General features: G+C 40.7%; 54 protein-coding genes (1 of these 54 running past the window's edge). 14 read left to right on the top strand and 40 right to left on the bottom strand.

Translation table 11 applies throughout. From position 1 onward, the window contains the following. The 13 genes from BM102_RS10700 to BM102_RS10640 all read right to left on the bottom strand — a co-directional run. Positions 1 to 1,471: the 5' portion of a hypothetical protein gene (locus tag BM102_RS10700; RefSeq protein WP_090481889.1), read on the bottom strand. It extends 497 nt beyond the left edge of the window; only the first 1,471 of its 1,968 coding nucleotides appear in the window; its start codon is at positions 1,469 to 1,471; its stop codon lies beyond the left edge, outside the window. After that, positions 1,446 to 2,345 (bottom strand): ABC transporter ATP-binding protein, encoded by a 900-nt coding sequence (locus BM102_RS10695; protein ID WP_074789530.1) that lies wholly within the window; start codon positions 2,343 to 2,345, stop codon positions 1,446 to 1,448. The genes BM102_RS10700 and BM102_RS10695 overlap by 26 nt, the downstream gene beginning before the upstream one ends. Then, positions 2,329 to 2,715, bottom strand: a complete 387-nt coding sequence (locus BM102_RS10690) for a GntR family transcriptional regulator (RefSeq protein WP_033152230.1) — start codon at positions 2,713 to 2,715, stop codon at positions 2,329 to 2,331. The genes BM102_RS10695 and BM102_RS10690 overlap by 17 nt, the downstream gene beginning before the upstream one ends. A 201-nt stretch (positions 2,716 to 2,916) precedes the next feature. Next, entirely contained in the window at positions 2,917 to 4,281 is a 1,365-nt protein-coding gene (locus BM102_RS10685; protein ID WP_090481885.1) for an AAA family ATPase, read from the bottom strand. A gap of 230 nt (positions 4,282 to 4,511) precedes the next feature. After that, on the bottom strand, positions 4,512 to 5,441 hold the full coding sequence (locus BM102_RS10680; protein ID WP_090481884.1) for a hypothetical protein: 930 nt from the start codon (positions 5,439 to 5,441) through the stop codon (positions 4,512 to 4,514). Between the two features lie 120 nt (positions 5,442 to 5,561). Further along, complete coding sequence (locus tag BM102_RS10675; protein ID WP_090481882.1) at positions 5,562 to 7,424, bottom strand: DUF4163 domain-containing protein; 1,863 nt, start codon at positions 7,422 to 7,424, stop codon at positions 5,562 to 5,564. A gap of 84 nt (positions 7,425 to 7,508) precedes the next feature. Continuing rightward, entirely contained in the window at positions 7,509 to 8,528 is a 1,020-nt protein-coding gene (locus tag BM102_RS10670; RefSeq protein WP_090481879.1) for an SPFH domain-containing protein, read from the bottom strand. Between the two features lie 90 nt (positions 8,529 to 8,618). Next, positions 8,619 to 9,071 carry a hypothetical protein gene (locus tag BM102_RS10665; RefSeq protein WP_090481876.1) on the bottom strand — a complete coding sequence of 151 codons (453 nt, stop codon included), beginning with the start codon at positions 9,069 to 9,071 and terminating at the stop codon, positions 8,619 to 8,621. A 30-nt stretch (positions 9,072 to 9,101) separates the two neighbouring features. After that, complete coding sequence (locus tag BM102_RS10660; RefSeq protein WP_090481873.1) at positions 9,102 to 9,803, bottom strand: SGNH/GDSL hydrolase family protein; 702 nt, start codon at positions 9,801 to 9,803, stop codon at positions 9,102 to 9,104. Between the two features lie 543 nt (positions 9,804 to 10,346). Then, entirely contained in the window at positions 10,347 to 10,964 is a 618-nt protein-coding gene (locus BM102_RS10655; protein WP_090481870.1) for a class I SAM-dependent methyltransferase, read from the bottom strand. Positions 10,965 to 11,075: 111 nt separating this feature from the next. Further along, positions 11,076 to 12,266 carry a bifunctional phosphopantothenoylcysteine decarboxylase/phosphopantothenate--cysteine ligase CoaBC gene (coaBC, locus tag BM102_RS10650; protein WP_090481867.1) on the bottom strand — a complete coding sequence of 397 codons (1,191 nt, stop codon included), beginning with the start codon at positions 12,264 to 12,266 and terminating at the stop codon, positions 11,076 to 11,078. Between the two features lie 72 nt (positions 12,267 to 12,338). After that, positions 12,339 to 13,265, bottom strand: a complete 927-nt coding sequence (locus tag BM102_RS10645; RefSeq protein WP_090481865.1) for an ECF transporter S component — start codon at positions 13,263 to 13,265, stop codon at positions 12,339 to 12,341. 173 nt (positions 13,266 to 13,438) lie between these two features. Next, complete coding sequence (locus BM102_RS10640; RefSeq protein ID WP_177194957.1) at positions 13,439 to 14,929, bottom strand: methyl-accepting chemotaxis protein; 1,491 nt, start codon at positions 14,927 to 14,929, stop codon at positions 13,439 to 13,441. Positions 14,930 to 15,095: 166 nt separating this feature from the next. On the opposite strand from BM102_RS10640, the gene ybaK reads away from it, so the two are divergent. After that, complete coding sequence (gene ybaK / locus BM102_RS10635; protein WP_090481859.1) at positions 15,096 to 15,575, top strand: Cys-tRNA(Pro) deacylase; 480 nt, start codon at positions 15,096 to 15,098, stop codon at positions 15,573 to 15,575. Positions 15,576 to 15,631: 56 nt separating this feature from the next. Here the strand turns inward: ybaK and BM102_RS10630 are convergent, their stop codons facing one another. Together BM102_RS10630 and BM102_RS10625 are read right to left on the bottom strand one after the other, a co-directional pair. Beyond that, positions 15,632 to 17,683 carry a methyl-accepting chemotaxis protein gene (locus BM102_RS10630; protein WP_090481856.1) on the bottom strand — a complete coding sequence of 684 codons (2,052 nt, stop codon included), beginning with the start codon at positions 17,681 to 17,683 and terminating at the stop codon, positions 15,632 to 15,634. A gap of 106 nt (positions 17,684 to 17,789) precedes the next feature. Further along, the gene (locus tag BM102_RS10625; protein WP_090481852.1) at positions 17,790 to 18,029 is read right to left on the bottom strand and encodes a cysteine-rich small domain-containing protein; all 240 of its coding nucleotides are present in this window, start codon (positions 18,027 to 18,029) and stop codon (positions 17,790 to 17,792) included. A 154-nt stretch (positions 18,030 to 18,183) separates the two neighbouring features. On the opposite strand from BM102_RS10625, the gene BM102_RS14355 reads away from it, so the two are divergent. Together BM102_RS14355 and BM102_RS10620 are read left to right on the top strand one after the other, a co-directional pair. Then, positions 18,184 to 18,345, top strand: a complete 162-nt coding sequence (locus BM102_RS14355) for a hypothetical protein (RefSeq protein ID WP_177175671.1) — start codon at positions 18,184 to 18,186, stop codon at positions 18,343 to 18,345. An 8-nt stretch (positions 18,346 to 18,353) separates the two neighbouring features. Continuing rightward, positions 18,354 to 19,082, top strand: coding sequence for an ion transporter (locus tag BM102_RS10620; RefSeq protein ID WP_044938967.1), 729 nt, complete (start codon positions 18,354 to 18,356; stop codon positions 19,080 to 19,082). A gap of 46 nt (positions 19,083 to 19,128) precedes the next feature. Here the strand turns inward: BM102_RS10620 and BM102_RS10615 are convergent, their stop codons facing one another. The 4 genes from BM102_RS10615 to BM102_RS10600 are packed head-to-tail and all read right to left on the bottom strand — an operon-like array spanning position 19,129 to position 25,096. Further along, positions 19,129 to 20,424: a UDP-N-acetylglucosamine 1-carboxyvinyltransferase gene (locus tag BM102_RS10615; RefSeq protein ID WP_044938972.1), complete on the bottom strand. Its 1,296-nt coding sequence runs from the start codon at positions 20,422 to 20,424 to the stop codon at positions 19,129 to 19,131. Positions 20,425 to 20,432: 8 nt separating this feature from the next. Continuing rightward, the gene (locus tag BM102_RS10610; protein WP_090481849.1) at positions 20,433 to 22,175 is read right to left on the bottom strand and encodes an ABC transporter ATP-binding protein; all 1,743 of its coding nucleotides are present in this window, start codon (positions 22,173 to 22,175) and stop codon (positions 20,433 to 20,435) included. Then, positions 22,168 to 23,907 carry an ABC transporter ATP-binding protein gene (locus BM102_RS10605; RefSeq protein WP_090481845.1) on the bottom strand — a complete coding sequence of 580 codons (1,740 nt, stop codon included), beginning with the start codon at positions 23,905 to 23,907 and terminating at the stop codon, positions 22,168 to 22,170. The genes BM102_RS10610 and BM102_RS10605 overlap by 8 nt, the downstream gene beginning before the upstream one ends. Position 23,908: 1 nt before the next feature. Then, positions 23,909 to 25,096: a peptidylprolyl isomerase gene (locus BM102_RS10600; RefSeq protein ID WP_090481843.1), complete on the bottom strand. Its 1,188-nt coding sequence runs from the start codon at positions 25,094 to 25,096 to the stop codon at positions 23,909 to 23,911. A 588-nt stretch (positions 25,097 to 25,684) separates the two neighbouring features. On the opposite strand from BM102_RS10600, the gene BM102_RS10595 reads away from it, so the two are divergent. Next, the gene (locus tag BM102_RS10595; protein WP_090481840.1) at positions 25,685 to 26,272 is read left to right on the top strand and encodes an ECF transporter S component; all 588 of its coding nucleotides are present in this window, start codon (positions 25,685 to 25,687) and stop codon (positions 26,270 to 26,272) included. Between the two features lie 7 nt (positions 26,273 to 26,279). Here BM102_RS10595 and BM102_RS10590 read toward each other — a convergent pair whose 3' ends face one another. The 16 genes from BM102_RS10590 to BM102_RS10515 all read right to left on the bottom strand — a co-directional run bounded on the left by BM102_RS10590 (position 26,280) and on the right by BM102_RS10515 (position 42,239). Continuing rightward, a complete protein-coding gene (locus BM102_RS10590; RefSeq protein ID WP_090481837.1) occupies positions 26,280 to 26,699 on the bottom strand; it encodes an acyl-CoA thioesterase in 420 nt (139 codons plus the stop codon). A 573-nt stretch (positions 26,700 to 27,272) separates the two neighbouring features. Beyond that, positions 27,273 to 30,800, bottom strand: a complete 3,528-nt coding sequence (mfd, locus tag BM102_RS10585; RefSeq protein WP_090481834.1) for a transcription-repair coupling factor — start codon at positions 30,798 to 30,800, stop codon at positions 27,273 to 27,275. A gap of 2 nt (positions 30,801 to 30,802) precedes the next feature. Continuing rightward, positions 30,803 to 32,449 carry a SulP family inorganic anion transporter gene (locus BM102_RS10580; protein WP_074789467.1) on the bottom strand — a complete coding sequence of 549 codons (1,647 nt, stop codon included), beginning with the start codon at positions 32,447 to 32,449 and terminating at the stop codon, positions 30,803 to 30,805. Between the two features lie 6 nt (positions 32,450 to 32,455). After that, the gene (locus tag BM102_RS10575; protein ID WP_044938996.1) at positions 32,456 to 33,562 is read right to left on the bottom strand and encodes a type IV pilus twitching motility protein PilT; all 1,107 of its coding nucleotides are present in this window, start codon (positions 33,560 to 33,562) and stop codon (positions 32,456 to 32,458) included. Between the two features lie 10 nt (positions 33,563 to 33,572). After that, positions 33,573 to 33,935 (bottom strand): hypothetical protein, encoded by a 363-nt coding sequence (locus BM102_RS10570; RefSeq protein WP_044939000.1) that lies wholly within the window; start codon positions 33,933 to 33,935, stop codon positions 33,573 to 33,575. Between the two features lie 8 nt (positions 33,936 to 33,943). After that, the gene (locus BM102_RS10565; protein WP_044939002.1) at positions 33,944 to 34,327 is read right to left on the bottom strand and encodes a hypothetical protein; all 384 of its coding nucleotides are present in this window, start codon (positions 34,325 to 34,327) and stop codon (positions 33,944 to 33,946) included. Beyond that, entirely contained in the window at positions 34,317 to 34,811 is a 495-nt protein-coding gene (locus tag BM102_RS10560; protein ID WP_049960434.1) for a DUF4860 domain-containing protein, read from the bottom strand. Before BM102_RS10560 ends, BM102_RS10565 begins: the two co-directional genes overlap by 11 nt. 2 nt (positions 34,812 to 34,813) lie before the next feature. Further along, a complete protein-coding gene (locus tag BM102_RS10555) occupies positions 34,814 to 35,167 on the bottom strand; it encodes a hypothetical protein (protein ID WP_081828540.1) in 354 nt (117 codons plus the stop codon). Position 35,168: 1 nt separating this feature from the next. After that, entirely contained in the window at positions 35,169 to 36,221 is a 1,053-nt protein-coding gene (locus tag BM102_RS10550) for a type II secretion system F family protein (protein ID WP_033152285.1), read from the bottom strand. Positions 36,222 to 36,231: 10 nt separating this feature from the next. Then, complete coding sequence (locus BM102_RS10545; protein WP_090481831.1) at positions 36,232 to 37,194, bottom strand: transglutaminase-like domain-containing protein; 963 nt, start codon at positions 37,192 to 37,194, stop codon at positions 36,232 to 36,234. A gap of 19 nt (positions 37,195 to 37,213) precedes the next feature. Then, complete coding sequence (locus tag BM102_RS10540; protein WP_090481826.1) at positions 37,214 to 37,636, bottom strand: hypothetical protein; 423 nt, start codon at positions 37,634 to 37,636, stop codon at positions 37,214 to 37,216. A 2-nt stretch (positions 37,637 to 37,638) separates the two neighbouring features. Then, complete coding sequence (locus BM102_RS10535) at positions 37,639 to 38,883, bottom strand: BTAD domain-containing putative transcriptional regulator (protein WP_044939011.1); 1,245 nt, start codon at positions 38,881 to 38,883, stop codon at positions 37,639 to 37,641. 107 nt (positions 38,884 to 38,990) lie between these two features. Next, positions 38,991 to 39,566, bottom strand: a complete 576-nt coding sequence (pth, locus tag BM102_RS10530; protein ID WP_090481823.1) for an aminoacyl-tRNA hydrolase — start codon at positions 39,564 to 39,566, stop codon at positions 38,991 to 38,993. Between the two features lie 5 nt (positions 39,567 to 39,571). Continuing rightward, positions 39,572 to 39,832, bottom strand: a complete 261-nt coding sequence (gene spoVG / locus BM102_RS10525; protein ID WP_028235339.1) for a septation regulator SpoVG — start codon at positions 39,830 to 39,832, stop codon at positions 39,572 to 39,574. A gap of 2 nt (positions 39,833 to 39,834) precedes the next feature. Further along, a complete protein-coding gene (gene glgD / locus BM102_RS10520) occupies positions 39,835 to 40,968 on the bottom strand; it encodes a glucose-1-phosphate adenylyltransferase subunit GlgD (protein ID WP_044939015.1) in 1,134 nt (377 codons plus the stop codon). Then, entirely contained in the window at positions 40,965 to 42,239 is a 1,275-nt protein-coding gene (locus BM102_RS10515; protein WP_044939391.1) for a glucose-1-phosphate adenylyltransferase, read from the bottom strand. The genes glgD and BM102_RS10515 overlap by 4 nt, the downstream gene beginning before the upstream one ends. A 269-nt stretch (positions 42,240 to 42,508) precedes the next feature. Here BM102_RS10515 and murC point away from each other — a divergent pair, with 269 nt between their 5' ends. The 4 genes from murC (at position 42,509) to BM102_RS10495 (ending at position 47,438) form a co-directional block, all read left to right on the top strand. After that, complete coding sequence (gene murC / locus BM102_RS10510) at positions 42,509 to 43,888, top strand: UDP-N-acetylmuramate--L-alanine ligase (RefSeq protein ID WP_090481820.1); 1,380 nt, start codon at positions 42,509 to 42,511, stop codon at positions 43,886 to 43,888. Positions 43,889 to 44,099: 211 nt separating this feature from the next. Then, on the top strand, positions 44,100 to 45,227 hold the full coding sequence (locus BM102_RS10505) for a DnaD domain protein (protein WP_090481817.1): 1,128 nt from the start codon (positions 44,100 to 44,102) through the stop codon (positions 45,225 to 45,227). A gap of 14 nt (positions 45,228 to 45,241) precedes the next feature. Next, positions 45,242 to 46,231, top strand: a complete 990-nt coding sequence (locus tag BM102_RS10500; protein ID WP_090481813.1) for an ATP-binding protein — start codon at positions 45,242 to 45,244, stop codon at positions 46,229 to 46,231. 28 nt (positions 46,232 to 46,259) lie between these two features. Next, the gene (locus BM102_RS10495) at positions 46,260 to 47,438 is read left to right on the top strand and encodes a ribose-phosphate pyrophosphokinase (protein ID WP_044939028.1); all 1,179 of its coding nucleotides are present in this window, start codon (positions 46,260 to 46,262) and stop codon (positions 47,436 to 47,438) included. A gap of 791 nt (positions 47,439 to 48,229) precedes the next feature. Here the strand turns inward: BM102_RS10495 and nagB are convergent. Further along, entirely contained in the window at positions 48,230 to 48,955 is a 726-nt protein-coding gene (nagB, locus tag BM102_RS10490; protein WP_090481809.1) for a glucosamine-6-phosphate deaminase, read from the bottom strand. Between the two features lie 249 nt (positions 48,956 to 49,204). Between nagB and BM102_RS10485 the strand changes: the two genes are divergently transcribed. The 3 genes from BM102_RS10485 to BM102_RS10475 are packed head-to-tail and all read left to right on the top strand — an operon-like array spanning position 49,205 to position 51,888. Continuing rightward, a complete protein-coding gene (locus BM102_RS10485) occupies positions 49,205 to 49,915 on the top strand; it encodes an N-acetylmannosamine-6-phosphate 2-epimerase (RefSeq protein WP_090481806.1) in 711 nt (236 codons plus the stop codon). Then, the gene (gene nagA, locus BM102_RS10480; RefSeq protein ID WP_090481803.1) at positions 49,902 to 51,056 is read left to right on the top strand and encodes an N-acetylglucosamine-6-phosphate deacetylase; all 1,155 of its coding nucleotides are present in this window, start codon (positions 49,902 to 49,904) and stop codon (positions 51,054 to 51,056) included. The genes BM102_RS10485 and nagA overlap by 14 nt, the downstream gene beginning before the upstream one ends. Then, a complete protein-coding gene (locus BM102_RS10475; protein ID WP_090481800.1) occupies positions 51,043 to 51,888 on the top strand; it encodes a MurR/RpiR family transcriptional regulator in 846 nt (281 codons plus the stop codon). Before nagA ends, BM102_RS10475 begins: the two co-directional genes overlap by 14 nt. Here the strand turns inward: BM102_RS10475 and BM102_RS10470 are convergent. The 4 genes from BM102_RS10470 to BM102_RS14195 form a co-directional block, all read right to left on the bottom strand. Continuing rightward, on the bottom strand, positions 51,883 to 52,929 hold the full coding sequence (locus tag BM102_RS10470) for a sensor histidine kinase (protein ID WP_177194956.1): 1,047 nt from the start codon (positions 52,927 to 52,929) through the stop codon (positions 51,883 to 51,885). The two genes, BM102_RS10475 and BM102_RS10470, sit on opposite strands and share 6 nt — an antisense overlap. A 188-nt stretch (positions 52,930 to 53,117) precedes the next feature. Further along, positions 53,118 to 53,855, bottom strand: coding sequence for a LytR/AlgR family response regulator transcription factor (locus BM102_RS10465; RefSeq protein ID WP_090395263.1), 738 nt, complete (start codon positions 53,853 to 53,855; stop codon positions 53,118 to 53,120). A 145-nt stretch (positions 53,856 to 54,000) separates the two neighbouring features. After that, on the bottom strand, positions 54,001 to 54,486 hold the full coding sequence (locus BM102_RS10460) for a hypothetical protein (protein WP_143085486.1): 486 nt from the start codon (positions 54,484 to 54,486) through the stop codon (positions 54,001 to 54,003). Positions 54,487 to 54,800: 314 nt separating this feature from the next. After that, positions 54,801 to 54,917: a Clo7bot family Cys-rich peptide gene (locus BM102_RS14195; protein ID WP_177175661.1), complete on the bottom strand. Its 117-nt coding sequence runs from the start codon at positions 54,915 to 54,917 to the stop codon at positions 54,801 to 54,803. A 222-nt stretch (positions 54,918 to 55,139) separates the two neighbouring features. Here BM102_RS14195 and tnpA point away from each other — a divergent pair, with 222 nt between their 5' ends. From tnpA to tnpC, 3 genes are all read left to right on the top strand, one after another. Next, on the top strand, positions 55,140 to 55,523 hold the full coding sequence (gene tnpA / locus BM102_RS10455) for an IS66 family insertion sequence element accessory protein TnpA (RefSeq protein WP_242942880.1): 384 nt from the start codon (positions 55,140 to 55,142) through the stop codon (positions 55,521 to 55,523). Next, positions 55,520 to 55,867, top strand: coding sequence for an IS66 family insertion sequence element accessory protein TnpB (gene tnpB / locus BM102_RS10450; RefSeq protein ID WP_015550389.1), 348 nt, complete (start codon positions 55,520 to 55,522; stop codon positions 55,865 to 55,867). Before tnpA ends, tnpB begins: the two co-directional genes overlap by 4 nt. 77 nt (positions 55,868 to 55,944) lie before the next feature. Further along, positions 55,945 to 57,582, top strand: a complete 1,638-nt coding sequence (gene tnpC, locus BM102_RS10445; RefSeq protein WP_090477637.1) for an IS66 family transposase — start codon at positions 55,945 to 55,947, stop codon at positions 57,580 to 57,582. Positions 57,583 to 57,671: the final 89 nt, after the last annotated feature.

Here is a 57,671-nt window from a genome sequence, read left to right as displayed (position 1 = left end):
TTGGTGAATTTACAAAATCAAGGATTGGCTCTGTAGCTGCAACATACTGTGCGCTAACCTCTTCTGATTCTGTGTCTACAACCGAGTAGTCACGGACAATGGTCTTGCCATTCTTGAGCTTGTATTTGATTGTAAATGAGTTGCCAGGTACATCTGAGTAAAGCACGTTTACATCACGAAGCTCCTTTTTGTCTTCAAGGAAGTTCTTGTGAAGCTCAATCATTGTGCCTATTTCGTCTTCATCAGTAAATACCATAGCGTAATCACAGTTGAAACCTACCCATTCAACGTCGTTTGCATTTGGCACTTTGTTTTCGATTTTGAAAACATCAAGTCTAAGGCAAAGAAGAACTACCAAAGCTGCTGCAGAATAACCTGCACAGTATAAAAACTTCTTTGCTGAGAATACTCGTACAGTCTTCTCTATCATCATCTGTGTCGCGTAGAAAAGTATACATCCGATGATAATGGCCGATACGATAGCGATAGCAAACTTTGTGCTGTATGTAAGTGTTTTTGCCGCATTGATCATTTCTGCAACAAATCCACCTGCAACCATTGAAATGAAGAATGACATTCCAACAGTAAATACTGGCTTGAGGAATGGTACGGCAATGAAATCGTGTACTGTTTCAAGCTTCTTGTATTTGTAGAGCATGTAAGCGATGAATGTAATCACTACTGCTGCTACTGCGTAAATAGCAAGATATTTGGCTCCAGTCAATTCATATGAGAAGCCTATAAGTTTGCCATAATCATCTGTATCGACAACTGCGTTTACTCCACAATTTGCGCTAATAAAGAAAGCTGGAGTAAGCATTGTTGAGTCTAAATCAGACAATGCTGATGACATACCAAACATCAGGAATGATGCTGTGATTCTAAATGCAACCTCCATCAGTGTGTATAAATAACAGAAGATGAAGTAGAATACAACGCTTGTAATAATCTGGCCTGATGTCATCATTGAGAAAACTGCTATGGAAATAAACAGCTCAGTTGTAACTGCAACTATCAATGTCCAGTACCAAATAGCATCTATAGCTGGTGCCTTTTCAACAAAGGCAACGATTGTCATGATGATGCTGTTTACTACAAGTGGCACAAGGCTCACAAGGGATGCTGTTGTAAATCCTGTAAAGAACAAGCTCTTTCTACTAACAGGAAATGCGTGCATCATGTAGTTGTCGCGCTTATTAAATAAGAACCAGAATGTAATGCCTGTGACTACTATAGCAACAGTAAGCGCAATTCCTGACTTTGGCACATACTGCATATGCTGATAAAGCATGATTTCACGTGTGTATCCTGATTCGACATACCATGAATTATCAAAATCAGCCATGGTAAGCACAAATGATATAGGATTCATGAGTAATAAGGCGATGAAGTATAACAGTCCTACTATCCAAGTCCTACTAAGATTTTTCTTAAACAAAGCCATGTTAAAAAATGATGTCTTTGACTGCATAGTTCTCACCTCCCAACTCATAAATAAAGATTTCTTCCAATGTAAGTGGAAGCACATCCATCAAAAGTGGATTGAGTGCACCGATTGCTCGCTCTGCTGCTCTAGGCTCGCCCTTAACAATAAGTGTGTGTACTCGTCCATTTGTAATCTTCTTAAGCACTTCTATTTCTGGTGGGAGGGCAGGCATATCACCGTCAAATGCGATTTGAATCTTTGTGATAGATGTCTGCAACTCATCAAGTGAACGCTCGATGAGAATCTTTCCATTATTCATGATTCCCACATGGTCACATACATCCTCCAACTCTCTAAGGTTGTGTGAGCTGACCAAAACTGTAAGGCCGTTCTCAGAAACATCAGACATGATAAGGCTCCAAATCTGACGTCTCATAACTGGATCAAGACCATCAACAGGCTCATCCAAAATCATAAGCTCTGGACGGGCTGCAATGGAAAGCATGAATGCAACCTGCTTTTGCATACCCTTTGAAAGTGTACGAACCATTTTCTTTGGGTTGATGGCTGGGAAGCAATCCATGATTTTCTTGAATAGTACTTCGTCAAACTTTGGATACATGTCCTTGTAAAATTTCATCATATCCATTGTGTTGGCCTGAGTGAAATAGAAAATGTCATCTGGAATTACAGTGAAAATCTTTTTCAACTCAGTGTTTTCATATACTGGCTTGCCATCGATTGTGATTTCACCAGCATCCTGTTTATATACACCGCAAAGATGGCGAATGATTGTTGATTTACCAGCACCATTTGGACCTACAAGACCATAGATGGCGCCGCGCTCAACATGCATGTTTAACCCATCAAGGGCTGCAAAATCGCCAAACTTTTTAGTTACGTTATTTACCTGTATCATGCTCAGTCCCTCCCTTCGCAAGCTCTTCAATACGTTTGATAAGAATGTCCTTATCCTCGCACAGATACAGAAGTTCTTTTACAATCTCATCGAATTCTTTCATCAATTCTTCATTCCTCCCTGATGCAACGTCAGCTCGCTGTGCAGCGAAGCTTCCCTTGCCCGCAATCGTGTAGATGTAACCTTCTTGCTCTAGCTCTCGATACGCCTTCTGAATAGTATTTGGATTTATTGACAGGTTAGTGGCTAGCTCCCTCACACTAGGCAACTTTTCATCCTGCTTTACCGCACCAGATACTACTAGGCGCCGAAGCCCGTCCTTTATCTGCTCGTATATAGGCTTCGAATCTCGGTAGTTTAACTGAATCATCTAATACCTCCCCTACTAGGTATGTGTGTATGACACTGTATTACGTGTTCTAATACACTTATAGCACGATTGGATTTTTTCGTCAAGGGTTAAGTGGATTTTTACTGTAAAAAAGGAAGAGAGAAGCCTTCAAAACTTCTCTCTTCCTTTTGTTATTGTTAATTATAACTATCTAATATATTTTCTACTAAAAGCTCAGAATTAGGTAAATAACAACATTTCACCATCAATCAGACTGTATTTATTACTTTCAAATTCGAAGCCGTTGAGATTTACAAACCCCAATTCTATAACACCTAGATTTCCGATGTTTTTTACTTGCTTCTCCTCATCTTCGCACTCCTCTAACGTCATCTTACGGTTAAAAAACTTGCATTCATAAATAAGATACTCGTCTTCTTTCTGTAGAACCACATCAAATTGTCCGTTCTTTTTTTCTTTAGGGTCGTCATACCAGTACGAACCAATATTTAGGACTCCTTTTATTGAACGAGATCTAACTTTTCTTTTAAAATATTGAACAACAATCCCTTCAAAACGCCTCTGTATAAATTCATCTATACTTTTCTCTATATATGTTTCATAAAATACTTCTTCACCAAGCATCTTAATAACCATGTCATTTCCAAAAATATATGTAAAATAGAATCTCATAAGATTATCAGAAATAACATAAAACTGCTTTTTCTTGTCATCAAGTTTGTTTATTGGGGCAATTTTTTCTATGGCTTCCATATTAATTAAATTCTTTAATTGCTTATCAAGAAGCCCATTGCCACCCCCTCCTAATCCTGATGTTAAATCTGAATACTTCTTGCTACCATTACCAATAATCTGGAATATCCTAATATCATACACCTTTTGAATTTCCTTCAAGATTACATTTTCGATGTATGTTCTTAAAATACTCGTTTCTGGAAGCAGCAGCTTTATTATATTTTCTTTTATCGATTTTTTTGAATCTATTGCAGATAGCACATATGGACTTCCACCAAATATGGCATAATTTTCGAATTTACGTCTTAATTCAGCCTCCGGATATAATAGGGAAGCGTCGTAATAGTCGAACTCTTCTATGTGCATTATCTCTGTAAATCTTCCAAATAATGGATTGCCTTCTTCCATTAATTCTTTCATTATTGTGATATATGAACCACACATAATAAGTTTCACGTTACTAGGAAGCATATCTATTATTATCTGCATGTAAGAATCAATTTCATTTTTCTTTCCAGCCTGCTTTAAATATTGATATTCATCAATTACAAATAGGAATGATCCATTCTGACTTCCCAAGTAATCGAATATATCCTTCAATGTTTGAAATCTAATTTCAGGAATTCCAAGAGCAATAGAAATACTTCTAGACATTAATGTTAAATTGCCCTCAAGCGTGGATTGAACACACATATAATTGATGACTTTACCATTAAATGTTTTTGATGCTTCTGCGATAAGCGTAGATTTTCCTACTCGACGTTTACCATATATCAGTATGGCAGCCTTATCTTTACTATTTAATTGTTCTTTTAGTTTAGATAATTCTTCAACTCTACCTACAAACATTCTTCCTACCTCTATTGTGCTATACTGAATTAATTTTCACTGAATAAATTTTCACTGAATATATTTTCACTAACTTTTAATTCATTATAAAATATTTAATTCTTAATCGCAAGCTCGCATTTCCATTTCCAAAACAGTGCAAATGTATTAATCCCCAAAATAAAAACAACCCCTTTTTTTCTTTTGAAAATAAGGGGTTGTCTCCTTTTTAAGATGCATAGATTTAGTTTTTATCCAATCTGATAAGAAGTGAATGCTTGCTTTCTAGCCTTGATAACATTCAAGATTGTTGGAACTGCGCCACCTGCTGTGAAGAGGTATACAAGAGCAAGATCACCGATGAATGATGATGTTGCATCTGCGTATTCCAAAATATCCCAGAAATAGAAGGAAGCTTCTGATAATGAGAAGTCTGCCTCTGTCATCATGGTGATCATCCAATCAAGCTTCTCTCCGAAGTATGTCATGATAATCATGACGATTGAACAAATGATGATGCCCTTTGTACTCATCTTTTTACCTAACATTTCGTATCCCTTTACAGTACATACACCCATAACGAGACCAGAAATAACTGCTACATAACCCAGCTGACCAAGAATAATGATTGTTATCACGCCGATAACTGAACCAAGGAAAGCTCCTACAACTCCCGCAACAACACTTTCTTTAGTGTTGCTCATTTCTACTTCACTCTGCTGCAATGACTGTGTCACCTGTGTGTAACACTCATCGCAGAGGAATGACACGCTGCCTGAAACGCAATAGCTGCCTAAGTTTGTGTGAGGCTTGCCGCAAGATTCGCAAACATCCTCAAAACCGTACATGTTGAAAGCTTCTGTCAAAGCCTTGATTGCATTGATAAGGTAAGCGATGACCTTTTTAGTGGTCATACCTCTGACTGTTGCAATTACATAATTGCCTTGAACTCCAAGAGACATCATGCCCTTATTTGCTTTGCAAATGCTCTTTAACAATTCCTTGTCTGGAAGCTGACCGTTCTTGCGAACTGAAGCGTAGACCATGTAATTATTATTTGTCATATCCACCTTGAGATGGAAACCGCCGGCCTCTCCCATTAATGTATCTGTTTGTTCGTTTATGCGTAAACCTGTTGCCTGACCTACTTCGTCGTAAATCTTTCTAAGTCCTTTGTTCATATTTTTCTCTCCTTATCTAAGAACTGTATTCATCATAATAATTATTATATCGCTTGTCAATAGGTAGTAACATAATACTCTCAATGTATTTGAATAAGTACAATTTTACTACTCAACTGATTATCTAACCATTGTAGCTGTTCCAAATAACTCCTGGTACGAGAACTCATAGAACTTGAAGCCATCTGCGTATGAACCTAAATCATAAGGATAAAAATATACAAGGACCTTATCATCCTGGAATGCAACATTCCCTGAATTAATAGATGCATATTCGTACGCAGTGTCATAGGCGTCTTGGTCTGTGGCTGCAAAATATCCGCCATTATCGCCGTCTGTACTGTTTTCCAAGTAATCCTGGCGAACCTTCTCAGCGACCAAGGTCTTGAACTCTTCCTCAGTGCCTTTATAGAAATCTGCAAATGTCAGCTCCTCGCCTGTCTGCAAATCAAAGATGTATTCGTACATGCTAGGCATGCCGTGGGCGCCGCCACCATACCAATATCCGTTGAAGTCCACAATGAGATATCTGTCATTTATGATATTCACACCTGAAACATTATATGTATCTGTCTCATGGTATGTGTCTGGATATTCCTTATGGTCCTCGCAGTCAGTTTCTGCTGCTTCCGCAACTGACACTGGCTCATAAGAAACCTCTCCATCCATATGCTCTTTCAGCTTTGCATTAATCTGATCTGCTACTGGTGAGTACTTGCCATCAAGCACAAATGCTTCTGCATAGCATGAATATAAAGGTGTGCCGCAATATGGGCAGACAAAATTGCTTGTTCCGTAGATTATGGTGCCGTATTCGTATGCTTGGATTGTATCACTTAATATGTCGATATCTGTAAGCTTGTCAACTCCATCTACTCTGTACCATTTTACATCGGCCCCTTCCAACTTCATTACATATGGTTTTCCTGCTTTAAAGATTACATTATCAACATATGAAGCTCCTGGCGCAAACTCACTTTCGTACATCTCACTATAGGTATCTGCTACCGCATCGTATTCTGTAATCTTTTTTGTAGTTACATTGTACTGGTCAGTTTCGATTGTGGTAGCGTAATATACCTTGTCATCTGTCACGCCAATTACTATTACAGGCTCAGCATCGCCAAACTGCTTTGCTTCGCCAGTTTCAATATTGTAGACATATGACGTACTTTTGTAATCGTCACCATCGTCGATGTCATAAATAATAACTTTGTCATTGTAGGCCATCACATATGAGGCATTGTTACTAAGGGCATCCAGCTCAGTGATATTTCCTTCGGCATCCATTGTGGCAAACCGCTTATTTTCATAATCATATGAGGACAACTCGACATAGCCGAACATATCTATTTCTCTGGCAATGCAGTCTCCTCTACCGTTATCATTTGTATCCACTGAATATCCGTCAATCTCTGTCTCAGAATCCTTATCCTCAGTCATCTTGCCATCGTCAGATGGAACAAAGCAGAACTCCTTGAACTTTTCATCATCATTGTTTATGCCAGCAATGTACAATTTTCCATCATAAAAATCTGAGTAATTAGACCAATAGCTTGAGTCCATTTCAAAGAACACATCAGCCTTTTCTGTGCTTAAATCCAAAGCAATGAATTCATATGTGCTGTCCCAATTATCATCAGTGGCATACTGTCTTAAGTACATCTTTCCATCATGGATTGCTTCAATCGTTGCATCTTCATCACAGCCATTGTCTTTTAAAATCTTCTTAATAACGCTTCTGTCATAGGTGTTCATCTTATTTCCATCGGCGTCGACAGTATAGAAAATATCAGTGTCATAATCTGATTCAAAATAATACTCATCATCAAGCTGTTTGTCTTCTTCAGTTGTGGTTTCAGTCTTTTCCTCTGTCTGTTTCTCCTGAACGGAAACCTCTGATTTAGCCTCATCCTTCTTACAGCCCGTGATAGCAAATGCCATTGATGTAGCAATCATTAGGCATATAAAACTCTTTTTCATATATTTCTCCATTTAAACATTTGTAAAGCCGCACAACATAGCGGTGCTGTGCGGCTTTTTGCATTCTATTTATGATTTATAGGATTAGTTCTGTCCTTCAAAATCTGTATGTGTTGTTGCAAAGTGCTGTGTTGTGGCACTCTTCTCACCGTCATTGCAGCAAGGATCAGCCTTCTTTTCAACTGGCTTTGATGCTGGAGCCTTGTCTACTGGAGTGTTGTTGCCAAAACCGAGCATCTCTGTCTTGAATGTAAGATCTGATGCAGCGCCTGCAAGATCTGTAGGAACTACAATCTTTGTAGCACGGCCATCGCCAAGCTTTGAAAGAGCCTCAAGCTTCTTGATAAGAAGAACTCTCTCGTCCATGTTTGCTTCCTTGAGCATTTCAATACCGCGAGCCTCTGCCTCGTATACAAGACGGATTGACTCAGCCTGACCTGTTGCTCTTGCGATAGCAGCATCTCTTTCAGCCTCTGCCTTAAGAACGAGGGCCTGCTTATCACCTTCTGCACGAGTGATTGATGCCTGCTTGTGACCTTCTGCCTCAAGAAGAGTCTCTCGACGATCACGCTCAGCCTTCATCTGCTTCTCCATTGAACGCTGAATCTCTTCTGGTGGGATGATGTTCTTGAGCTCAACACGGCCTACCTTGATACCCCAAGGATCAGTAGCCTCATCAAGGATAACACGCATCTTTGAGTTGATGTTGTCACGAGATGTAAGTGTCTGGTCAAGCTCCAACTCACCAACTAAGTTACGAAGAGTAGTAGCTGTAAGGTTTTCAAGAGCAAGGATTGGGCGCTCAGCACCATAAGCATAAAGCTTTGGATCCTGTACCTTGAAGTAAACTACAGTATCAATTTTCATGATAACGTTATCCTTTGTGATAACATCCTGTGGTGGAAAATCTGCAACCTGTTCCTTTAATGAAACACGCTTTGCAACACGATCAATGAATGGAATGATTACGTGGAAACCTGGTACCAATGTGTTGTGATACTTACCAAGTCTTTCAATGACAAATACGTATCCCTGTGGTACAATACGGATTCCAAATCCAACTGCAATCAAAACTATGACTAATACAACAATTAAAAATCCCATAAAATGTCCTCCCTTTTGTAAAACATCTATTGTCATTATTGTAGTCCATTAGAATTAGAAATGCATCAAGTTTTTTAACTTAACTTTCACTTAACCTGGCAGCTGAACACAATTCACCGCAACTATCGCCAGCATTATAATTCCTGCCCCCATAAAGGAAATCATAAAAATATTTCCTACCAACTTCAAATCTTTATCCTGCGAGCTGTTTTTGCTTACTGAAAAAACCCTTCCCAAAGCAAATCCCAGAACTGTAAAGAAAATCCCCATAAGCAACAGGAATAGATCACCCTCCTCAAATTCAAAAAATAGAGAGTGTGAGTTCATAAAATAAATGACAATTGCTGCAACCACTACAGCCCATACTGCTCCCATTATTCTCACAATGCGCAGTGACTTTTTGGCAGCATCTTCTGTGTTTCTATCTGCGCAGGCTATATCATCCCTCAATATGCTTTTGCTATTGCTTCCCACATTTACCAATATGAATAGCCACACTCCCGCCACTATAACGACGGGCACTATGAAAAATAAATCAAACATTTTCTCCCCCTTTGCTTATGGAATCTACTTCTATGAAAATGCCTTCTCAATATTATCTCTGATGATTGATGCTATGTTTTCTGGAATAGTAATTCCTTCATCTTCTACAGATAATTTTACATGATTCCAAGCGTAATCTGATAGTGTAAAATCAAATGACTCTCTGAAGCTTGCATCTGGAAGCTTTCCTGTGATTGTCTTTGTGAGAGTCATTGCCACTAGATAATCGCCTATGCCTGATGCGTGGGCTCCATCTATGTAATACAAATCTACTCCAGATTCGTTTTCCAATTTCTTCAGAACATTGCTCCAGATTTCTCCAATAGGAGCTAGCTTCGCACCTTCATCCTCTGCAATCTTTCTATATCTGCGATTCATCTCCGACTGATTTTCCGGTTTATCCTTCTCCGCCCATGTTTCAAAAATGATTGGAGTTGTATTCACTTTCTTACATAACTCTATAATCTCATGAGTATACTCGATTGTATCCTCAAAATCTGTCATTGGATGCGCATACTCCTGAATTATGCAGTAATCATATCGACCATGCAGGATATTAAATCTTTCTGAGAAATACTCCTCATCCATGTGCCACTTCAAGCTTCTTCCAGAGTATGCCAGCATAAACACCTGACATTCTTCACCTATAGCATTTTCTACCATACGCCTTACCAGCTCCGGCATGTCATTCATGTATGTATGACTATTGCCAATAAACAAAATCTTCTTCATTTCTTTCCTTCCGACACGCGAATTTCAAGATTCTTCAATTCTGCGTGTCCACTTTTTGCCTTCCAGACACGCACTTTTGCCATTTCCCTGATTCTGCGTGTCTTCTTGCTCTATTTCAGACACGCACTTTTGCTGTTTCTCTGATTCTGCGTGTCTTCTTGCTCTATTTCAGACACGCACTTTTGCTGTTTCCCGGATTCTGCGTGTCTTCTTGCTCTATTTCAGACACGCACTTTTGCTGTTTCCCTGATTCTGCGTGTCTTTCGCTTTAAAACCCGACACGAAAAACAACTCATTCTCTGTTATTTCGTGTCGAGTCCACTCCTGGCACTGGTGGCTTTGCCACAGTCCCAGTTTCAAACCTGCTTGGCTACCCCATATCTGCATGCTGGCGCAGTGTCAAGAGGCGAAGCGCCGCAAGGCCTTGCTCTTGACGCAAGACAGCTGCTGATATGCTGTAGCTAGCAGGTTGAAACAGCACTGAATGCTATCTCAACCTACCCCACCAAAGAATCAACTAGCCTACAAGCTTCTCCACTACCTCTACTGCTCAATCACCACTACCCCAGAGCAGTAGCTCTTTGACACATACTTAATTCCAGGAAAATGCTGCTGCAATTCATCCAACACAAAGTAGATTTCATCGTCGTCCCAGCGTTGGCCTTCTTCTACCTTGCACTGCTCAAGCTTTTCACGAGTATCAAAAGCAACATCTCCAAATAGGATTTTTCCGCCATCATTTAACAAGCCAAGAAGCTCCTTGATGAACTCCACCTTCTGCTCATCATTAAGATGGTGAATTGAATAAGTACCGACGATAAAATCAAATTTCTTCTCATATAACTCTGGCACTAATCCCTTAGTGATATCTCCTTGATAAAGCTTTGCATCTGGCATCTTCTCCTGAGCAAGCTCAATCATACGGGCCGAGAAATCCTGACCATATACTTCACAGCCATGCTCATAAAGCTTAGAAGTAAGTGTGGCTGTTCCAAAGCCGATATCTAGAACTGCTGCACCGGGCTTTTCCATAATCACTTCATAGATATACCCTAGCACTTTTTTATAGCCAGCAAATGGATAAACATTGCTCTCCTCTGATAATCCAACTGCCTCGTCATATCCATCTGCCCATAAATCAAAACCTTTGTTGTCTAACATATACTGCCTCCTCTATGTATGTCATTTTCTTACCTGTTCACTTTATCAATTTAACCCACAAAAGTAAACAACCTAAAAAATGAGCAACCCACTTAAGGGTTGCCCATTTTATTATCTCCCTACTATTTCATCGAAAATGGCATGTGCCACTTCTTCTTTTGTCATGATTGGAAGCTCTTTGGCACCATCAGCCGTGATAAGAGTTACCACATTGGTGTCTGTGCCGAAGCCTGCCCCCGATGTACGTAGATTGTTGGCGACGATCATGTCCACATTCTTTTTCTTCAGCTTAGCGCTGGAATTCTCAAGCATGTTTTCCGTCTCCATTGAGAATCCGCAAATAAACTGTCCTTCTTTTCTGTGGGCACCAAGGTATGCCAAAATATCTTCCGTTCTCTCAAGCTCTATACAGCTAGCTTCACCATCTTTTTTCTTTATCTTCTCCGTTGCAACATTGATAGGTCTGTAATCTGCAACTGCTGCACTCTTTATAATAATGTCGCACTCCCCGGCCGCGTTTTTAACTACCTCAGCCATTTCAGCAGCGCTTCGTACGGGAACAACATTTACAAACATTGGTGGCTCAATTGCAACTGGACCAGACACAAGTGTGACATCGGCACCGCGCTCCATGGCAGCCTTGGCGATGGCGTATCCCATCTTGCCAGTGCTGTGATTTGTGATGTAGCGAACTGGGTCGATTGCCTCCTCTGTAGGGCCTGCCGTAACAAGCACCTTTTTGCCAACCATATCGTGTTCATGGGCAAGTTCTCGAAGAATGTACTGAAGGAGCACTTCTGGTTCAGGCATCTTGCCTGCCCCTGTGTCTCCACATGCTAAATATCCATTAGCTGGATCGATTATTTCGAATCCGTATTTACGAAGTGTTTCAAGGTTGTCCTGAACGATCTGATTTTCAAACATGTTTGTGTTCATAGCTGGACTGACAAGCTTCTTACATTTTGCTGCGAGAATTGTTGTAGTAAGCATGTCGTCTGCTATGCCATGAGCCATCTTGCCAATTACGTTGGCGCTAGCGGGTGCCACCATAAAAATATCGGCTCTCTTGGCAAGTGCCACATGTTCAACGTTGAACTGAAAATTCCTATCAAATGTGTCAACTAAACATTTATTTGAAGTAAGAGTCTCGAAGGTAATTGGATTGATGAAATTGGTGGCGTTCTTTGTCATGATGACATTTACATCCGCTCCCAATTTTACAAGTGCCGAAGCAAGACTTGCAATTTTGTATGCTGCGATGGAGCCTGTTACTCCAAGGACTACACATTTACCTTTTAACATAATCCTTTTGATACCTCCGAAAACTACTAACTAGATTGCTACTTTACGCTTATTTCTCCCTAGTTGTTTATATTAAAGTGCTGCCTGCTTTGCTGAATCATCAGAAGCTACAGCTTTGATTTTCATTGCCTTATCTGAATATACACCTGCTGGCTGAATCTTATCAAGTACGATGCCTACTAAATAAACAATTACGGCACCAACGATAGCTTCGATAACACCATTGAAGCTGATAACACCAGCGATTACTGCCATAAGAGCATCTGGGTCAATCTGTAAAAGCTCAGCGTATGGAACTTTATAGAAAAGATAGATGCTTCCCATAACGAGAAGTGTATTTGTCATTGCGCCTGCAATACCAGCTGTGATAAAGCCAAGAGCCTTTGCATCCTTGTTCATGAAAAGGTATTCAATACCAGCGAATGCTGCTATACCAACAACGATACCGATTACTCTTGCAACTGAAACTGACATTCCAAGTACGCCTTCTGAAATCATTTTATTAAAGAATGCGAACACGCCAAATCCAAGAATGAATGACACAACTGCATTGATAATTGAACCAACTACAGCCTTCTTATCAGAGCTGATTGCCTTCTTGATACCAACATATACGAAGTAAGGTACCACACCGATAAGAATTCTTGGTACGATAGCGATGAATGTACTCTTGAATACGATTAAGAGTGCTGCTCCAACTGAATCATGTGGAAGCATTGTCAACGCAGCTACAGGCGAAAAGATGAATGCTGATGCTGCTGATGCTGCTGGTGCGATTGAACTCTTAATGAAACTGCTGAGTCCGAATACGCCTCCAAGAAATGCGCCCTTCTTTGGTCCTAAGAATAAAGAACCAATGATAACTGGAATATGAAGTGTTGTTGCATTAATAACTACAAGTGGAATAAATCCGAGTGGTGTTGAAGCCATTACTACAATAATGGCTGTGAATAACGCTGTGAGCACAAGCTCATAGGTCTTAGAATTTCTGCTTTGCATTTGTTCCTCCTTTTGGTAGAAGCCTCGACGGGTCTCCTCCTAGTAAAACCTTGCGTAAAGCGTAGCAACCATATATTACCATCTTTTTTTCAGAAGAACAATAAATTTTTAACAATGTCTGATTTCTGGCAAAAAAAGACTAGCCCTCACGAGCTAGTCTGTAATATCTTTTCTTATTTGAGTGCCATCTCTTCCATCTCACGAGCGATGCGGTTGATTACATCAAGAGTATCATTCATATCATGGAGGGCATCCATTGCGTTTTCGCTGACAGATCCAACTGTATCTGTAGCTGCTGCAACCTCTTCTGATGTTGCAGAAAGATTTGTAATGTTGTCCATAATCTGTGAGTTTGCTGAAATAACTTCATCCACAGAAGACTTAACCTGAACAACTCCGTTACGAAGTTCATCAGTACCTTCTTTGATAGTATCAAGCTTTGTACCTGTCTCAGAAATAAGTTCGTTCTGCTTGTTAGCATACTCTGCTGACTTTGACATTGCAGATGCAGCTGAACGAGCATCGGATGTAAGGCGCTCGATAATCTTTGCGATTTCTTCTGTAGCCTCGCGAGTGCTTTCTGAAAGTGCACGAATCTCATCAGCAACTACTGCGAATCCCTTACCTGCCTCACCAGCACGAGCTGCCTCGATTGATGCATTAAGTGCAAGCAAGTTTGTCTGACTTGAAATACCAAGGATTGTCTCTGTGATACCCTGAATATCCTGAATGCTATCGTTAAGGGCCTGTGTGGTTGTACTTGTTTCGATATTGATATTTGCAACCTTTTCAGCCTGGCTCTTAAGCTGGTTGATAAGGTCAACACCTTCATTTACAGAATCTTCTACTCGGCTTGAAACCTCATCGATTGTTGTAGCTTCTTCGCCGACTGTCTGAATGCTTTCCTGAATGATTGCAGTCTTGTTTGTCTGATTCTCAATAGCCTCTGCAATATTCTTTGTACCTTCAACGATTTCCGTAACTGAATCATTAACAGTGTTCATTGAATCATTAAGGTTTGTAGAAACGTCATTAGCTTCCTCAAATTTCTTATTAAGCTGCTCGGCCAAATCAACGATTGTTTCTGAAGTCTCTTTGATATCCGCTGCATGCTCTTTGATTGTATCAAGAGTCTCTGTTGTCTGGCGGCGCTGCTGCTTACAAACGATAACTGCGATTGTACATGCAATCAAACTGAATACAAGCTGCGTAACAAGCTCCCTTACTTCAAGATTACCTCTAAAAATTTCATTTATTCCCGATAATAGCAGTCCAAAGTTTGCAATAATAACACCAATTCGAACTGTTCCAGCCTCACCGTATATCATTACAATAAGGATGATGGCATACATGAAAACATACATGTGCTCATCGTTAGGACGGATAATCGTCATTAAGAAAAGCGCTACCATTGATAATGTTACACAATATTTATAACGATACTTCTCCCCAAATGCATTAAAGCAAACCTGGAACAAAATGATATCAAGTACTGCCACAGCCAATCTGACAATATCCAGCACATTGATGCCTGTCACAACCAGTGCTCTAACATTGAAAAATACCAATGCCATGGCTGTGATTGTTCCACAATATCTAGCTAGTCTGTTTTTTTCGAACATCTGTCTTGTTTGGATGCTCATGTTTTCATTTGCCTCACCCATTATTGTGTCCTCCATACTAATATGTGATATATTATTAACTGTACCACATGAAATAACTGTCATACTAGAGTATAATTCATAAATTTTTTCATTTTGTGAATTTTATTCCTATGATTTAAAATATTTTTTGTATTTTTTTGTTTTTATAAAAGGAGTTTACATATATATGGCTAAAAAAGAAGACAAAACAAACGTAATGAGATTACTTGATCAGAAGAAAATTCCTTATGAACATTTTTCCCTTGTAAACGCTGATGGACTTTCTGGAGAAGAAATAGCTGATAAGCTTTCAGAAAACCCAGCCCAGGCATTTAAGACACTTGTAACAACAGGCAAAACTGGCAATCACTATGTATTCGTAGTTCCTGTAGCAGCTGAGCTTGATTTAAAAAAAGCAGCCAGCGCTGTCTCTGAGAAATCTATCGAAATGCTTAAGCAAAAGGATTTACTCCCACTTACAGGATATGTACACGGAGGCTGCTCTCCTATAGGCATGAAGAAATTCTTTACCACAGTCATCGATGCCTCTGCCAAAAACTTCGACGAAATCTATTTTTCAGCAGGCAAGGTGGGCCACCAAGTAAAAATTGCAGTAGAAGACATTTCTAAGATTATCAAGGTTGAGTATGAGGATATTATAAAGTAAAAAAAGGATTCAGAAATCCATGATTTCTGAATCCTTTTACATTTATACTATTCGATTTATTCCTGTGGCATGTCGCTTTCAATCTTGAACTTAGAAAGCTCATCATTGATAGCAAGTGCAGAATCTGATACTGAGTTGGCTACGTTTTCTACGCCCTGGCTTTCTGTGGCAATCTCGTTTGCACTTTCTGCTAATGTGTAGATTGTAGCAGTGATTTCTTCTGAGCTTGCTGACTGCTCTTCTGAAATGGCAGCTACTGATGATGCGATGTCGTTTACTTCGCCCATCATGCTAATCATCTGCTTCATAACCTCTGCTGCTTCGTTAAGATCTTCGTAAATCTTAGAGAAGCTTGTGCCAGCTTTTTCTACAACCTCACCACTTGCATTGATTGAATCCATGTTTCTCTGAGACTTGTCAGCCAAATCTGTGATAAGACCTGTAATCTGTCTGATGATGTCGCCGATTTCCTTGGCTGCGTCCTGAGAATTCTGAGCAAGCTTTCCAATCTCATCAGCAACAACTGCAAATCCCTTACCAGCTTCACCGGCACGGGCTGCTTCGATTGAGGCATTAAGTGAAAGGAGGTTGGTCTGTTCTGCGATAGAATCAATCATCTGAACAATATCTGTAATCTGCTTAGCAGAATCTCCAACAGTTACAACTACATCGTTCATTTCGCTCATAGACTCGTTGATGTTGTCCATGCTGCGCTGAACCTCTGTCATATCTTCCTGACCAATCTTTGCCTGGTCTACAAGAGCCATCATGGTTTCGTTTGTGCTGTTTCCATTATCAGTCAAATCAGATACTGCGTGAGCAAGATTTGTAGCGTTTTCAGCAAGCTCGCCAACAGCATTTGAAATATCGTCCATTGTCTCCTGAATCTGGCCCATAGATACTGACTGGTCCCCAGCCTGTGTACTCATCTTGCCAGAAGCAGTCTTTGAACTTTCGGAATCTTCCTGAAGCTTTTCAGCACGTCCCTGAATTGAACCAATGGCACCGTTCATAATCTGAACGAACCTTGTCATCTCTCGGCTGATAAGACCAATCTCATCACCCTTATCAGCTGGCATCGTTGTTGTAAAGTCACCATCTGAAATCTTAAGAATGCTATTTGAAAGGCCATTAACTGGACCTGTAATAACTTTATTAATTGTAATAAGAATAACAGCGATAATTACAATAATAAGAGCAAACATAGCTCCAAGTGATATAAGCATAAAGCTATTTGCATCTGCCATAACATCATCCACTGCTACTGATGAAATAAGTGTCCATGTTGTACCTGGTATAGAAGCTGCACAAACATAATAATCTGTGTTTGTTGAATCTTGATTGATTATAACTGGTTCTGTTGCACCGCTTTCCACATATGCTTTTACTTCTTCAAGATATTTACTTCCTGACGTGGAAACCTGTCCACCATTAAGTGCTGTATCAAAGTAAGATACGATATAATCTCCATCCAGCACCATTGAACCACCAGTCTTCATAGGTGTAAGAGCTGCCACTTCTTCCTGAAGAGCTGTTAAATAAACATCAACAGCTGCAACACCAAATTCGCCGTTTGCAAAATTTACATTTCGTACAAATGTAACGCAAAGCTCGCCGTTATTAGCATCGATATATGGCTCTGTGCATACAAATGTCTCCTCATCCACACCTTCTGCGTACCAACCACGCTCTGTTGGTCTCCAGTCAGCTGGCTGAGTCTGGTGATTTGCAAAGAAATATGAATCATCCGAGAATCCAATATAAATACCAGTGTTTTCTACTGCATCATAATCTGCAGATGGCTCCACATAACGAAGCATTGCTGCATGGTCCTCGAAGTAGACATTTTCCAATGTATCACAGTACTGGCCATCTTTTGCAGTCAGCATCTGGATATCTGAACCTAACCTCAATGAATTGTACTGGCCCTCAGCCTGCAAATCCATAAGAGATACTTCTGTGATAATCTTTCTTGCATTATAGGAAATAAAAACAATGATTCCTGCAATACCAATTGCAATAATTGGAAGCAGAATCATCAACAGTGTTGTTCCTATACTGCGTTTTACTTTTGGCGCATTAGCCTTCTGTTGTTCCTTATTAGCCATTATACCCTCCTATCCTCACAAGCTTGCTGCCTGTGATAGATTCACTTTTAACATTATCTACCTCAATTGTTACTTTTCTGTTAATTATAGGAGGGTTTTGTTAATTTCACTGATTCTTCACAAGTGTCTCCTTGATGAGGTCATAGTTTTCCTTGAGATGTGGCCTCATGCAATTGATGCAGGATTTTATCCCTTTGCTTGTGTATGTGAAATTGCCGCCGCACTTATCCCCTAGATGATACAGTGGACAGTAGCAGAACAGACAATTGAAATTGTCTGGGTCGTCTGTCTTGTGGCAAGGGAAGTACTCGCACTCTTTATTTTGAAAATATTTGTAATGTTCCATATGTAAACCTCTATCTATAAGCTTTGCTCGAAAAATCCTACTAGAGCAGGGTATTTCCTTCGCTTTGCTCGGAAAACCCTACTCCTATTATACACTATTTTTTCACACCTATTTGTTAGGATTGCCCTATAAACACCTATGTGAGGTAAAAAGTATGTTTAAACACGAAAAAAAATCTCATACTCTGGTGGATGACACTGGTATTCATGAAGATACAAAAGTAAAAAAGATAACCTTCTTTGTAGGACTGTGTCGTCTCGTTACAGTCATTCTTATTGTTCTTGGTGTACTGAATCTGATATACGGAAATATTTGAGGGGAAATATGGAAGATTTTAAGCGAAGAGTCTATGAAGTTGTAGAAGTTTCCAGCATGGGAGACAAATCTAGCCGAGCTTACGATGTTATGATGAACACCGCCATCATCGTAAGTTTAATTCCTATGACTTTTAAAAGGGATATGGCAATGACATTTTGGCTTGAAATATTTGTCACTATTATCTTTTTAATAGACTATGCTGCTCGTGTTTACACTGCTGACTACAAGATGGGCTACAAGAGCTATAAGGCCTATATTGCCTACATTCTTTCACCACTAGCATTGTTTGATTTCATATCAATTCTTCCAATTATATATTGGTTTACTCCAGTCAAATCCTGGATTGGACTACTACGTCTATTCAGAGCCTTCAGGGCAATAAAGCTGGTACGTTATTCCAAGACAATGATTGTCATTTCTAATGTAATCAGAAAAGTTAAAAAGCAACTGATGGCGGTTCTGCTTCTTATTACTGTTTATATTTTTATGTCAGCCATGTTGATTTTCCAACTGGAGCCTGAGCTTTTCAATAACTTTTTCGATGCGCTTTATTGGGCAACCATTTCCATCACAACAATTGGTTATGGAGATATATCTCCTGTGACACCAATTGGCCGTATGATTACTATGATATCTGCTTTGGTGGGTGTGGCTGTGATAGCTTTGCCGTCCGGTATCATTACGGCAGCCTATATGAATGAGATAAATAAAAAGAAATCAAAATATGAATTATAAAATTTAGATTAAAAAAGGCACTGCATATCGCAGTGCCTTAACTATTCTATGAAACTTTTAATTTGAACTTCTGAAGATCATGCTCAGAATCAACTTCTGCTAAAGTTGCCCCAAGCTTTGAGAACTTGCCTACGATATCTTCGTATCCGCGCTGGATGTACTTGATATCATCGATAACTGTAATGCCATCAGCTGCAAGACCAGCAATGATAAGTGCTGCACCTGCACGAAGATCTGATGCCTGTACCTGAGCACCTGTGTAACGCTCAACACCAGTAACGATAGCAACTGTGCCTTCGACCTTGATGCTTGCGCCCATGCGAGCAAGCTCATCAACATATTTGAAACGATTTTCAAAGATTGACTCTGATACTGTGCTAGTACCCTCTGCAATAGCAAGAACAGCAGTGATTTCTGGCTGCATATCTGTAGGGAAACCTGGGTATGGCAATGTGGTAACGTGAGTATGTGTAAGCTTACGTCCCTTTGCAATAACTCTAACAGCATCATCGTATTCTTCGATTACACAGCCTGCCTCGATAAGCTTTGCTGATGTAGCCTCCAAATGCTTAGGGATAACATTCTTGATAAGAACATCACCGTGTGTAGCTGCTGCCGCACACATATATGTACCTGCCTCGATTTGATCAGGAATAACTGCATAAGTAGTGCCGTGAAGCTCTGGAACACCAACGATACGGATAACATCTGTACCAGCGCCACGGATATTTGCACCCATACTGTTAAGGAATGATGCCACGTCTACAACGTGTGGCTCCTTAGCCGCGTTTTCGATAGTAGTCTTGCCCTCTGCGAGAACAGCTGCAAGCATGATATTGATAGTAGCACCAACAGATACCTTATCAAGGTAGATGTGGTTACCAACAAGCTTGTCAGCACGTGCAGACCAAAGACCATAAGACACGTCTACATTAGCACCAAGAGCCTTGAGACCCTTAACGTGTAAGTCGATTGGACGTGAACCAATAAGGCAGCCACCTGGAAGTGCTACCTCTGCATTTTTATATTTGCCAAGAAGTGCTCCCATTAAATAATAAGAAGCACGAATCTTTTTGATGTACTCATAATCTACTGAAAGACGAGAGATGCTAGAGCCATTAATCTTTACAGTGTGCTCATCCACACGTGTAACTGATGCTCCAATATCCTCGATTGCTCCAATAAGAACATTTATATCTTTAACATTTGGCAGATTTTCAATTGTAACAGTCTCGTCTGTCATGATGGCACCAGCCAAAATACCGAGAGCTGCGTTTTTGGCACCGCTAATTTCAACCTCTCCTGAAAGGGCTGTGCCACCTTTTATAACATACTGCTCCATATTAACTCCTAACAATTCTCAATTTGACTCCGATATAATTTAGCATAAAAGCCGTTTTTCTGCAATAGCTCCACATGGCTTCCCTGCTCTACGATGCTTCCATCTTTTACAAACAGAATAACGTCAGCCTCTCTAATTGTTGAAAGTCTGTGGGCTACAATGAATGTAGTACGGCCTTTCATCATCTTATTAAATGCTGATTGTATTTTCTGTTCTGTGCGAGTATCGATTGAGCTGGTCGCTTCATCCAGAATCAACATTGGTGGAATATTTAGCATTACTCTTGTGATACACAAAAGCTGCATCTGGCCTTGGGATAATGAGCCGCCCACCGATGAAAGTATTGTATCATATCCATAAGGCATTCTTTTAATGAAGCTGTGGGCATGAGTTGCCTTTGCAGCCTCAATAATTTCTTCGTCTGTGGCATCTGGTTTTGCCATTCTAAGATTTTCTCTTACTGATGCATTCTTTAACCAGGTTTCCTGAAGAACCATTCCAAATTTGCTTCGCAAATCTTCCAGCGATAAATCTCTGATATCAACGCCATCTACTAGAATCTGGCCGGCATCAACATCATAAAATCTCATCAAAAGATTTATTATTGTACTTTTTCCAGCACCAGTTGGTCCAACGATGGCAACTCGCTGTCCACTTTTAACATTTAAGTTAAGGTGCTCGATTAATTTTTTGCTCTTGTCATAAGAGAAGAAGACGTCGTTGAACTGAATCTCGCCCTTTACTTCAGAGATGGTTGTGACCCCTTCGTCCACTTCAACTTCTGCATCTATCATTTCAAACAATCTGGCAGCGCAGGCCAATGCATTCTGGAACTCAGTAATCACACCTGAGATTTCATTGAATGGCTTTGCGTATGTGCTGGCGTATGACAGGAAGCTGGTGAGGCCACCTACCGTGATGCCGCCACCAATTGCCATGATAGCACCAAACACACCAACTGCTGCGTAGATAATGTTGTTAATGAGGCGTGTGCTTGGATTTACCGTTGATGAATAGAAAGTGGCTTTCATAGATGCATCTGCCAATCTATCATTCATCAATTCAAAACTCTCAAGGGCGTCATCCTCGTAATCCATATTTCGGATGATATTCTTGCCTGAGATTATTTCTTCTATATAAGAAGTTTCTGTTCCACGTAACTTTGCCTGCTCCCCGAAGAACTTGTATGTTTTCTCGGAAATGAACTTTGCCAAAAGCAAAGATGCTGGAGTTGCGATAATTACTATCAGCGCAATCTTTACTGAAATCATCAACATGAAATAGATGGTGCCAAGGATTGTAAGTACTCCTGTGAAGAACTGTGTGAAGCCCATCAAAAGTCCATCTGCAAAAGTATCTGCATCGGAAACTATTCGGCTGACAAAATCACCATGTGGATGTGAGTCCACAGTGGAAAGCTTCATGTGCTGTAACTTAACGAATGCTCTGTCTCGCAGGCTCTTTGTAACGCTGTAGGTAATGTCGTTGTTTACACGATTCATAATCCACTGGGTAAAGAATGTAGCAGCAATTGTCACTGTCATAACTTTTAACACCTGGATTAATCTGTCGTAATCAATCTGGCCGGGAGCAACTATGCAATCCACTGCCTGACCTGTGAGAATTGGAATTCTAAGGGTCAGGTAAACTGTTGCCAGGGCGCAGATGAGTGAAATAAATATTTTAAAACTGTATGTTTTTAACTCTATTAAAACGCGATTTAATATACGAGATTGAGACTTTTTATTCATTGCAAGCCTCCTCTCTAGGAAATTGACAGTAGTATATTTCCTGATATGTATCGCAGCTTTCAAGAAGCTGGCTGTGTGTACCAAGGCCTACTGCCTTACCATCCTCTAATACGAGGATTTGATCTGCATCCATTACAGATGATGCTCTCTGGGAAACCAAAATGATGGTTGGCTTCCATGACAGGCTATGGAGTGCTTTTCTAAGCTTTGCCTCAGTGGCTAGATCCAGGGCGCTGGCAGAATCATCCAGGACAAGGATTCTTGGCTGGCCTACTAAAGCTCTTGCAATTGTAAGTCGCTGGCGCTGGCCGCCTGAGAAGTTTGTGCCCTTGCCGGAAACCTCTGCATTAATGCCGCCTTCCTTTGCTTCCACGAAGTCCAAAGCTTGTGCTATATTAAGTGCTGATTTAATTTCTGCCTCATCTGTATCCTGCTTTTTCATAGTCATATTGGACTTTATTGTACCGCTAAAAAGGGATGCCTTCTGTGGAACGATTCCAAACAAATTGGATAACTCACCATCTGTCATGGACTTTACATCTGTTCCGTCGATGGATACCTGTCCCTTTGAAGCATCATAAGTGTGATTCATGAGCTTGAGCAATGTGCTTTTGCCTGAACCGGTGCCTCCGATTACACCAAGGACACTTCCCGCTGGGATGTCCAACGTAATATCCTCTACATCGTAATCATTGGTGCCATTGTAGCTAAATGACACATTGGAAAGCTGGATAGAGCCGGAATTCTCATTCTGCATATTGCCGGTGCTGTTCAGATGAATTCTTTCATCGGACTTCATTTCCATCAGCTCCTGCACGCGATCAGCTGAAGGGAATGCCTTCATAAGAAGGACGATGAGATTGGCAAGCTTAATTAGCTCTACCAAAATTTGGCTCATGTAGTTTACCAGAGCAACTACATCACCCTGGAGAATAAAGCCTCCATCTACACGTCTCATTGAAACATAAATCAAAAGAACAATGCCAATATTTACTGCCACATAAGTGACTGGATTTAAAAGTGCAGAAATCTTTCCTGTGGAAATCTGCATGGAAGCAAGCTCTGCTGTTCTCTTTTCGAAGCCTTCCTTTTCTTTATCAACCTGATTGAAGGCACGAAGAACTCTTGCACCCTCCAAGTTCTCAGATGTGGCGTGAAGCACTTTTTCGAGTCTTGCTGCGATAGTTTTATATCTAGGTAAGGTGTACTTCATAATGATAAACACAATCAAGGAAAGCACTCCTACTACCAGCAAGAAAATAAGTGCTGATTTAACATCCACGATAAACGCCATTATGGTTGCACCGAACACGATAAATGGTGAACGTAAAAATAAGCGGAGAACCATATTGATGGCATTTTGAATCTGATTTATATCGTTGGTGATTCGTGTTGTTAGCACCTCGTCACCAATCTTTTCTTTTGTACCCTGAGACAATGAAAGAATCTTTGCAAAAAGATCTCTTCTGATTTCGGCTGCTGCATATACAGCTACATTTGCGCTAAAGTACTGGGCTGTAAGTGAAAACACTAGACCTACAACTGCCAGCAAAAGCAAAACCCCACTCATCCTAATGATGTAGTGGGTATCTGAGCTTGCGATACCTTTGTTGATGATTGACGCCATAACAAGTGGTACCAAAAGTTCAAATATCGCCTCTAGCATTTTGAATAGTGGGGCAAGTATTGCTCGTATTTTATATTTTTTGAGATAAGTAAGTATAAAACTCATATTACTCTGCTTCTGTTTCCTCAGTTGATTCATCTGACTCTTCAGATGTTTCTTCAGTATCCTCTTCTGCTGATGTATCTTCTGTGTCTTCTACTTCTGTGTCTTCTGTTGCATCTTCAGATTCTTCTGTATCAGTTGTCTCCTCTGTAGTTGCATCATCTGTTGTCTCTTCTGTCTCAGTCTCAAGTGTCTTGAACAATGTATCAAACTCTACCTTTGCCCAAGCCTTCTCATCAACTGTCCATGTGATAGCTGCCTTCCATGTCTCAAGGAGATCATCGAATGCATCTGACTCAAGTGATTCCTTCTTTGTCTGAGAAGCATCCTCATCATGATCTGCATCAAGGTGAATTACATAGTAACCTACGCCTTCGATTTCGATAACATCTGATGTCTCGCCCTCATCGAGTGCCTCTGCTGCTTCGATGATGGCCATATCCATTGTGTCATCCTCTTCCTCACCCTTAAGGTAAGAGTATGTAGATGCTGTTGCCTCAAGCTCCTCTGCCTTTGCTGCGTAATCATCAGCTGCTGCAAGCTCTTCAGCGTTAGCCTTTAAATCTGCAATTTCTTCTTCTGTGTATTCAACTGCGTTGCCTTCCTCATCTGTAGTGCCTGTTGTATCGAAAAGCACATATGAGAATGTGCGCATCCAGCAATCTTCATCAGAAATGCTTTCGCCTGCTTCTTCCATTGCTGCATTAGAAACTAATGAATAGTATGTTCTGTACTCTAAGTACTGCTTTACATATTCCTCTGTAGCACCCATCACCTCAAGTGTCTCTGCTGGGTTGTCTGAAATGAACTTTGCAGCTGCTTCTGCAATTGCTGTATTCTGCTCATCTGTAAGAGTGATATCGTAATCGCTAGCGTGAAGCTTTGCTAAATACTGGTTCTCAATATCCTCTAAGACACCTTCCTTTGTGTCATCCTCCATTGTAGAGCCTGTGCCAGTCATATCTGTTGACCACATGCCCTCACCATAGTATGCAAGCAAGTACTGGTCGTACATTGACTGCTGATATCTGGCTGCGAAATTCGCATAGCCAAGGGAGATTGTATCCTTTGTGCCATCTCCTGTATTTATTGTTACAAGAGTAGTGTCAGGATTGAACTTACTACATCCTGTAAAAAGAACTGCTGCTGCAAGTGCAGCAATACCTGCTGATTTAACCTTATTTTTATTCATTATAAATTCCTCCTGAGTGAACCCACCCATATTTTTTCAAGCCTTTTTATTATAGTTAATCCTGCTGAATTAATCAATTATTGGGGAGTATTCTGATTTAAAAGTATAGGAATCTTTTATTTCTATAGTTGACTTGGGCTGTGATTATTGAATGTCTTTTGTTTGCTATTAAATATTTTCTGTTTGCATTGTTATCCTGGGCTGAAAGTATTGAATTTGATTTATTTTGAGATTTAATACTTGAAAAATTGTGATATTCAACTTGCTTTGCAATATGAGTACTAACATATCTTTAATAAAGTATTGAATTTAAGTTTTTCTTTATTTTAATACTTAATAACAATAATCTATGCCATTTTCAGGTATTAAATTTCGAAATTAGCTCATTTTAATACTTTTAATTTTACTTTAATCATTATTATCTTCTTTGGACTCGATATTTCTCTCAGTATTTTGAGATTATTGAATTGTCTGAGCTACAATAAATCTTATCCTGTCCCCTAGAAAATTCACAAATTTATCACTTTTTTTAATGTCATTAATACTCTAGTATTCTTTTCAACAAATCAATTGAACAGGAGGATATTTATGAAAAACGAAAACATAACACGACTAACAATTTCAGGTTTAATAGCTGCACTTTGCTATGTTGGCTACGCTGTATTTCCAGCCATCAATGCTTCTGGCACCAAAGTTCACCTCGGTAATGCTTTTGTTGTTTTGGGCGCACTATTAATTGGAGGCTTATATGGAGGATTAGCCGGAGCTGTAGGACTTTCACTGGCTGATATTTTATCTGGATATGCTGCATCATCACCTAGAACTTTTATTACAAAGCTTGTAATTGGTCTTATTGTGGGATTGATTGCTCACAAGATTGCAAAAATTAATGAATCACACAAAAGCTCATATATCATCAAGTGGTCTGCTATTGCTGCTGTTGCAGGTCTAGGCTTCAACTGTATTTTTGAGCCTGTGCTGAAATATGTTTGGTATACATTATTAACCCCAGACGCAGAAAAAGCGACTGCTGCAATCGCTGCACTAGTAGCTGTAACTACTTATGCAACAATTATCAACGCCGCTATTAATTCTGTAGTAGGTGTAATTTTATACAATGCATTGCGCCCCGCTCTCTACAAGGCAAATATCTTTCCTGTAAAAGCTAGCGCTTAATATAGCTCTACTGGTCTTCAACCATCTTCATTAAACACTGGTAGAATTCGGGATATTCTTGTTTCATTCTGATTGGTCTACCTTGTGTATTCAAAAAAGCGTGACTTGTTGTGCCAGTACAAACCACTTTACCTTCTTCATTTTCCATTGTGTATGAAAGAAAGAGTTTTACTCCTTTGAACTCCTTCACTGCTACTACTATTGCAATCTTTTCAGAAAAAACAGTGGAAAGCTTATAGTCGCAAGAAACATTTAAGACTGGGGATACAATTCCAAGAGTCTCCAACTTGTCAAAGGGCCAGCCAATTTGATTAAGGAAATCAACTCTTGCCTCTTCCATCCACCTAATGTAGTTAGAGTGATGTGTTATCCCCATTTTATCTGTTTCATAGTACTGCACTATGTGAATATACTTACTGGTCTCCATATTCCTTCTCTCTATTTACTATCTAGCTTATATTTTCTATTTCAGATAGTAAGCTTCCATCCTTTTCTTACTATCTATTCTCTATTTTTTCTTCCAGATAGTAAGCTTTTGCCTCTTTCTTACTACCTACTCTCCATTTTCTTTTTCAGATAGTAAGTTTCTTCCTCTTTCTTACTACCTATTCTTCATTTTCTTTTTCAGATAGTAAGTTTCTTCCCTTTTCTTACTATCTAATATCCATTTTCTCATTCAGATAGTAATTTTCTGCCCTTTTCTTACTATCTATCTTCTATTTTCTTATTCAGATAGTAAACTTCTGTCTTTTCCTTACTACCTATTCTTTATTTTCCCTCTCAGATAGTAATCAGCACTGGTGGCCTTGCCACACTCCAAGTTTCAAACCTGCTTGGCTACCCCATATCTGCATGCTGGCGCAGTGTCAAGAGGCGAAGCGCCGCAAGGCCTTGCTCTTGACGCAAGACAGCTGCTGATATGCTGTAGCTAGCAGGTTGAAACAACCTCAAATAATTCCAACAGCTTTTCCACCTAGCACCTATCGCACCTTTGCCAGCTCTACTCCTCCACCTTTATAGACTTCAAATCCAATAAGAAGTCCTGCAGGTAATCAAACACTTCGTTTGGTTTGATGCGGGTGTTGGCCTTGGTGTTGAAGATAAAGGCTGGGTTCTTTGGGTCCGCTGCGAATGTGATGTGTGGGTTGTTGCGCTCTAAGAGGGCTGGGATCTGAGCCACATCGATTTTGGCCTTTTCGTACATAACGATACGGATGAAATCGCCCTTCTGCTCGATGGCTGTGACGTATGCGTCGTGAGCCTTTACGCGGAGCATTGCCACCCAAAGAAGATTCTGTACGCATCGCTTTGGCTCGCCAAAACGGTCCACAAGCTCATCCAGCATTTCGTCGCGAGCTTCCTCAGAATCGATGGCCGCAATACGCTTGTAGATGTCGATACGCTGCTCCTCGTTGGATACGTAAGTATCTGGCAAGTATGCCTCGATATTGATGTCCACTGATGTGTTGAAGCTCTCTTCCTTGGCTTCACCCTTTTCAATCTTTACAGCTTCGTTGAGCATCTTGCAGTACAGGTCGTAACCTACTGCTGTCATGTTGCCGTGCTGCTCCACTCCAAGGAGATTGCCGGCGCCGCGGATTTCCAAATCACGCATGGCAATCTTGAAGCCTGAACCAAGATCTGTGAATTCCTTAATAGCAGCAAGACGCTTTTCGGCAACTTCCTTTAGCATCTTGTCTCTGCGATACATTAAGAAGGCATATGCGGTACGGTTGCTTCGACCAACTCGGCCACGAAGCTGATATAGTTGAGACAATCCCATGTTGTCTGAGTCGTGTATGATTATCGTATTTACGTTAGAAATATCCAAGCCAATTTCAATGATAGTTGTTGCAACAAGCACATCGATTTCATGGTTGATGAACTGCATCATGACATCCTCAACCTTGGCCTCAGTCATTTGGCCGTGGATGTAGCCCACCGTTGCCTCCGGCACAAGTCGCTCAATTTCTGCCGCCATATCCTGAATTCCACGGACACGGTTGAAGACATAATATACCTGACCATCGCGGGCCATTTCTCGAACGATTGCCTCACGAACCATTTCCTCATTATATTCAAATACGAATGTCTGGATTGGAGTACGCTCCATTGGGGCCTCATCCAATACACTCATATCACGTATTCCTACCAGCGACATGTGGAGTGTACGAGGAATTGGGGTAGCGGAAAGTGACAGCACATCTACAGTCTTTTTCATCTGCTTGATGCGCTCCTTATGATTTACACCAAATCGCTGCTCCTCATCGATGATGAGCAGACCTAAATCCTTGAACTCCACATCCTTTGAAAGCAAGCGATGTGTTCCGATAACAATATCTACTGTACCAGCTTTCAAACCTTCAATAGTTTTCTTTTGCTCAGCTGCTGTTCTGAATCGGCAAAGAAGTCCCATGTTTACTGGATAGCCGCCCATACGCTGAACAAAGTTGTTGTAGTGCTGCTGAGCAAGGATAGTGGTTGGAACCAAGTATGCCACCTGCTTGCCTTCCTGCACTGCCTTGAAGGCTGCTCGCATGGCAACTTCTGTTTTGCCGAAACCAACATCACCGCAAATAAGCCTGTCCATGATTTTGGTAGACTGCATATCCGACTTAACAGCTTCGATTGCTGAAAGCTGGCCCTCAGTCTCTTCGTATGGGAAGCTTTCCTCGAATTCCTTTTGCCATACAGTATCTGGACCGTATACAAAGCCATCTGTATTCTGGCGAAGAGCGTACAAATCCACGAGCTCCTTTGCCACAACTCCAACGGCAGACTGAACCTTCTGCTTTGTTCTAGTCCACTCCTGAGTACCTGCGCCAAGACTGTTGAGCTTTGGCTTTTTACCGTCTGGGCCGGAATATTTTTGAATCATATCCAGCTGAGATGTAAGGACATAAAGGTTGCTGCCCTTGGCATACTCAATCTTGATATAGTCACGGATTACCTTGTCTATTTCCATCTGCTCGGTACCCTTGTAGACACCGAGACCATAGTTTTCATGAACAACATAATCCCCTACATGCAAATCAGAGAAGGATGAAATTGACTCTCCCTCATACTTCTTTACACGATGCTTTTTCTTGCGGACGTGGCCAAAGATATCCCCATCTGAAAGCATTACAAAGGCGCTATCAGGATAGTCGTAGCCGCGCTTTATATTTCCTACACAAAGCATAGTCTCACCAGGATTTATCTGATGATCCAAATCTGATGTGAAATATGCATTTAATCCTTCCTGCAACAAATCCTCTGCAAGGCGCTGGCCCTTGGTAGATGAGCTTGTCACAAGAAGTACTTTGTATTTACGTTTCTTGTACTGTAAGAGCTCCTTTGTGAGAAGCTCGAAGCTGCCGTTGTATGCGTTTACTCCCTGCACTGCGATGCTGAAATGGTCTGCAGATTTAAGGAGCTTGTTTTTTGCATCGAGAACTGACATAAGTGTGGTTGGACACTTTTCGATTTTGGCAAAAATCTCCTCCACACCATAAAGCATATCCATCTGGCCCTTCAGCATGTAACCAGCCTCTACTCGGCGAGTCATGGCATCGGAAAACTCTGTCTGAGTAACTTCACCCTTGGTAATGACCTTTTGAACCTCATCGATGAAGACATAAGTGCCCTTAGGCATGAAATCGATGAATGAGCCAAGCTTATCGCAGAAGTAAGTGAGATTTGTCTCAAGCTCCTGGCTAAGCCCCCATTCTCTGGTTTCCTCCACTACTCTGTCGGCATATGTTTTCAAATGATATGCCTCTTCTGTTTTCATTTCTTTACGATATGCTTCATAGCGCTCATCTCGCTCAGCCTCGATTTTAGCAAGACCAGCCTCCACCTCATCAGCTGAAAGGATAAGCTCCACTGCTGGGAAGATGATCACCGAGCTGATATTCTCGATTGACTTTTGGTTGCTGGCATCATATGAACGGATGCTATCAACCTCGTCGCCCCAAAGCTCGATTCGTACTGGCAAATCTGCGGTAAGAGGGAACACGTCGATAATTCCACCTCGCACTGCAAATTCTCCAGGATGTTCGCAGGTGCCCACTGCCTCGTAGCCCATAGCAACAAGCTTGCGGCGCAAAGCCTCAAGCTCAATAGTATCAGTATCGGAAATGGCGACAACGCCCTCTTCGAAATAAGACACATCCGGCAGCTTATTCATAAGGGCATCGATAGTGGTGATGACGGTGCAGCTATTGTTATTTATAACTGCCTCAATAGCATTCATTCGTTCACGAGTAAGGGCATTACCTCTGATATCGGACTGATAAAATAGAAAATCCTTGGCAGGAAAATATACAACATCATTATCGTAAAAACGATATTCCTCATATAATTCTCTAGCCTTCAGCTCGTCTGAAGTGATAATCAGCTTGTGACTGACATCGTGCCCAATACCAAAAATGAGGTGCGCTTTATCAGCACACCCCGTGATATCGTAAACCTTGCCATAACGAGCTAGAGCCTCGCGAAGAGACTCAACAGCTGTTAAATTTTTAAATGGTTCCAAAAAAGTTTTCATAATTATTTGCCTATAATCTTTTCAGCTCTATCAAGTGCTGCATCAATGTTTGGCTGGAAGTTCTCGGCTCCTACCGTATTTACGAAGTCAGCCTTTTCCATCATGTGACGTGGCTGCTCATTTACGTGTGAGAATACAACTGTAACTCCCTTTTTCTTTGCTCCCTCAACCAAATCGCGAAGTGCTCTAAGAGCAGTAACGTCGATGGCTGGAACAGAACGCATTCTGATGACAAGCACCTTTGTATAATCCTTTACGTTAATGCTTTCTGCAAGCATATCAGAAACACCAAAGAAAAGTGGTCCTGTGATTTCAAATACTCTAATTTCCTTTTCAACTGGACGTAAATCATCAACAAACTCTGCATCGTCTGACTGATATGTCCATCCGCTGACATGAGTCTCCTCGCTCATTCTCTTGATGAAGAGGATACATGCAACAATCATACCCCACTCAATAGCAACAACAAGGTCGAATACTACTGTGAGAACGAATGTAAGTACAAGTACGATGATGTCTGACTTTGGAGCAAATTTTACAAGTCTTACGAAAGGTCTCCACTGGCACATGTTGTATGCAACCTGGAAAAGGATTGCTGCGATACATGGCATTGGAATGAACTTTGCATATGGCATAAGTACAACAAGTACGATAAGAAGTGTAACTGAATGAACCATACCTGCCACTGGTGTACGACCGCCGTTTTTGATGTTGGCTGCTGTACGAGCGATAGCTCCTGTTGCTGGGATACCACCGAAAAGAACTGATCCGATGTTACCGATACCCTGGCCAATAAGCTCCTGGTTACTTCTGTGCTTGCTATTTACCATTCCGTCTGCAACTACTGCAGAAAGAAGTGACTCGATTGCTGCAAGAATTGCTATCGTAAATGCGTTAGGCATTTCATTTCTAACTACTGCAAGTGAAAAATGTGGAACTGAGATTGTTGGCAAGCCTGCCTTCAAATCTGGGTAAAGAGTTCCGATTGTGTTTACGTTAAGGTGAAGTCCCTGTACCATGGCGATGCTGACGAATACAGCAATGATTGATGCAGGAATCTTTGAGAAGAACTTTGGCCAAATGATAAGCACTGCAAGGCATACAACGCCAACAAGTGTTGCCTGCCAGTTAAGTGAATCAATGTTGCCAAAGAATACCTTTAATTTGTCGATTGTTTCGATTGGCTTTTCACCGTGGAAATCTACACCGAAGAAATCCTTGAACTGACCAATTAAAATTGTAACTGCGATACCGGCTGTGAAACCAGTTGTGATTGTATATGGGATGAATTTGATAAGTGCACCGGCTTTTACCACACCTAAGATAATAAGAATGATACCGGCCATGATAGTTGCAATGATGAGACCATCCATTCCATCAGTTGCAATGATGCCTGCTACGATTGTAGCGAAGGCTGCTGTAGGTCCAGCGATCTGAACTGTACTTCCTCCGAAGAAGGAAATCAAAAATCCAGCAACGATTGCTGTATATAAACCTGGCTCTGGGCCAACACCTGAGGCCAAAGCCAAGGCAATAGAAAGTGGCAATGCGATGATTGCCACAATGATTCCAGATACTAAGTCTTTAAAGAACTGCTCCTTGCTATACTTCTTCATGCAAGTAAACAGCATAGGTTTAAAACTTTCCATTTCTAACTAAACTCCTAATCTTCTTCCTAGCATTTCTGCATTGACAGCAAATTCCATAGCTGTCTCCTTTGTGATTTTGCCTTCACGCACCAATTTGAAAAGGCTAGAATCCATTGATACCATTTCGTCTGTGTCACTTGAATAGATGACACCTTCAATCTGTGGTACCTTGTTTTCTCTGATCATATTTCTGATGGCTGGAGTCACTGTCATGACTTCAAATGCAGGCACAAGTGAACCGTCAACAGCTGGAACAAGCTGCTGAGATACAACTGCCTTTATAACCATAGAAAGCTGTAATGCTATTTGGTGCTGCTGCTCAGAAGGGAATACGTCGATAATTCTATCGATTGTGTTTGCTGCTCCAATGGTGTGCAATGTTGACAAGATTAAATGTCCTGTCTCAGCCGCGGTCATTGCAACGGAAATTGTTTCAGCATCACGCATCTCTCCAAGCAAAATAACATCTGGACTCTGTCTAAGTGAGGCACGAAGTGCAGTCACATAGTTCTCTGTATCTAAGTGGATTTCTCTTTGAGACACGATTGATTTGCCATGTCTGTGAAGGTATTCCACAGGGTCCTCAAGGGTAATAATATGCTTGTTGTAGTTTTTATTAATCTTGTCAACAATACAAGACAAAGTGGTAGACTTACCACTTCCGGCAGGACCTGTTACAAGCACCAAGCCCTTTGACTCATTTGAAAGATTGATTACAGATTCTGGAATGAGTAACTCTTTGTAATCTGGCAGTGTGAATGTGATGACACGAACTACTGCTGCAAAAGTACCTCTTTGCATGAATGCATTAACTCTGAAACGAGAAACATCCTTGATTGCAAATGAGAAATCGTCATCGCCGCCTTCGATGTATTTTGTAATATCTCTGCCTGCAAGCTCATAAATCTGGCGAACCAAATCCTCTGCTTTTGCTGGCATAACTGGACCGTCATCTGGCTCAGCCTTTTCGGTGTAGCCCTGTTCCAATTCTGAACGAGTAAGAACGAGATCGTTTACTCTGAATGAAACCTCACGGCCTGTAACAATAAATACATCTGAAGCCTTGTATTTTCTAACTGCATCTGTTAAGTAGGTTACAATATTTGTACTCATTTTATCCCCCTCAATCCTCCAATGTTATAACTGGCTGTGTGCTGTCTGCTTCCCAAGATGAAACATTCTGCACCTGCCAGCAAGTAATCTCTTTAGATTCAACCTTTACATTTAACACCTGATTTTCATTAATATCAACTGTAAATTCCTGATCTGCCCAATCTGAATCAGCAATTATCTCGTATGCCTGGTTGGATGCGCTGTAATATTCGTCAGTATGATTACGAAGCTTCATACTGAGATTATAGTTGTTGTGACTGGATGAAATTGCAAGGGCAGCAATTACCGCAAATGCCATTCCAATCAGGATAACAACCATCAACGATGTACCTATATTTATTATTGTCCTGTTTTCTCTTTTTGTATGCTCCATTGCAACTCCTATTTAAGAGCTTTCTCAACTGCTAAACTATATATTTCTTCATCTGAAATTGTGGAAACTACCACGTGCATTGTCTGGCACATGCCCTCTGATTCTGGCTCAATAACAAGGCTTGTGACCTTGTATGTAGCCTCTGAGTCGTCCACTAGATTCCAGTTGTCGTCGTAGTAATCCGTAAATCCGGTATAGTCATCATTACAGAGATACTCCTCTGCTGCATTACTTGCAAGATTTACTGCCTCAGTGATTTCTTTTGCCTCACCACTTTTTGCAAAGCTTCCAGCAAAGCACTGAATACAAACTGCCGATACGATAATGAAAAAGAAAATTGCAAACATAAGCTCAGTCATGAAAATACGAGAGCCATTATTTCTATTCTTCATTAGACTGGCCCTCCTTTGACTTGACACCTATTACCACATCCTGCTTTGCACCAAGGGAATCCTCAAGCTGCACATTGATAGTGCCGTTTTCTCCCTGGCTAAAGCTGATGCTGTTAACTTCCATGATTTTATTTCCAAAATCTGCTGTGGCGCCAGCTGTATCCTTTGCCTCTAGCTCCATCAAATATCCATCGTATTCGTAGATGTAAAGATTGAAGCCACTGCCCTCAGACATTTTGATGCAATCAACACCATCAAATGTATCAAGGGTAACTGCTCCATCAGAATCGTGCTGTCTAACCTCCTCGCGGATGTAAGCGATTGCTGTACGTGCACTTGAGTTGGCTTCATTTGCTAGTACTACTGATCTGTAGGAATTTACAGCCATCAAAAGAACACTCACCGCAGAAAAGGTGAATATCAAAAATAAGACCATTAGAAACATGATGTCTATATTATGTTTTCTAAGTCGTCCCTGTTTCAACGTTAATCCTCCAGATTTATAATCGTAACCTCTGGTCGCATATTCGAACCATAGATAACATAATCAACTCTAAAACGGTCATCATCATAGATGATTCCGTAGTTTTCCTGTAAGTATTCAAAGCTCTCCGGGTATCTGCCTTCAGTGACATAGCACTGGATGATTGCCCTGTCGATGGCATCACTTAAGCTCTGGCGCTGCTCCTGAACTGAGCCAGCTGATGCCTTTGATACTGCAAACAAAAACAGGATAAATATGAGAAGAAACAGCCCTGCAGAAATCATAGTGCTGCCGGCCACGTTCTTCTGTTTGATTTGATGAATGCCGTCTAGGCTTCCAAATCTTGTCTTTGCCATATTAAATCATCCCCGACATAATGTTCAAAAGTGGTAGCATAACTGAAAGTAAAATAATTCCTACAATAACTGAAAGGACAATTACAAGTGTTGGCTCCACTACTGCAATTAAATCGTTAATCTCTTCATCAGCTTCTTCCTGATAGGTTGTTGCAACCTTCTCAAGAACGTTTTCCATATTACCTGTTTTAGCACCAAGGATTGCCATACGTCCGTAGAGACCACCGAAAATACCTGACATAGAAAATGCCTTTCCGATATCCATTGTCTCTGCAAAAGAATCCTTGCACTTTTCAACCTTGTCCTCGAAATCAGGAGCTTCCACGATATTGCCACTGACATCAAGTGCCTGCATAACATCCATTCCACTTGAAAGTGTCATAGCCATTGCAGATGCAAAACGGCTTGTTGCAATTTTAGAATGGATTGATTTGAAACGACGGCTCTTGTAAAGGATATCGTTACGATGATTCTTGCCCCACTCTGTTTTATTGAGAACGATTACGTAAATAATGATTGCAAGAAGAATCAATAAAAGAATCACACCGTTTGACTTCATAAATGTACCAACAGCAAGGAAACCAGCTGAAAGGCCATCCATTGTGCCGCCAAGCTGCTTAAATACTCTGTTGAATACTGGCATGATTTCTGTTACAAGGACGATGATGATAACAAGCATCATACAAACCATCATAAGTGGGTATGTAACTGCACTTCTGATTGCATTTGAAATTGCCATCTCTCTTGAATAGTGTGCTGCAAGGTTGATGAGAACTGAATCCATCTTACCTGTAGACTCGCCCATCTTTGCCATCTCTACAAAATAGTCTGGGAAAACGCCAACACTTTCAATTGCCTTTGAAAGTGAGCCTGTCTCTCCAACTACCTGCTCCATCTCTGTAAGGAGCTCTTTTTCTTCTCCACCCTGGGACTCATCAAGCATCATTGTGATTCCCTGTATTGCTGAAACACCACTGGAAATCATCATTCCCATTTCATCTGAGAATGCATAAAGTTCCTCGGGAGTAAGTTGTTTTCTAATTTTTTCGCTCATAGTTACACCTTTAATATTTATACTTCAGTTGATAGTAAGTAGTGTCATCTAAAGTTTTCTTTACTTGACTGTTGCTTGCATACGAACCTAATGTTGGGTCCATAAGTGTCCAATCAGTTCCATCAAACTGGATGATTTTATCTATCCAGCCTGTCTCCTTTGTATATACGGATATCCATGCGTGATACTCCGTGCCGGCATATCCGATTTCAAGCCGTGTTGGAATACCCTGGGACCTAAGCATCGCCCCCATAAGGGATGCATAGTCGAAACAGATTCCCGTGTTGGTAGCCAATGTACTGTCTACATTTGGAATGTATCCAGACTGAACTGTCTCGGCCTTGTCATAATCGTACTTAACATTTTTGGTGATGTAATGGTACACGTTCTGCACCACCTCAATGTCATTGTTTGCGCTGGCCGCCAGCTCCTGGCCCTTTTTCACCGCTTTGGAATTTGCATTGAAATCCACGTAAGCATTTGGATACAGGAACATACTATATTCATCTTTTAGTGTTACGCTCACTGACTGAGTAAATGCCGCCGCATATTGATCATCATGCAAGTTCTCATAGACACCAATTTTGTAGGTGCCACTGCCTTCGGATAGAGGATAGACATCGTAGTTGCCATCCAAATCCATCAGGTAGTTGTAAGTGTTTCCTGCTGGCGTTTCTATTAGCATTCTAACCTTAGCCGCTGAACCTGTGTATTTCACCATAACGTAGCCTTCGGAGGCGTTGCTTGCATCGATGGATGCATCTGCGTTGGCATAAACCTCCACGCCACTTGCCTCAGGTGTAAGCACTCGGATGGTATTGTCTCTGGAGCCCTTAGATTCCTTCGCCATGGCACCACTCGAACTGCTTTCTGTGGTGGTTGAATCAGAATTAAAGGCTGGCTGTTGATCGCCACAAGCCATAAAGCTAAGAGTAAGAACAATCAGTGAAAGCAAATATTTGTATTTCTTCACTTGCTTCCTCCACTGTTCCTTATTTATTTAAAATTCTAATTAACTCCACTTCACTGTTAAAATCATATTCTTCATCATCTGCAACACTGTAGATTTTGCCCTGCCATGAAGCATGGTCTCTGCCTGTCACCATAAGGATGAAGCTATCATTTCCTATCATAGGAAGTAAATCCATAGTTTCAAAAAGCTTTTCTTTTGGATCGATATCTACAATCTTGAGAGTAGGATATGTCTTTTTGAAAGCTCTATATCTAAATTTTTGCGCTGGGAACTCAACAGTATCCAGAAAGCTATTAATGATATTGAAGAAATCATCAACATCTGTGTACTTGTATGGCTTCTTGTCGTAGCAGTTGTATAAGTTGCCACTGAAGCTATCCTTGCTTTCTATGGTGATGCCAACACAATTGTGCATTCTTTTCATTCTATCAGAGATGTTCATAGCTATTCCCCTTTAACCATATCCTGAAGCTCTGCTGTGTCTGAATCTGTTCCTGCGCTTGCAAGATTAACTGGTGCAAGATGATACTGGATGTAGCGCTTTCTAGATTCCTTGCTGAGGTTTTCGTTGATTCTGGCCTGAACCAAAACACAGTCCTCCTGAGTGATATCTAAAAGTAAAACTACAAACTGATTGTTACTATATCTGGCGTACATATCGCCACCTCTTGCTGATGTGCGGATTGCTTCTGAAAGCTCCTCAGCAAGATTTTCTAATCTGTCGGAATCGTTAAGACCAAAGCCCTTGCCATCTGTGATGGTGCAAAGCATAAGCCATGCTGCCTGACCTGAACGTCTGATGACACGCTTGATATATCTGTATGTCTCAACGAAAGTAGGGTATGTGCAGTTGAATGCACCCTGTATTTCTTCCTTTGATGTATCGAGGTTTCTCTTTACCTCGCTAATCATATCTGTATTGTTCTTAATCTGTGCGCCTAGTCTATCAAGCTGGTCGTTCATGGCTGATGCAACAGAAACACCAAGCTCCTCAAACATGAGAGTCTCAGTATCCTCGTATAGCTTTAATGCATCCTTTGTGTTACCAACCTCGATGAGGGCACGCATTTCATATGTCTGCCATCCATCGTAAGGATAGATATCGTTAGCCTTGTGGCTAAGCTCATACATTTTCTTGTATTCTTTTTGTAATTCGTATATTTCTAAAAGCTGCTTTAAGCAACGGTCAAAAAGCTTTTTAAGTCGAACCTGAGTAGTTACAACCCACTCGTAGCCACTAAGTGTAGCAAGGAAATCTCCATTATAAAGAGCACAAGCCTCCTCTAGAAGCTTCTGCTGTTCCTTTGCATCCTCTGCACCCAGGGCATTCTTTGCAAGCTCTTCGAATTTGACTGCGTCGCACTCGATAGTCACAAATGGATTGATAGAATATGTTCCACGCTTGATGTAAACATAGTCTTCATCTGGAATATCAAGGGCAGCCAGGGATTTTCTTAATCTAAATACAATAGCTCTAAGGCTATTAGATTCATCAGCAATCTCTTCATTATGGAAAAGATTGTAAATAACCTGATCTCTAGCAATACCGTTTGTGTAATAAACCAGCATCTGGAAAAGCTGATTTACCTTAGTTGTGTTATTACGTTCTAGTACAATAGGTACATCATTACATGTGATGTCTAACTTACCTAAAAAATCTGCTTTAATAAGAATTTTTGAATCGTACATAGTTCTCCCTTTTTAGCTAATCCATTTCATTACAAATAAAAGTATAAAATAACAAAATGTTATTGTAAATAACCAAATAGCCTGCAGCTTTCTGCAGGCTATAACAGCTATTCAACTTTTTCTTTGACATTGAATTGGTTCATGGCTCCATCCAAATTATCTTCTAAAAACAACTCTAGCGCTCCAATCACCTTGTCCATCGAGGCGTCTACACGCTCTCTGTCCTCAGCGTCATAGTGACCGAGCACATGGCTAACCATGTCACCATTTTCACACTCTCCAACTCCCACACGAATTCGAGGGAACACATTCGAACCGGTATGTGCAATTATGTTTTTGAGCCCATTGTGGCCACCAGCACTTCCCTTTTTTCTAACTCTGATGTTGCCTGTAGAAAGTGATACATCATCAGAGATAACCAAAAGCTCTGTCTCTGGGTCCACTTCGTAATAGTCGCACATCTCGCGAACGCATTCTCCGCTAAGGTTCATATATGTCTGAGGCTTTACCAACATAACCCTGTGGCCATTTATAACGCCCTTTCCTACAATGCCTTTGTGCTCCTTGTGAGAGACTTCTATCCCAAACTTTTTTGAGATGGCGTCGATGGCTTCAAATCCAACATTATGCCTTGTTCCTTCATATTTCCTTTCAGGATTGCCTAGACCAACAATTAAAAACATAAATCTTACTCTGGGAACTCTTCCTTATACTTATTAAGGATCATTGTCTGCATCTGCTCTCTTGTTGTTGAGCGAATAGGATGAGCAATATCCTTGTAGCCGCCTTCTGAACCACGTCTAGATGGCATAGCGATGAAAAGTCCCTTATCTCCTTCAATAATCTTGATGTCGTGAATAACAAACTCTTCGTCAATTGTTACTGAAACAACTGCCTTCATCTTACCTTCTTTTTCGATTTTACGGATTCTAATGTCTGTGATTTGCATTGTTATACCTCCCCAACTGGCATATCGTATCTGTTTTTGTTTCCGGTAACTATGCGGACTCCGTTTTCCCCAATATATGTGGATCCGCTGAGCAATGTCTCATGGCTTTCAACAATGCAATTCTCTACGTGCACGTTGTCCCCTATGTATGCTCCATTTAAAATGACACAATTCTTAACAACTGAATTGTTGCCAACAAAGGCCTTTTTAAATAGTACAGAATTCTCAACCGTACTGTTAATGATACATCCTCCTGCAACCAATGAATTCGTAACCTTTGAACCTGTGTTGTATTTAGCAGGTGGTAGGTCGTGTGTCTTTGAGAAAACTCCTGGTTCAGTATGGAAGAAGTTATCTCTGACGTCCTTTCTAAGGAAATCCATGTTTGCTTTGAAGTAGCTATCTACGTCTGCAAGATTTGCCCAATAACCTTCCATTCTGTAGCCGTAGATTCTCTTCATGTTTTTGTATCTGATGAGAATATCTGTTACAAAATTATACCTGCCCTCTCTATTGCACTCCTCAAGCAAATCGATGAGAGCTCTTCTTCTGATGACATAGACACCAGCTGAAACAATATCAGAAGTAGCAACCATTGGCTTCTCTTCGAACTCTGTAATTCTGCCGTCTCTATCCATCTCTACAACACCGTAGCGGTTGATGTCGTCACCCTCTGGCAACTTTGCACACACTACTGTGATGTCTGCCTGTTTCTTGATGTGGTAATCAAGTACCTTATTGAAATCAAGCTTGTAAACACAATCACCACTTGCAATGATAACATATGGCTCATGTCTTTTCTTTAAGAAATCAATATTTTGCCAAATGGCATCGGCTGTACCTCTGTACCACCAACTATTGTTTGTTGTAACTGTTGGTGTAAATAGGAAGAGACCTCCCTGCTTTCTACCAAAGTTCCACCACTTTGCTGAATTAAGATGCTCGTTCAATGAACGTGCGTTGTACTGCGACAGCACAGCAACTGTCTGGATGTGTGAGTTTGTCATGTTTGAAAGGACAAAATCAATACATCTATAGCTTCCACCTACCGGCATCGCTGCGATAGCGCGCTTCTCAGTAAGCTCATGCATTCTACTGCTGTTTCCACCTGCTAGAATAATACCTAATGCTTTCATACTCGATCACCTGCCTTGATAATATAGCCGCCACTAGCCAACTGTCCGTCAGGATAATCTGCTTCGCTAGTCTCGCCCTTGATAGCTGTGTTTTTACCTATAGTAACGTTTGCTGGAACAACTGAGTTTTCCCCGATAACTGCCAATCCAAATGAATAGATGCTGGCGTTAAGCTTGCTCTCAGCCTCGGCTCCCTGTCCGATTTTTGTTCCTTCGCCTATGACTGTATTCTCGGCGATAATCGATTTATCTACTACACAGTTCTTTCCAATAACTGCGCCTTCCATAATAATTGAATCGCGAACCACCGCGCCTTCATCAATTACTACACCTGCGCCTAGAACTGAGTTGTACACCTCTCCATAAATCTGAGCACCTGCTCCAATTATTGCTTTTTCAACTACTGCAGTAGATGCAACAAACTGTGGCTCAATGATATTTTGATTAGTGTAAATCTTCCAGAACTCTTCATATAAGTTAAACTCTGGAATTAAATCAATAAGCTCCATATTGGCTTCCCAATATGATCCAAGTGTTCCTACATCCTTCCAATAGCTGTTGAACTCGTAGGCATACATTGGAGCTCCCTTTTCGTGGAGGTATGGTAAAACGTGTTTACCGAAATCGCAATTGCTCTGATTCTTAAGAGCAAGGAGCGATTCCTTTAATGCCTTCCAGCTAAATATATAGATACCCATTGAAGCAAGGTTGCTTCTTGGATGCTCTGGCTTTTCTTCGAATTCGCTGATACGTTTTTCATCATCAGCAATAACAACTCCAAATCGAGATGCTTCTTCGATTGGTACTGGAATTACTGCGATTGTAACATCAGCACCTTTTGCCTTATGAAAATCTAACATGGCTTCATAATCCATCTTGTAGATGTGATCTCCTGAGAGAATCAATACATACTCTGGATTATAATTCTCCATGTACTTAAGGTTTTGGAAAATGGCGTTGGCTGTGCCTGAATACCACTCACTTGTGTCGCTCTTCTCATAAGGAGGAAGAACGGTTACACCACCATTATTCCTGTCCAAGTCCCAAGGAATACCGATTCCTATGTGTGAATTAAGTACTAATGGCTGGTACTGAGTAAGTACGCCAACGGTATCAATTCCTGAATTGATACAATTTGACAGAGGGAAATCGATTATTCGATATTTACCTCCGAAAGAAACTGCTGGCTTCGCTACATCTGAAGTTAGAACCCCCAGTCTGCTTCCCTGCCCGCCAGCGAGAAGCATGGCAATCATTTCTTTTCTAATCATCCTATCATCTGCCTTTCTCATGGTGTCAGTTAAGGATGTGCATAACGCACTCCCCGTTGTGAATTGTAATTAAATTCACAATCTTGTACATTTAGTATAACAAAGTGAATATTTTGGTGCAATAATATTCATAATTTTTTACTATAACATCGTTAATAGTTAGACAATTCCCCGTAAATTTTACTAATTCATATAATGTACCTTGAAACTCAAGGTTTTTAGGTTTAAATTATTGAGGGTATAATAATATATAAAGAAGGAAATTTTTCATGTACAAAATTGATTTTAATAACAAGATACACGTTCACTTTATTGGAATCGGTGGAATAAGCATGAGCGGCCTTGCTGAGATATTGCTTGGCGCTGGCTTTACTATCTCTGGTTCTGATAGAGAAGAAAGTGATCTCACAGCTCATTTAGCATCACTTGGAGCAAAGGTTAGTTATCCACAGGCAGCTGAAAATATCACTTCAGATATCGACCTTATTGTTTATACTGCTGCAATCCGTGAGGATAACCCTGAGTTTGCTGCTGCAAAAGCTTCTGGCAAGCCAATGCTTACAAGAGCTGAGCTTCTCGGTGAGATTATGGAGAACTACACTCGTTCAATTGCCGTTGCAGGAACTCACGGCAAGACAACAACCACATCAATGGTTAGCCAGATTCTCCTTGAGACTGCAGACGACCCTACTATTTCTGTAGGCGGTATCTTGGATGCTATTGGAAGCAATGTTCATGTTGGCGACAGCGATGTATTTATTACAGAAGCTTGTGAGTACACAAACAGCTACCATTCATTCTTCCCTAAATACAACATTATTCTTAATGTAGAAGCAGATCACCTTGATTTCTTCAAGAATCTTGAGAACTACCGCGCTTCATTTAAGAAGTTTGCCGGCAACACATCAGACGACGGTATTCTTATTATTAATAACGAGATTGATGACGTTGAGTATTTCACTGAGGGATTAAAGTGTCAGGTTATCACCTATTCTCTTAAGGAAGGCGCTGATATTTATCCTACAGACATTACATATAATGAAAAGGGCTTTGCAAGCTTTACTCCTGTATTCAACGGAAAGGCTATGGAAAGAGTTTCATTAAATGTTCCTGGCGACCACAACATCAGCAATTCACTTGCTGCTATCGCACTCGCTACTGAGATGGGCATTTCATTTGACCATATCAAGGCAGGACTTGCAAAGTTCGGCGGTGCTCACAGACGTTTCGAGCTTAAGGGACATTTCAATGGCGCAACTGTAATTGATGACTACGCTCATCACCCAACAGAAATCGCTGCCAGCCTTGCAGCTGCTGCAAACTACCCACACAACAGAGTGGTTGTTTGCTTCCAGCCACACACATATACTCGTACACTTAGCTTCCTTGACGATTTCGCTAAGGCTCTTTCTGCAGCAGACGTTGTAGTTCTTGCAGACATCTATGCAGCTAGAGAACCAGACATCTACGGTGTCAGCTCAAAGGACATTGCAGATAGAATCGAAAAGCTAGGAACCGAAGTTCATTATTTGGGTTCTTTTGACCAATGTGAAAAATTTTTAGAAAAAAATATTGTAAACAACGACTTGTTGATAACTATGGGCGCAGGAAATGTGTATTTAGTAGGCGAACATCTACTTCAGAAATAGTTATCCACATTATCCACATTTTTGAACGGATTTATTCCCCTCGAAAATGTGGATTTTTTTATGCCCTATTTTCAATGGGTCATAATAGTTATCCACATTATCCACAGAAGCCACAAACCCTTTATTTACAAGGGTTTGCGGGGTCTCGCCTCTTTTCTTTTCAGAATTACTTTGATATAATTCGGTTCATTAAGAGGGAGAGGATTTGAATATGGCTGACATCATGCTACATACCAGCACTAACACTGGTTTTACTTGCATTTCTAATACTTTTATTGACGATTACATGAAAGATGCCAATGGAGAGTACGTAAAGATTTACCTTTATCTGCTTCGTTGTCTTAATAGAGAGGATTTTGATTTTTCCATCTCGCAGTTGGCGGACTGCTTAGACCACACAGAAAAAGATGTAATGCGTGCATTTACTTATTGGGAGAAAGTAGGCTTGCTTCGTCTTGAGTACTCTGCAGATAATGAGCTTTCAGGAATCTGTTTAGTGGATGTGAATGATATGCACTCATTCACATCAGTAAACTACACTGCACCTACCACTGCGGCTCCAGCTTCTGTCGCTGCTGCCACAGGCGCACCTGCAGTTTCAGATAAGGCTATTAACAACACTGTACCATTCAGACCAAGCTACAGCTCAGACCAACTTGATGCTTTCAAGGAGAACGACGAGGTTAGCGATCTTATTTTCGCTACACAGACTTACTTCAAGAGACCACTTTCTGTAACAGATATGAACACACTATTATTCTGGTACGATAGTCTCCACATGTCTGTTGATTTGATTCAGTATCTCATTGAGACTAGCATCGACGAAGGTCACAGCAGCATCCACTACATGGACACTGTTGCTCGTAACTGGGCCGACGATGGAATCACTACAGTAGCTGAAGCAATTAAATCCAGCAGTGCACACACAAACGCAGCTTACACAATCAAGCGTGCACTTGGCATCGGAAATCGCGATTTAGTTGATTCAGAGTTAAACTACATCGACAAATGGGTTAACGTTTACAGCTTCTCACTTGATATCATCACAGAAGCATGTGAGCGCACCATCACACAGACTAATAAACCAAGCTTTAAATACGCAGATACAATCATCACTAGCTGGCACAATTCAGGGGTAAAGTCTCTTGATGACATTGCTAAGCTTGATTCGGAATTTACAAAGGCATCTGTTGCTAAGCTTTCTTCTGCAAACCGTGCAAAGGCAGCTCAGGCAAACAGTGCCACAGCGGCTCGTGCAAAGGCCAACAACAAGTTCCACAATTTCTCACAGAGAGATTACGATTTTGAAGCACTTGAAAAGAAGCTTCTTGGGCACTAAAGGGAGGTTAATTTATGGCATTATCTAATGAGCAGTATGACGCACTTATGCGCGAATACAATCACAAGCAGTCACGTAACAACCAGATTGTTTCTTACCGCACAAACGAGTTATACTCTGCTATTCCAGCCCTTTCAGAGCTAGATGACGAAGTATCAAAGGTTTCAGTTTCTTCTATTACTGCTATCTTTGAAGGTAAAAGTATTTCTGAAGCTTCCGCTGACTCTAAGCGCAAGCTTTCTCAGCTTAAGGAACGTCGTATGCAGCTTATTAAATCTGCAGGTTTTCCTGTAGATTATCTTGAGCCACCATACGATTGTCCTGATTGCAAAGACACTGGCTATATCAATGGAAAACGCTGCCATTGCTTCAAGCAGGCAGCTATTAACATTGTCTACAGACAGTCTAATATCAGCAACATTCTTGCCAAGGAAAACTTCAATGCATTTGATCTAAATGTATACGATGAGGATTATTATGAGGATAATTCTGATATAGATGCTCGTTCAAATGCTAAAATAGCGCTAGAAAGAGCGAAAAACTTTGTGCAGAATTTTAGGGAAAAAGGTGGTAATCTCTTGTTGCTTGGACAGACAGGGTGTGGAAAAACCTTTCTTTCCAACTGTATCGCAAAAGCTCTTTTAGACGAAGGCATATCTGTTATTTACTTCACAGCATCAGAGCTTTTCAGAGTTTTTGAAGAACAGACTTTCAAGAAGAACGCAAACGTAGCGGATCTTCATGATCAAATATTCGATTGTGACTTATTAATCATCGATGATTTAGGCACAGAGTTTCAGAATTCTTTCACTACAGCACGCCTATTTCAATGCTTAAATGAAAGATTACTTCGTAGTAAATCAACTATAATTTCAACTAATTTTTCTCTTGAAGATTTAAGAGACACCTACAGCGAACGTATTACTTCGCGAGTATTCTCTAACTATGAGACTATCAAGCTCATCGGAAATGATATTCGCATCAAAAAAGTAATATCACAATAATTAATTTAATATTAGCAAGGAGCAAAACATGCCAAACAATGAAATCGTGTTGGAAAACACACCACCTATGGCAGAGCTAGGAATTATTCCTCACAAGAGCTGTACAGCCATCGCAGAACGCGTTAACGACTATCTTCTTCAGTGGAGACAGGAGCGCAAGAGTGATCAGTCAATCATTACTCTCGCAGGTTACCGCAGCGATTCTTACATCGTAAAGGCTGATTGCCCACGTTTCGGTTCAGGCGAAGCAAAGGGTATCATCAACCAGTCAGTTAGAGGACTTGATTTATACATCCTCGTAGATGTTACAAACTACAGCCTTACATACAGCGTTTGTGGTCACGAGAACCACATGAGTCCAGACGATATCTTCTGTGACTTAAAGCGTATCATCGCAGCAGCAATGGGAAAAGCTAAGCGTATCACAGTTATCATCCCATTCCTTTATGAAGGCAGACAGCACCGCAGAAGTGCTCGTGAATCTCTTGACTGTGCTATGGCACTTCAGGAACTTGTAAACATGGGTGTAGACAACATCATCACATTTGATGCTCACGACCCACGTGTACAGAATGCTATTCCACTTCACAGCTTTGAGACAGTTTCTCCTACATACCAGTTCCTTAAGGCTATCCTCAAGAACTGCAAGGACCTTACTCTCGACAATGATCACCTTATGATTATCTCTCCAGATGAAGGTGGTACAAAGAGAGCCGTATACATGGCTTCTGTCCTTGGCGTAAATGTTGGTATGTTTTACAAGCGTCGTGATTACAGCCGCATCGTAGACGGACGTAATCCTATCGTAGCACACGAATTCCTTGGAAATGACGTAGCTGGCAAGGACGTTATCATCGTAGATGACATGATTTCTTCTGGCGAGTCAATGATAGACGTAGCTACAGAGCTCAAGAAGCGCAACGCAAAGCGCATCTTCGTAGTAGCTACATTCGGACTCTTCACAAACGGAATGGAGAAGTTCGACAAGGCCGTAGCTGACGGCATCATCTACAAGGTTGTTACAACAAACCTTACATACCTTACAGATGAAGTCCTCAACAAGGACTACTTCATCAAGTGCGACATGTCAAAGTACATCGCATACATCATCGATACTCTCAACCACGAGTGCTCAATCTCAGAGCTCCTCAACCCATACGGACGTATCGAAAAGCTCATCACAAAGTACAAAAACGGCGAATACTAAGCCGCACCCTTCTGGGCCCCTCTATTATGAGGGGCTCTTTTTATTGCCCGCACTCCGCCCCGCCCGGGGATTGGGGGCTGGGCCAACTGCCCTCCATGAGTGAATTTCTAATCAAACTCCAGCTACACTGGCAGCCTGTGGTAACTGCTTAACTTCGCCTTCAGATTATGATTTTCTAAACGCCAAGAGTCGCTTTCTTTATAAGTGGGTGTTTTTTCAATTCTTTGCAATTCTGACGCCACTGTATGTAGGAAATGCAGACACACTTTATTTATAAGTATTAATCTCCACAGCAAGCTTAGGAATAATTGCCGCGACATTTGAAGTGAGCCTAGAAAATTAGAAAGGGGTATTTTGCGATGAATAGGCGTGAGGCGCCATGGACGGCGCCGAGAGCCCGACAACGAAACGGACTGAGTTAAAGGGCGGCGCCTAAGCATCCAAAATCCCCTTTCTAAATTTTCTTGGCAAACGGAGTATGAGCGCAATTATCCTAAGCCTTGTGTGGAGACTAATGCGTAGACTTCAAGTGTCTGCATCCTACACACAGCGGCTTCGAATTGCAAAACCAGTGAAAAGACACCCACATAAAGCTCCCTTTTGGCGTTAAGAAAATCTATAATCTTCGCGAAATTGTTAAGCAGTTATCCACAGCCTGCCAGCGTAGCTGGAGTTTGCTTAACATAGCGTGTCATGGAGGGCCGTTGGCCCCTTATGGTTACGGCGAGCGGGGCGGGTGCGGGCATAAAAAGAGCCCCGGGTGTGGTACCTGGGGCCCTGAAGGGTGCGGTTTAGAGTTGGGATGCGGCGGCTTCGTCGCAGATTACGGTTACGTCCGGATGGGTTTGGAGGACTGAGCCTGGCACGGTTTCGGTGACGGGACCGTTTAGGACTTTGGCCAGAGCATCTGCTTTGGCGGTGCCAGTTACGATGAGTAGGATGCGCTTGGCGCTCATGATGGTTTTGATGCCCATGGAGTAAGCCTGTCTTGGGACGTCTTCGATTTTTTCGAAGAGGCGGGAGTTGGCGCGGATGGTGCTTTCGGTTAGGTCTACCAGGTGAGTGGTTTCGGTGAAAGGTGTGCCTGGTTCGTTGAAGCCGATGTGTCCGTTTTCGCCGAGGCCTAGCACCTGAAGGTCTGCTCCGCCGAGGGTCTGTACCATTGCTTCGTAGGAAGCACATTCTGCATCAGGGTCTACTGCAATACCGTTTGGTAGGTGGGTGTTTGCAAGGTCGATGTCTACCTTTGAGAAGAGGTGCTGGTTCATGAAGTAGTGGTAGCTGTTTATGTCGTCGTCTGCAAGGCCTGCGTATTCGTCCAGGTTTATGGTGCGAATGTTTTTGAATGATAATTCGCCGGAGTTGTACATTTCTACTAGCTCCTTGTACATGCCTACTGGTGATGAGCCTGTGGCAAGGCCAAGGATACTATCATTTTTTTCTTTTATTTGAGCTGCTACAAGGGCCGCTGCTCTCTTGCTTACAGCATCGTAATCTTTTTCTTTGTATATCTTCATTTCTTAAATACCTCAGTTTTATTATGTTATTATTGTACTAACAATATGTGTTTAGAGTTTGCGCTATCTCTTATGTAAACTCATTATATGGACCGCCAGAGTTTAGCGTCAATTAAACGGAGCACTTCTGAAACGGCTTTCATATAAATAATCCGATGATATAAATTTGATGTTAGTACTTTCATAAACATGCTAAATCATTGAGGAATAGAAATATGTTTCTTACAATAGAGACATAAGGAGTTACCTATGAATCATAATTCTCAAATCTTAAATCAAATAAAAGGTGGATTGGTGGTTTCCTGCCAAGCCCTTGAAAGTGAACCTCTCCATAGTAGCTTCATTATGGGAAGGATTGCGAAGGCGGCTGTGGAAGGCGGCGCAGTTGGAGTCAGAGTAAACGGGCCTGATGACATTGCCGAGATAAAAAAGACTACCGACGTTCCTATTATTGGATTGTGGAAGCGGGAATACGATGATTCTGAAATCTACATCACTCCTACCATGACAGAAATCGATGCTCTCGCTGAAGCCGGGGTGGATATCATTGCTACTGATGCCACAGATAGGATCAGGCCAGGCGGCATGACTCTAGACAGCTTCTTCAAGGAAGTTCGAGCAAAGTATCCGGATATGCTTTTTATGGCAGATTGCTCTACCTACAAAGAAGGTGTTTATGCCCAGGAGCTTGGGTTCGATATTGTCAGCACTACTCTAGCTGGCTACACCAAAGAAACTGCTGGAAGGCAATTACCGGATTTTGACATGCTTGAAAGGCTTGTCGCCACACTCAGTATTCCTGTAATTTGCGAAGGCGGTATTTGGGAGGTAGCTCAGCTTCAAAAGGCCTTTGAGCTTGGATGTCACTGCGCTGTTATTGGCAGCGCAATCACCAGGCCACAGCTGATTACAAAACGATTTACCGATTCAATCAAGGAGATTAGAAATGAAAATAATTAACGGTAGCGTGTTTTTGGAAGACGGAAAATTTGATGAAGTTGATGTTGTTTGTAAGGATGGGTTGATTTCAGATATCGGCCAGGATGTTGCTTCATCTAGCGATACAGAAATTTTTGATGCCAGCGATTGCTATGTTATCCCTGGTTTGTGTGATATACATCTCCATGGATGTATGAGTTTTGATGCTTGTGATGGTACAAAGGAAGCTCTTGCTGCCATGGCAAAATACGAGGCAAGCGTAGGCGTCACTTCTATCCTGCCAACAACCATGACATATCCAGAAGATACTCTTACTACTATTGCTAAGGCTGTTGCAGACTATCGTAAATACGATAATGGCAAAGAAGGTTTTGCCACTATCCACGGCATAAATATGGAAGGCCCATTCATTTCAACTGAAAAGAAGGGCGCTCAAAATCCTAAGTATATTCAAAACCCAGATTACGATATGTTCCACCGTATAAACATAGCCAGTGGTAATTCAGTTCGTTTATGCGATATTGCCCCTGAAACTGATGGCGCAATGGAGTTCATCGATAAGGCAAAGGACGAAACAAGAATATCCTTAGCCCACACCACAGCAGACTATGACACATGCAAGGAAGCATTTAGGCGCGGCGCAAAGCATCTTACTCACCTTTTCAATGCAATGCCAGCATTTACACACCGTGCACCTGGTCCAATTGGTGCTGCTGCAGAAAATGAAAATGTCACACCAGAGCTTATCTGTGACGGAGTCCATGTGTATCCTGCTGCAGTAAATATGATGTACAAGGTTTTCGGTGCAGACAGGCTTATCATGATTAGTGATTCTATGCGCGCTACAGGACTGCCTGATGGAGAATACGAACTGGGTGGCCAGCCTGTAATTGTAAAGGGCCGCAGAGCTACACTTCACGATGGCACTATCGCCGGCTCTGCCACTAACCTCTTCGACTGTATGATGACAGCTGTTAAGGAAATGAACATTCCTCTTACGGATGCTATCTTGTGTACCTCTAGAAACCCCGCAAAAGCTATTGGAGTGTACGACACCGTCGGTTCTATCACTATTGGCAAACAGGCGGATTTTGTTATAATTAATAAATCCGATCTAAGTATTAAAAAAGTCATAGTAAGAGGTAAATATGTCAACAGTTGATACAACTAAAGATAAAATTCGAGAAGCTTACGATAACTTGACTAAATCAGAGCAGCAGGTTGCAGATTACTTTTTGGAGAACACTGAAATCAGCGATTTTTCATCAAAGCATATCTCCTTGCTGCTATACGTTTCTGAGGCTACACTTTCACGTTTTGCCAAGAAATGCGGGTTCAAGGGCTACCGCGAATTTGTTTACATGTACGAGCTGGATTTCAAAGATTACTTCACCGAAAAGGAAGAAAAAGAAATCTCTGATATCACTCGCTCTGTTCGCAAAAACTATAAAGACATTATGGTGAAAGCCTTCGATTTGATTGATGAAGATCAGATGCGACGCATCGCCACCAAGCTCAGCAACACCGAATACACTGTTCCTGTTTACGGCATGGGTTCTAGCGGTTATGTTGCCAGAGAATTCCAGCTTCGCTTCATGCGACTGGGTCTTGATGTTATCGCAATTACGGATTCCCAGATGATTGCTATGAATGCCTCTTTAGTAAAAAGAGGTTCTTTAGTTTTGGCTTTTTCTATCAGTGGTACCACAAAAGTGGTTATCGACGGCATCAAAAAGGCAAAGCAAAACGGAGCACGTGTAATTCTTTTCACCGCTTCAAAAGACAAAAAATTAGCAGAGCTTTGCGATGAAATCGTTGAAGTTGCCTACCTCAAGGAACTTGAAAAAGGCACCAAAATTTCCCCACAAATATCTCTGCTGATATTAATAGACGTTCTATACTCTTACTATTTTGCAAATGACTCTTTCTTTAAGGCTGAGAAATACAAACGTACTTTATCAGCATTGGAGATTGAGAAAAACTCGTTGTTATAAGAGTATTTCAATACTAAATACACCGTTATCATCTTTTATATTCATTTTACCGTCGTATTTATTTACGACGGTTTTTACGTTTGCCAAGCCATGTCCATGTGATATCTTATCACTCTTTGTTGTTTGAATTGTTCCATCCTGAATACTAAGTGTTCTATGTGTTGGATTTTTTTCAATTATGCATAAGTATTCATTGTATGGATAGCTTACTAAATCAATTGTATCCCCTTTTTCACAAGCTTCAATTGCATTGTTCAATATATTTGAAAAGATAATACAAAGCTCATAATCTGCGATTTTATTTTTTTGAAGTAATGACACTTGCAAATTCAATTTTATTCCAAGTTCATCACACTTTTCTAATTTGCGTCCTAAAATACCATCTACTACAGTATTTCCTGAAATAACGACATTGTTTAATGTCTTAGAATGCTCCAGCAATTTTTCACAGTATTCTTTAATTCCCTCTATATCTTTTTTCTGAGACAAGGAATATAACGCATTTAGATGAGCATTTAAATCATGTCGATAGGCATGAAGTCTTTGCTCATTTTCAATGATTGCCTCTACCTGTTCCTTCTGTGATTGTATAGAAACCTGCTGATGTATTAGTTTATTTTGCTCTTCAAGAATCCTTCGATTCAAAAGTATAGATTTTATGCTGAGGTAATATATCAGAACGCAAATTATAGTTGTTGCAACTATATATATCTGCAAAGTGCTGTGATTATAATGTCCCCTTTGGAGTATTCCAAGGCCTCCCATAGATATACCTATAAATATCGTATATACGTTAAAAAGTATCATCTCACTTCTTGTGAAGTTCATTTCAACACGATATTTATAATACCTTTTTAGTCCGTATAATATCAGTAAAATAACGTAAGTTATTCCTAGACATAGAATCTTTCTAATTCCAAATCCATTCACTATATTTTTATCATACAAAAAGTAATCCCATATAGTGTTACATGAAGCGCAGATTCCTACTATAGGAAAATACATTCCATATGCCTGTTTTGAATCAATATCGTATATCATCGGAAAGGACAGTCCCATTATGAAACAGAACAAATCTAATGTAACGATCCCAGTCTTGTACAGCCATACAGCGCAAAGGACAATAAGCAGTCCCACTATAAGCTTTTTCCATTTAGGCATTATGAATTTTATATTCAAAATAATGGTATAAAAGAATAAGAATTGGCCTTCTAATAATACCGCGTAAATTATTCGCCCCAACCTAATCTCCCTTTAATATTATTTACCAAATATTTGCTATAATCATCTTTCAACTCGTTATAATACTTTCTCCCAACAGGCAGTACTACTCCATTCGTCAAAACCAATTCTTTATATTTGATTTTTAGAATGTAATCCATGTTTACTAGAAATGACTTATGACATCTGACAAATGAATCTCCTAATTCGTCTATCCAATTTATAATTGAAACGTGCATTAAATCGCTCACGGTTCCGTCGTTTAACGCTATTTTTGTATAATTGCCATCTGCCTGAATATATGATATTTCTGTCGCTCTTACTCTATTGTTTCCAAAGTCCACTCTCACTGCTTGGGAATAGACGTTATATACATGAGTGAGCCATTTATTAATGCTGTCTACTGTTATCGGTTTTACGACAAATCCCATAACCTTCATACCGAAAGCATCCTGCATCACATTTATATGGTTTGAGACAAAAACAATTCTTTCTACCTTCTCATCATCACAAAGAATATTTTTCACCTCAAGCCCATTTATTCCAGGCATTTCTATGTCTAAAAACACCAGATTTATTTGATTCTTTTCTTCTTTTAAAGAACCAATCAGCTCGTCACCCGATGTATATTCCTTTATTTCATATTCTGCTTTTTTTGACGAAAAGAAATTTGAGACATATTTTTTTATCTCATCTCTGTTTTCTTTGTTGTCATCACAGACTACAACTGTAAATTTATTATTCATTCACATTATTCCTCTATTAGAATATTACTATAAATATGCCTCAAGATAAATAAAAAGTCCAGCATATGCCAGACTTTTTACGTTAACCATTTTAATGTCTTGGTGGAAAAATTCCGATATCAGGCCACATTTTCTTTTCCCCCTTTCACTTTGATATATAATTGTATATTTTTTTAATACAACCATTCTTTATTAGCTCTACCAATATTGATAATGAGTATTTTTGCACAAGCATATAAGTAATATTAAATGAATAAACATATAATAATGGATTGCTATAATCAACATTATTTAAATCAATTTGTTTACTCACCTCAATAATGTCTACTAGCTTTTCCTTTTGATCTGCTAGATACATTGCCACTCCCTCATACAAGCAGAGTGGCATGTTTTTTTTATATCTCTCCGTTGCTAAATGCACAAACTCGTGAATAATAATTTCTTGCTGATAATGCACTGGAGCATCTAGTAGTTTGTCTAATATATAAATCGTATTATCATATGCAAAGGCAACTACCCAATCTGGTAAAGGGTTTTTAATTTCGTTTTGAGATGTCACGGTAATGTTTATACTATCCCTATAATCAAACATATCTCTGATATGCTTAATCTTATCTCCAATCCCTTTCATCAAATATAGACAAAACTCTGGTGAATAGTATATTCGCAGCTCTTTATTCGTTATTATCATATTAACGTTCGAGGCACTGCACATGACATTTCTTACTACAAGAATAACAATATGAATCTACATTTTTATTAGCTTTTAACACTATATATTTCATGCTCCATCTCCATTTTTTATTCACTTTTTACTAACTAGCCCTTATCCAAGCACTGTTTATCACATTTATTAACATTCTGAGAAACACATGCGAAACAATATGCCTCTTTGTATGACTTATCTGTTGATACTATATACTTCATCTGCTTACCCTCATTCTATTAATTTTTGGTCCTATCTTTTACACACTGAGTACCACAAACGTTTACACACTGTCCACCGCAGCCATAGCAGTATCCAGCAACTGTGAATTTCTCGTTTAAAACAATAAATCTCATTTTTACCTCCTTAAGCATAACCCACATTCGGACATTCGTAAGCGCTTAGTAATCCACCGTCGTGACTAACAGCGGTACTTTTGAAATAATAATAACAACTAAACATATGGAGCATTTCACTCCAATTACTATTCGTTATAGTTCGTTCATATGGAGCGTTTTACTCCATATCGAATATGATATTCAAAGTGGAGTGTTTCACTACACATGGAGGTTGTTATTATGCGAAGCAAATTTACTAAGCAACAAAAGTTTGACATGGTAATGGAATGTCGCAACAGCGGTTTATCCGATTACATGTGGTGCAAGAAGCACGATATCCAAAGCAGCACCTTTTATAGTTGGGTGAAACAGTTAAAACGAGATGGAGCTAATGTTCCTGAAAGAACATATGCCGAAGATTACCATCTTGATTCAAAACCAGATATCGTGAAACTTGAAATTGTCGATGAACTTCCTGCTGAAAAGCCACCAGTGGTTCAGCAGCTTCCATCAAACAATTGTGCCATCGAAATAACTATAGGACAGGCATCGATAAAAGTTTTCAATGATGTTAATCCAAAGTTATTATCTCAGGTTATGACCTGCCTGGGAGGTTGCGTATGATTGGTGATATCTCCATGGCAGATAACATATATATCATCTGTGGTTACACAGATATGCGCAAGTCCATAGATGGACTGTGTGCCGTAATTAAGGATCTGCTCGAACTCGATGCAGAAAATACCACATCGCTTTACCTCTTCTGCGGTAAGCGTAATGACAGGATAAAAGCACTGTATCATGAAAAAGATGGTTTTGTGCTTTTATATAAAAGGCTCGATTACAAGCTTGGTAAATACAAATGGCCACGTAATAAAAACGAGGTCAAAACCATTACCTGGCGACAGTTTGACTGGCTAATGTCAGGGCTGGATATCGAGCAACCAAAGGCAATAAAAAGTGCCTAAAAGCCTTGATTTTACTGGGTTTTTACCCCTAAATCTGGTATAATAAATGTATCAGAAAAAGGAGTTTTAACAGGTAAATGTCAGGTGCAAATGATATCCAACTCAGGGATCTGAGGGATACAATTTTACAACTGAATAATACAATCAACACTCAGACATCGCTTATTATGTCGCTTCAAAAGTCTATCGATGAGCGCAATGCCAGGATTGATGAAAAGGACCAGGTCATAGCAAATCTTCAGGCACAGCTTGATTATCTTAAGAATAAGCTGTTTGGTTCTACCAGTGAGATTCGTAAAAACGATATCCCTGGTCAGCTCAGTCTCTTTGATGCAGCTGATGCAGATGATAAGCCTGCCATTCCAGTTGAGCCTGAGATTATCGAGGTTAAAGCTCACACTCGTGAACGTAAGCCAAAGGCTACCTATGATGAAATCTTTGAGAACATCAAGACCACACAGATTCCTGTTGAGGAACTTCCAGAGGAAGAACGTAAATGCCCTGAATGCGGTAGTGTAATGGTTCCTATTGGAACAAAGGTAGTTCGCACTGAGGTAATCTATCACAAGCCTAGCTTGGAGAGAATTGAGTACGTGGCCAGGACGTACTGTTGTCCTAACTCCGAAAAGGAAGCAGAAACTTACTTTGCCTATGATAAATGTAAAGCTGCATTGATTGAAGGTAGTTATGTTTCTTCAGGCCTTGCAGCACATGTGATGTATTACAAGTATGTCATGGCTTGTCCGCTATACAGGCAGGAACAGGATTTCTTGCATCTCGGTGCCAAGATTAGCAGAGCTACCATGGCGAACTGGATTATTGCCTGTTCACAGGATTACATGGTTCACATGTACGATTATCTTCATCGAAAGCTATGCGAGAGGATGTTCCTCATGGCTGATGAAACTCCTATCCAGGTTTTAAAAGAACCTGAACGAAGACCACAGTCGAAATCCTATGTATGGGTATTTCGAACTGGCGAAGACCGAGGAGTTCCAATAATCCTTTTCAACTATGCACCAACAAGAAAAGGTGCCAATGCGGCAGACTTCTTGAAGGATGCTCCCGAAGGATATTTCCTTATGACTGATGGCTACAAAGGCTACAATAAAGTACCTGATGCCAATCGATGTGCCTGCTGGGCACACATCAGAAGGTATTGGCTTAGAGCCATTCCTAAAGGTCATGAAACGGATTACACTCATCCAGCGGTACAAGGACTTCTATACTGCGATAAGCTGTTTAGTTATGAAAGAACCTATAAAGAGAAGGGACTTTCAATTAAACAGATTTATAAGCGTCGTCTCAAGGATCAAGAGCCTGTGATAGATGCTTTCTTGGCGTGGCTTGATGGACTTACACCTAAGACTGGCGATAGTATAATCAAAGCGATTAACTATACCAACGGATGCCGACCATACCTGAAGAACTATCTTAAGGATGGAGCTTGTAGCCTTAGCAATAATCTAAGTGAAAATGCAATCCGACCTGTTGTAATGGGCAGGAAGAATTGGTTATTTAGTGATAGCCAGGATGGTGCTAATGCCAGCATGGTAATCTACTCACTGATTGAAACCGCTAAGGCTAACGATATCGATCCTGAAAAATATCTCGAGTATCTTCTCGAGAATCGTCCAAGTGCTGATTGGTCAGACGAGGAACTTGAGCATTTAACTCCATGGAGCGAAGCTACTCGAGAAACATGCGGTATATAAAATGGAGTAAAATGCTCCATATGTTGAATGTCTGGCATCCGGAAGGATGCCTTTATTCATACCCTACGGGGTAATACTAAGCGCTTACG

Origin of the sequence: Pseudobutyrivibrio sp. JW11, assembly GCF_900115355.1 — a bacterium.
GTDB classification, from domain to species: Bacteria; Bacillota; Clostridia; order Lachnospirales; family Lachnospiraceae; genus Pseudobutyrivibrio; species Pseudobutyrivibrio ruminis.
This window is presented reverse-complemented; position numbering and strand designations above follow the sequence as displayed.

What these genes read in the sequence shown, in the direction of transcription:
- BM102_RS10515 (WP_044939391.1), bottom strand. Translation starts at nt 42,239, where the DNA reads ATGATTAGAAAAGAAATGATTGCCATGCTTCTCGCTGGCGGGCAGGGA.
- glgD (WP_044939015.1), bottom strand. Translation starts at nt 40,968, where the DNA reads ATGAAAGCATTAGGTATTATTCTAGCAGGTGGAAACAGCAGTAGAATG.
- tnpA (WP_242942880.1), top strand. Translation starts at nt 55,140, where the DNA reads ATGCGAAGCAAATTTACTAAGCAACAAAAGTTTGACATGGTAATGGAA.
- BM102_RS14195 (WP_177175661.1), bottom strand. Translation starts at nt 54,917, where the DNA reads ATGAGATTTATTGTTTTAAACGAGAAATTCACAGTTGCTGGATACTGC.
- BM102_RS10575 (WP_044938996.1), bottom strand. Translation starts at nt 33,562, where the DNA reads ATGAGTACAAATATTGTAACCTACTTAACAGATGCAGTTAGAAAATAC.
- pth (WP_090481823.1), bottom strand. Translation starts at nt 39,566, where the DNA reads ATGTTTTTAATTGTTGGTCTAGGCAATCCTGAAAGGAAATATGAAGGA.
- BM102_RS10680 (WP_090481884.1), bottom strand. Translation starts at nt 5,441, where the DNA reads ATGAACAAAGGACTTAGAAAGATTTACGACGAAGTAGGTCAGGCAACA.
- coaBC (WP_090481867.1), bottom strand. Translation starts at nt 12,266, where the DNA reads ATGTTAAAAGGTAAATGTGTAGTCCTTGGAGTAACAGGCTCCATCGCA.
- BM102_RS10580 (WP_074789467.1), bottom strand. Translation starts at nt 32,449, where the DNA reads ATGGAAAGTTTTAAACCTATGCTGTTTACTTGCATGAAGAAGTATAGC.
- BM102_RS10565 (WP_044939002.1), bottom strand. Translation starts at nt 34,327, where the DNA reads ATGAAGAATAGAAATAATGGCTCTCGTATTTTCATGACTGAGCTTATG.
- BM102_RS10625 (WP_090481852.1), bottom strand. Translation starts at nt 18,029, where the DNA reads ATGGAACATTACAAATATTTTCAAAATAAAGAGTGCGAGTACTTCCCT.
- tnpC (WP_090477637.1), top strand. Translation starts at nt 55,945, where the DNA reads ATGTCAGGTGCAAATGATATCCAACTCAGGGATCTGAGGGATACAATT.
- tnpB (WP_015550389.1), top strand. Translation starts at nt 55,520, where the DNA reads ATGATTGGTGATATCTCCATGGCAGATAACATATATATCATCTGTGGT.
- BM102_RS10670 (WP_090481879.1), bottom strand. Translation starts at nt 8,528, where the DNA reads ATGGGATTTTTAATTGTTGTATTAGTCATAGTTTTGATTGCAGTTGGA.
- nagA (WP_090481803.1), top strand. Translation starts at nt 49,902, where the DNA reads ATGAAAATAATTAACGGTAGCGTGTTTTTGGAAGACGGAAAATTTGAT.
- BM102_RS10610 (WP_090481849.1), bottom strand. Translation starts at nt 22,175, where the DNA reads ATGAATAAAAAGTCTCAATCTCGTATATTAAATCGCGTTTTAATAGAG.
- BM102_RS10555 (WP_081828540.1), bottom strand. Translation starts at nt 35,167, where the DNA reads ATGGCAAAGACAAGATTTGGAAGCCTAGACGGCATTCATCAAATCAAA.
- BM102_RS10595 (WP_090481840.1), top strand. Translation starts at nt 25,685, where the DNA reads ATGAAAAACGAAAACATAACACGACTAACAATTTCAGGTTTAATAGCT.
- BM102_RS10470 (WP_177194956.1), bottom strand. Translation starts at nt 52,929, where the DNA reads ATGATATACGATATTGATTCAAAACAGGCATATGGAATGTATTTTCCT.
- murC (WP_090481820.1), top strand. Translation starts at nt 42,509, where the DNA reads ATGTACAAAATTGATTTTAATAACAAGATACACGTTCACTTTATTGGA.
- BM102_RS10485 (WP_090481806.1), top strand. Translation starts at nt 49,205, where the DNA reads ATGAATCATAATTCTCAAATCTTAAATCAAATAAAAGGTGGATTGGTG.
- BM102_RS10460 (WP_143085486.1), bottom strand. Translation starts at nt 54,486, where the DNA reads ATGAAAGGGATTGGAGATAAGATTAAGCATATCAGAGATATGTTTGAT.
- nagB (WP_090481809.1), bottom strand. Translation starts at nt 48,955, where the DNA reads ATGAAGATATACAAAGAAAAAGATTACGATGCTGTAAGCAAGAGAGCA.
- BM102_RS10500 (WP_090481813.1), top strand. Translation starts at nt 45,242, where the DNA reads ATGGCATTATCTAATGAGCAGTATGACGCACTTATGCGCGAATACAAT.
- BM102_RS10690 (WP_033152230.1), bottom strand. Translation starts at nt 2,715, where the DNA reads ATGATTCAGTTAAACTACCGAGATTCGAAGCCTATATACGAGCAGATA.
- BM102_RS10665 (WP_090481876.1), bottom strand. Translation starts at nt 9,071, where the DNA reads ATGTTTGATTTATTTTTCATAGTGCCCGTCGTTATAGTGGCGGGAGTG.
- BM102_RS10535 (WP_044939011.1), bottom strand. Translation starts at nt 38,883, where the DNA reads ATGTACGATTCAAAAATTCTTATTAAAGCAGATTTTTTAGGTAAGTTA.
- BM102_RS10615 (WP_044938972.1), bottom strand. Translation starts at nt 20,424, where the DNA reads ATGGAGCAGTATGTTATAAAAGGTGGCACAGCCCTTTCAGGAGAGGTT.
- BM102_RS10570 (WP_044939000.1), bottom strand. Translation starts at nt 33,935, where the DNA reads ATGGAGCATACAAAAAGAGAAAACAGGACAATAATAAATATAGGTACA.
- BM102_RS10605 (WP_090481845.1), bottom strand. Translation starts at nt 23,907, where the DNA reads ATGAGTTTTATACTTACTTATCTCAAAAAATATAAAATACGAGCAATA.
- BM102_RS10630 (WP_090481856.1), bottom strand. Translation starts at nt 17,683, where the DNA reads ATGGCTAATAAGGAACAACAGAAGGCTAATGCGCCAAAAGTAAAACGC.
- BM102_RS10540 (WP_090481826.1), bottom strand. Translation starts at nt 37,636, where the DNA reads ATGAACATCTCTGATAGAATGAAAAGAATGCACAATTGTGTTGGCATC.
- BM102_RS10685 (WP_090481885.1), bottom strand. Translation starts at nt 4,281, where the DNA reads ATGTTTGTAGGTAGAGTTGAAGAATTATCTAAACTAAAAGAACAATTA.
- BM102_RS10675 (WP_090481882.1), bottom strand. Translation starts at nt 7,424, where the DNA reads ATGAAAAAGAGTTTTATATGCCTAATGATTGCTACATCAATGGCATTT.
- BM102_RS10655 (WP_090481870.1), bottom strand. Translation starts at nt 10,964, where the DNA reads ATGTTAGACAACAAAGGTTTTGATTTATGGGCAGATGGATATGACGAG.
- BM102_RS10660 (WP_090481873.1), bottom strand. Translation starts at nt 9,803, where the DNA reads ATGAAGAAGATTTTGTTTATTGGCAATAGTCATACATACATGAATGAC.
- BM102_RS10550 (WP_033152285.1), bottom strand. Translation starts at nt 36,221, where the DNA reads ATGAGCGAAAAAATTAGAAAACAACTTACTCCCGAGGAACTTTATGCA.
- BM102_RS10620 (WP_044938967.1), top strand. Translation starts at nt 18,354, where the DNA reads ATGGAAGATTTTAAGCGAAGAGTCTATGAAGTTGTAGAAGTTTCCAGC.
- BM102_RS10505 (WP_090481817.1), top strand. Translation starts at nt 44,100, where the DNA reads ATGGCTGACATCATGCTACATACCAGCACTAACACTGGTTTTACTTGC.
- ybaK (WP_090481859.1), top strand. Translation starts at nt 15,096, where the DNA reads ATGGCTAAAAAAGAAGACAAAACAAACGTAATGAGATTACTTGATCAG.
- BM102_RS10640 (WP_177194957.1), bottom strand. Translation starts at nt 14,929, where the DNA reads ATGGGTGAGGCAAATGAAAACATGAGCATCCAAACAAGACAGATGTTC.
- BM102_RS10590 (WP_090481837.1), bottom strand. Translation starts at nt 26,699, where the DNA reads ATGGAGACCAGTAAGTATATTCACATAGTGCAGTACTATGAAACAGAT.
- BM102_RS14355 (WP_177175671.1), top strand. Translation starts at nt 18,184, where the DNA reads ATGTTTAAACACGAAAAAAAATCTCATACTCTGGTGGATGACACTGGT.
- BM102_RS10645 (WP_090481865.1), bottom strand. Translation starts at nt 13,265, where the DNA reads ATGCAAAGCAGAAATTCTAAGACCTATGAGCTTGTGCTCACAGCGTTA.
- BM102_RS10475 (WP_090481800.1), top strand. Translation starts at nt 51,043, where the DNA reads ATGTCAACAGTTGATACAACTAAAGATAAAATTCGAGAAGCTTACGAT.
- spoVG (WP_028235339.1), bottom strand. Translation starts at nt 39,832, where the DNA reads ATGCAAATCACAGACATTAGAATCCGTAAAATCGAAAAAGAAGGTAAG.
- BM102_RS10495 (WP_044939028.1), top strand. Translation starts at nt 46,260, where the DNA reads ATGCCAAACAATGAAATCGTGTTGGAAAACACACCACCTATGGCAGAG.
- BM102_RS10465 (WP_090395263.1), bottom strand. Translation starts at nt 53,855, where the DNA reads ATGAATAATAAATTTACAGTTGTAGTCTGTGATGACAACAAAGAAAAC.
- mfd (WP_090481834.1), bottom strand. Translation starts at nt 30,800, where the DNA reads ATGAAAACTTTTTTGGAACCATTTAAAAATTTAACAGCTGTTGAGTCT.
- BM102_RS10695 (WP_074789530.1), bottom strand. Translation starts at nt 2,345, where the DNA reads ATGATACAGGTAAATAACGTAACTAAAAAGTTTGGCGATTTTGCAGCC.
- BM102_RS10600 (WP_090481843.1), bottom strand. Translation starts at nt 25,096, where the DNA reads ATGAATAAAAATAAGGTTAAATCAGCAGGTATTGCTGCACTTGCAGCA.